Below are 57,480 nucleotides of genomic sequence, written 5' to 3'. Positions count from 1 at the left end.
GACGACGGCGCGTCGCAAGCCGGTCACGAAAAGTCATGTCGCCTGGCAGGGCCGCATGTTGAGCGCTGAACGACCGGCTTCAGCGGGGCGCGGGAGGGCGGGAGGTGGGGTGAAACCAACCACCCATTCCTCACAAACGGCGCTCGACTCCCGAGCCTTGACGCTCGAAGCTCAAGCGCCGGTACGGGCGTACCCGACGAACGCGGTCCAGGCAGCCCCGGCGACGGCGAACCGGGGGCTCTGGTCGCCGAGCTTCGAGTCTCGGATGTGGATGGCGTGGGGGCAGGGGGCGACTTCGAGGCAGTTGCCACCCTCGGTGCCGCTACGACTGGACTTGCGCCAGCCGAGGGCGACTTCGAGGCAGTTGCTGCCTTCACTGTCGCTGTAGCTGGACTTGAACCATATGAGGTGGTCACTCACTGCTTCTCCGCCGCCCTTCCGATGAACTCGGCAGACTCCTCAACACTGAGAGCGTGCATGCGGATCATGTCATGCTTGCGCGTCAGCTCACTGACCTTGCTCGGGTCGGCGTACAGGGCACTCGTCCCCTGTCCTTCAGCAAAGGCGTAGAGCTCATGCTCTCCAGTCTCCAGCAGCACGACCGGGCCGTTAAGCGCGACTCCACCGCAGCGGCCGAACGGCAAGATCTGGATCGACACGTTGCGAAGGCGGCCAACCTCCAGCAGATGCTGCAACTGAGCCTGCATCATTTCTGCGCCGCCGACCCCGCTACGCAACGCAGCCTCGTAGATGAGGAAGCCGTACATCACGCCAGTTCTACGCCTTAGCGCTTCCGCCCTGCGCAGCCTGGCGGCGACGCGTTCAGCTACGGTCTCATCGTCAAGCGGCGGGCAGCTACCTCCGATCAGAGCCCGCGCGTACTCCTCCGTCTGCAACAGGCCGGGGATGAGCAGTGGCTCGTAGCAGGAGAAGCTGATGGCCTCCGCCTCGATGGCCATGAATTCCCTTGACCGGGCTGGAAACGGCTCCGGCTTCAAGTACTCCTGAGCCGCGACGAGCTTCCCACCCGCCCCGCAGACCTGGTCGGCGATCTGCAACAACCGCAGCGTTGGCCGACGGCGGCCGTTCTCCATGGACTTGACGTACTCGTAGTCGTACCCGGTCTCGTTCGCCAGCGCCTCGCGGCCGACACCCGCTCCCGTACGCCACAGCTTGATCTGGCTGCCGCAGTACCGCCACGCGATCGGCGGCTGGGGGTTCGCCTCGGTCGACACGCACACCTCCGCTGGGTCCACGGTGGGTACAACCACGCGCTGTACCCGCGCCGTTACTCGTGAGATTACGCGCGACCCGCGACCGTGATCTGGCCAAACGCCAGAACTTGGACGCAAGGGATGAACAGCGAATGCAGACCCCGTGGCCCCCACTCCCCACGACGGCCGCCCCGAAGGACATCGAGTGGCGCTTGCCGCGTCACGCCCGAAGCGCAGGCAGGGCACGCGCACTCTTCCGTGAACAGGCGGCGTCCTGGGACCTGCCTCAGGAGGTGACGGACACGGCGGAACTCCTCTTGAGCGAACTGATGACGAACGCGTACCGCCACGCGAAAGTCCCGGCCGGCCGCGAGATCTGGGCGCGCTGCGTGGTCACGGAGGACCGCATCCGAGTGACGGTGACCGACGCGAACGACACCCTCCCGACACCGGGGACAGCCTCCCTGGACGCCGAGTCGGGCCGAGGCCTCGCCCTGGTCGCGGCACTGGCGGACGACTGGAGCGCGGAGAGGAGGGAGTACGGGATCGGCAAGGAGGTGTGGTTCGAGCTGGCGCTGCGCGCCGCAGATTAGCTACGCGACGAGGTGGCGCGGCTTTCTGACAGCAGACCATCCAAGACGCCCTGCCGAAGCGTTCGAAGCTTTTCCAACTCCAACACGTCAGACTTTAGCTTGGCATCGAATGCTTCAATAGGGGAAACAATGCGCCGCTGCTCTTCGACTGACGGGAGTGGGAGCTTAATTTCCGATACGAGAGCGCTGTTCAGGTTCGTCTGATTGGACCCCTGACCGATCCTACGGATCTCCTCATATTGCCCCTCAAGCCAGTAGTAGAGGTACCTATAGTCAATCTGATATGGGTCACAGACGATGGCCGCAGCAGCCTGGTTGACTGTCGCGGGCGTTCCCAGGACTGCACTTCGCCCCCGAGTGACCCCTTCGCCATACATGGCCAGCAGCACAGTTCCAGGCGGATAGACGCGAAGGCCGGTTTCCGCTACCGCCTTCCTCGTCACGTGCTCAGAAGCCTCGTGAATGACACTGAAGGCGATTTCAGCCGTTCGCACCCAGGGGACGGTGCCTTCCGTCCAATAGTCCGAGCGAGAGCGGGACGGGGTGCTGCCAGAGCCCACTGCAGCAACGTCCTCGACAGCTACTACCGCCGCCTCTCGGCGCGACAACAGCTCACGGGCGACTTCTTTACGAATCAAACGAGCTTTGGCAATCGCCGCCTCGATGGCCCGCTCCTGCTCGCCCAGCGTTTCCAGGACCTCGACGACTCGCCGCTGCTCCGCAAGGGCTGGTACTGGGACCACGAATTCGGCAAGGTCAGCCTTCGAGATCTTGAACTGGCCGCTCGTGCTGCGCATAGCCGACTCGACTTGGCGTCGGAACAACGGTGCCGCCACTACCACGCCGAGATAGTGGGGGTCCAGCATGCTCGGATCAGGGACGAGACGATAAATAAGATCGGGAAAAATGAGCCGATGGCGCGAATTGGCGGGGACCACGACGGCAGCCCCAACCAAGCGTTTGGAACCGTTCGCTCGCGCGATCAGAACATCATGCGGCTTAATTTCAAGGGCCTCGCGCGGCATCAGAGATGGCGGCAGCTTCTTTGCTTCGCTCACCAAGAACGTCCCCGACGTGACAGCTCCGAGTCCGAGAACTCCCCACTCAGCACCACCGGGCACGCGAGATTCGCAGACCGGGCTCCAGCCCGACTCGATCCGCAACAACACCTCACGCAAGGACCGCGCAACTGACTCAGTCGACGACATACCCAAGCTCCCTCAAAAACCGCTCCAGAGCCTCCGCAGCCGCAACCCGCCGCCCTTCGATCTCCCGCAGGGAAACCCCGTACTTCTGCTCCCACACCCGATAGGCCTCCGCCAGCTCCCGACGCCGCCGCACCACATGACCGTCGAGCTTGGTCGACAGGTCGGCGCGGAGGATGTCGAGGACCACCTCCTGATCGCCGCCCCTCTCGGCCAGCTCCCTGCGCGCCTTGGTGAGGCCCGCTTCCGGCGGCCTGGAGGCGACCTGCGCCTCCGCCTCAGCAGCGACCGGGAGCTCCATCAGCGCCCCCTGCCCGGCCTCCTCCGCCGCCGCAACCGCTCGCTTGCCCTTACCGGAAGCCGGAGCGGCAGCCTTCTTCTTCGCGGCTCTCTCTCGCTCCACCTCCCGCCGCAGGCGAATCGCCGCCACCAGCCAGAACCCGTCCTCCAGGTCCTCGACCAGGCGCTTCGCTTCCGTGCGCCGCTTCACGAGGTCCCGCATCTCGGTCTTACTCAGGACCGCCTCCGCCAGCGCCGGATCGATGCCGCCGCCCCCGGCCGCGCCGGACTCGGAGTCGTCGTCACCGTCGTCGCCGTCGCCGTCCAAAGCAGCCTGCCGGGCCTCCGCCAGCGCAGCCTCCGCCTCCTGAGCAGCCTTCACCTTCGCGTCCAGTACCGCGTGGGTGCGCTCCGCCGACGCGAGGTCCTCAAGGAACCCCGGCGCGATCGCGGCGACCACCTTGTGGTCGTAGGCCTGCCGCCGCTCCGCCGCCGTACGCTCCCGTCGGCCGCCCGTGCGCGGGTCCGGCTCGGGAGCCAGCATCGTCTGCACCGTTTCGACCCAGCCGTCGACCACGCCCGCGAAGCCGTTCACCGACAACGCCTTCAGCTCGTTCTTCGCGTCGTGCCACCAGCCGGCGACCGCGCCCGCGAGCGCGTACCGGTCCAGGAGCCCCACGGACAGGAGGCGTTCGCGGAAGCTGCCGATCAGGTCGCCCCGCAGCCGCGCCAACTGCGCCTTGCGCTCCTGGTCGGTGCGGTCGTCGCCGGCCACGGGCTCAAGCGCCGCGATCTGTTCCGCCTCCGCCGCCCACCACGCGTCGAAGGCCTCCCACAGCTTCCCCTCCCGGCCGCTCGCCAGCTCCGCGATACGCGCCGCGTCCGGACGGCGCTCCGGCTCGGGAAGGTCGACGTACGTCGGGTCGTCGGCCCGTTCGTCGAACAGGTCCGTCATCTTGATGCCGTAGGCGTCCAGCAGCGCCTTCTTCGCCTCGATCTCCGCCACGGGCACGCCGCCCACCAGGTGTGCCCGGACGTCCTGCGGTTCCGGCGGCGGGGTGTTGTCGACGTAGCGGCGGATGTTGAAGTTGAACTTGCTGTCGGCCAGTTCGTGCCGCGTGACCGCGCGCGCGAAGCCGGGCACGTCCTCGAAGACCTCGTCGTCCTGCCACGAGTGGAACGTCGAGACGATCTTCTCGATGTGCTCGGGGAGCAGGATGTTCTGCGCGCGCTCCGCATGGAACTCGCGGTCCGCGTTGATGAACAGGACCTTGCCCCGGCGATCGGGGCGACGTCGGCTCGGCGGGCGCAGGACCAGGACGCAGGCGGGGATGCCGGTGCCGTAGAAAAGGTTCGGAGCGAGGCCGATGACGGCCTCGACGAGGTCGTGCTCCATGAGGAGTTGCGCGCGGATCTTCTGTTCCTCGCCGCCGCGGAACAGCACGCCGTGCGGCATGACCGTGAAGACCGTGCCCGACCGCTGCTTCACCATGTCCAGCATGTGCTGGAGGAACATCAGGTCCGCCTTGCCGCGCTCGGACGTCTCACCGTGCGGCATGCGCTCCTTGAGGCGCGGGACCTCGTCCTTCTTGTAGTCCATGGAGAAGGGCGGATTGCTGAGGACGAGGTCGAAGCCGCCCTCGGGGTGGAGGGGGTTGGTGAGAGTGTCGCCGGTGCGCAGGGAGAACTTCTTCGCCCCGTGGAACAGCATGTTCATCGTGGCCATCACCCACGAACCGCTGTTGGCGTCCTGCCCGGCCAGGCCGAGGTTGCGGGAGTCGCCGCCGTGCTCGTCGACGTACTCCATGGCGTGGATGAGCATGCCGCCCGAACCCACGCAGGGGTCGTACACCCTCATGTCACCGTGCGGGCGGGCCAGTTCCACCATCATGCGGACGACGGCACGGGGCGTGTAGAACTCGCCGCCCTTACTGCCCGCCGAGTCCGCGAAGTCCTTGATCAGGTACTCGTACGCGGCGCCGATCATGTCGGGGAACTCGAAGTCCTCGCCGCGCAGCCGGATCCCGCCGAAGTGGTCGATCAGCGAGGCGAGGCGCTTGTCGGCCAGTTCGGCGGCCGACTTGCGGGCGCTGCCGCCGCCTCCGATGCGGTTGAAGTTGACGTGCGCGAAGAGGCCGCGCAGCTCGCTGTTGCCGGGTTGCCGTTCGAGCGCGTCCAGGGCGGGCTGGAGGTACTCGCTGGCCACGTTGTCGACCGCGCCCGCCAGGTGGTCCCAGCGGGCGACCTCCGGGACGAAGAGAGCGCCGTGTGCGTCGTACCACTGGTACGACTCGGCCTCGTCCTCCGCCTCCTCCTGGGTGTCGCCCTCTGCGAGGCGCTCCTTGATGATCGCCTCGCGGGCCGCCTCGAACTCGTCGTTGACCCGCTTGAGGAACAGCAGCACGAAGATGAAGTCGCGGTACTCGGCGGCGTCCATCGTGCCGCGCAGGATGTCGGCCGCCGCGAAGAGATGGCGTTCCAACTGCGCGAGCGTGAGCTTGGCCACGTACGGCTCTCCCCTGGTGACTGATCGACTTCCCGGTCGCAACCTGGCGGTGCAACGCGAGGGTGCAGAGGGAAGCCTACGGTCTTCGGCAGGACCTCATTCAACGTATGCAGCCGGTGACCTGAGTGGCCCACCGACCGATCGCCCGGTCAGTAGTCGGAGACGTCCAGGCCGTTCTCGACGAACTTCCACACGTCCGTGTACGGGTCCCATGCGTTCTGGTCCTGGCGGCCTGAGTGGCGGCGCGCGAGGCGTTCCGCGTGACGCTGCGCCGTCTCGTACCGGCTGCTCAGCTGACCGGGCATGACGTGCTTGGCACGTTCCTCGGAGACGGAACGGATCGTGGGACCGTAGGTCTGCGCGAAGCCCGGCTGCTGTTTCAGCATGTCCGCCGCGCTGTCGCACACTCCGCCGAAGGTGCTCGTGTAGTTCTGGTAGTGCAGCAGTCGCCACAGCTCGAAGCACGGGTGGGAGTAGGCGACATGCACGTTCTCCCTCCTGGCTCTGGAGAATGCCGTGGGGATGTCCTCGTGCTGGTCCCGGTCGAACAGACACCACACCTGCGGCCAGTTCCAGTCGTCGGGCTCGATCCCGGCTTTCTCGGCGGCACGCCGGACCTCACGCCACTTGATGATGGCGTCCTCCACGAGCGGGAGCGGCTTGCGTCGCTTGGTCGGCGCAGTGCGGTTCTCGACCTTGCAGACGATCTCGTGGCCGGGCTCCTTGCGGGTGCCGTTCTCCGTCACGAAGGTGACGAAGCCCGGTTCCGTGACCGCGCCCTCGGTGAAGACGTACACCTCGCGCCGCAGCTTCCGCTGCCGCTTGGCGCGTGCCGGATTGTCCCGCCCCCTGTCCCTCGCCATCAGGAACGCTCTGCCTCTCCTGCCAGCGCCGTGAGCACCTTGCGTCCGATCTGCCCCTGGTCGACGTTCGGTACGGCCCCGTACGCGCCGGCCAGGTACGAATCCTCGATGTCTTCCTCCGGCTTGGGGCTGAAGTCGCTCAGCGGGTACAGCTCGGTGGCTCCCCGCTTGTCCTTCTCCGTCAGCCAGATCTGCCCCGGTTCGAGAAGCCGGCCCCCTCGGGGACTCTTCAGGAGGGAGGCGTCGTGCGAGGTGAAGAGCAGCTGGGCGTTCTTCTCATTGGACCAGGGGGCCTGGAACAGCCTGACCACCTCGGCTGCGAACTTCGGGTGCAGGCTCGCGTCCAGTTCGTCGATGAGCAGCACGGCACCGTTGTCGAGGGCCAGCAGGAGCGGGCCGATCAGAGCGAACCAGGAACGGGTGCCGAACGACTCCTTCGCCCAGTCGAGGGCCACGGCGGTGTCGCGGTCGCTTCCGTGCAGCAACCTCACCGCGGGTGCTTTGCGTCCCGGCTGACGCTCCACCTCGGCATCCTGAATGCCCAGGTCAGCCACTCTCAGCAGCTCCCGCACCCGCTCCCTGTTCCGGTCATCAAGAAGTTGCTCAGCTGTATACCCTTCGCGGTCCTTCAGCTCGGTCTCCGGAGTGATGTCCCAGAGATTCGACCTGAACCAGCCGTAAATGCGGGACAACTGGGGGTGGTTGTCGCTCGCTGCACGGCTCAGGAGCAGAGCGTTGGGCCGTGTGGAGCGTGCCAGTCGGGCACGGTCCTGGACACGCTCACCGGGAAAGTCGAAGACGTTGTCCCGTGTGGCATCCCGGTCGAGCCAGACCTGTCGACGGCCTTTGGGATAGGCGTGGAGCCATTCCGCCTCAACCCGTCGATCCCCGAGCTCGAACCCGTATGTCCAGCGCACCCCGTCTTCCAGGACGAAGTCCGCCTCGTAGAAGGTGCTCGCACCTGCCGACTCCGCGTCAAGGGCGAAGGGCTCGCGCTCGGGGACGCCTGTGTAGGAGGTCCACAACCCGTAGGAGTCCAGGACCGCGCTTCTCATCTTCTTCAGCGCGGTGATGATGTTGGACTTCCCCGAGGCGTTGGCGCCGAAGACCCCGACGACGGGGTAGATCTCCAACCGCTTCCCGTCAGACAGTCGACCCGTCCGTGCCGCGTCGGAACCCTCTCCGGGAGGAACGACGAAGGACAACTCCTGCTCTTCGCGTAGTGACCGTACGTTCGCCGTACGGAAACGCAGCAGCATACGAGCCCTCCTCCCGTCGCGCACAGAGTAACGGTGTGATCGTGGGCGTGCCTACCGGACGGTCACACCAGCCGGCGTGCCGTGGCCCAGCGGGTCAGCTCGTGCCGGTTGGACAGCTGGAGTTTGCGCAGCACCGCCGAGACGTGCGACTCGACCGTCTTGACGGAGATGAAGAGCTGCTTGGCGATCTCCTTGTAGGCGTAACCGCGGGCGATGAGCCGCAGCACCTCGCGCTCGCGCTGGGTGAGACGGTCGAGGTCCTCGTCGACCGGCGGGGCGTCGGTGGAGGCGAAGGCGTCGAGGACGAACCCGGCGAGACGCGGAGAGAAGACCGCGTCGCCCTCCTGCACCCGGAAGATCGAGTTCACCAGGTCGGTTCCCGTGATCGTCTTGGTGACGTAGCCGCGGGCGCCGCCCCGGATCACCCCGATCACGTCCTCCGCCGCGTCCGACACGGACAGGGCAAGGAAGCGCACCGGCTGCTCGGCGTCGGCCATCAGCGGGGCGCAGCGGCGCAGCACTTCGACGCCACCGCCGCCCGGCAGGTGGACGTCGAGGAGGACGACCTCGGGCCGGGTCGCCGTGATGACGGTGACCGCCTGGTCGACGTCCGCCGCCTCTCCGACGACCTCGACCCCGGTCTGTTCGGTCTGGCCGATCTCGGCCTGCACGCCCGTGCGGAACATGCGGTGGTCGTCGACGAGGACCACGCGCACACGGCGCCCGCCCGCAGCGTCGCCGGGGGCCCGGGCCGGCTCGGCCGCCCCCGCTCCCGTCGTGTCGTTCATGCCGTCCGTGCCGGTCGGGTCGCTCATGACGTCTTCTCCGCCCTCTCCATCTCCAGCTCGACCTCCGTGCCGCCGCCCGGGACCGCCCGCAGCCGCGCCGTGCCGCCGTGGCGCTCCATGCGGCCGATGATCGATTCTCTGACGCCCATGCGGTCGGCGGGTATCAAGTCGAGGTCGAAGCCCGGTCCTCGGTCACGGACGGACACGAAGACCGTCCTGCCCTCGACTTCGGCGAAGACCTGCACCGCGCCGCCCTCGCCACCGTACTTGGCCGCGTTCACCATCGCCTCGCGCGCGGCCTGCATCTGTGCGCCGACGCCGTCGTCGAGCGGGCAGTCGCCGACGACCACCACCTCGATGGGGACGCCGTGCTTGTCCTCGACCTCGGCGGCGTTGCGCCGGACCGCGTCGGCGACGGTGGTCGGCTCGTCGGCCTCCTCCTTGCCGGTGCCCTCGGGTTTGTAGAGCCAGGTGCGCAGGTCCCGCTCCTGGGCACGGGCGAGGCGGCGCACCTCACCCGCGTTCTCCGCGTTGCGCTGGATCAACGTCAGGGTGTGCAGCACCGAGTCGTGGACATGGGCGGCGACCTCCGCGCGTTCCTGGGCGCGGATGCGCATGAGCCGCTCCTCGGACAGGTCCTGGGTCATGCGGACCAGGTAGGGGCCGGCGAGCAGGGTGATGCCGACGATGACGGCGAGCGCCGCCTGCAGGACGGAGCCGAGGTGGGTCGCGGAGCCCTGCAGCACGAACGTGCCGGAGACGCCGGCCGTGACCAGCAGGACGCCGGCGCCGGTGCGCAGCAGCGTGAGCGTGCGGCGTCTTCGGCCGACCTCGACCCAGCGGGCCCGGCGAGCGTTGTCCGCCTGGCGCCAGACGAGGGCGACGCCGGCGCCGACGAGGACGGCGGGCAGCAGATAGGCCTTGGCGCCGCTGCCCAGGTTCACGTTGCCCACGAACACCATGGCGACGACGACCATGAGGAGCAGGGCGACGATCTGCCCCTTGTCCGGCTTGCGGGCGACGATTCTGCGGCGGCCGTCGGGCGCGGTCTCGGTGGTGACGAGGGACGGCGGCTTCTGGTCGCCGACGCCGCCGACCCCGAGCGGCACGAAGAACCAGAAGGCGGCGTAGAGCAGCGCGCCGAGACCGTCGGCCATGAACAGCCCGGCGAAGACCAGCCGCACCCACACCACGGGCAGCCCGAGGTGCCCGGCGAGCCCCCGCGCCACGCCACCCAGCCAGCGTCCGTCGCTGCTGCGGTAGAGCTTGCGCGGCGGCCGCGGTTCGACGAGTGGCGCTGCTGCGGCTTCCGGCATGCCAACGATGTTCACACGGGCCGCGTGGCAGGGCATCAGGGTTCGCCCCCGAGACGCCCCTGATCTTCGGCGCCGCCGCTCGTCGAACGCCTCCCCCGCCTCGGGTCAGGGCCGATATCAGGGTCCGACCAGGGTCGTCACGGCTGCCGCGGGGGCCGCCCGACCGCCACCATGGAGTCATGACAGATCACCAGCACGCCGCGGACGCCGTGCCCGACGGGGGCGCCGCGTCCGACGCGGCCGCCTCGTCCCCCGGCGCCCCGGGCGCCGCAGGTGAGCGCCCTCGCCCGCACGCAGAGCAGGAGGACGCCCGGGGACGGCAGGGGGACGCGCAGACGCAACAGGGGGACGCGCAGGGAAAGCAGGTCGGGGCGGGAGACGCCCGCACCCCGCGGGGCCCGTCCGCGGAGGCGGACGCGATGACGGCGGCGGAGGCGGCCGTCAAGGCGGCGACGGACGCCGCGGCGGCGTCCCGCGCCGAAGCGGGCCCCGGCGGTCGGCCGTCGGGCGCCGCCGGGAGGGTGGCCGCCCTTCCTCCCCGGTTCCGTCGGGACCGCGAGCAGAAGATGCTCGCAGGGGTGTGCGCGGGCCTCGGGCGTCAGTGCGACATGGACCCGGTGATCTTCCGGATCACGCTCGCCGTGCTCTCCGCGACCGGCGGCGTCGGCCTCATCTTCTACGGGTTCGCCTGGCTCTTCGTCCCCTACGCCGACGACGAGCAGAACGAGGTGCGCAAGCTCCTGACCGGCCGGGTGGACGGCCAGGCCCTCGCGGCCGTGCTGTTCGCGCTGGTGGGCTGCGGAGTGCTGCTGACGATGCTGAAGAACGGCAGTGTGCTGGCCTTCGCCGTCGTCGTCTCCCTGCTGCTCGCGGGCGCCGGGTACTGGTCGCGGCACCGGGACTCCTTCGACCCCGACCCGCTGGCCGCCCAGGCCGTCGCCGACGCTCCGCCGGAGGCCAAGGCGCCGCCGGCGCCCACCGCCTACCCCTCGTGGTGGCGTGACCCCATCGTCAAGGACGGCACGCATGACGGCGGCACGGGATACCTGTGGGGCCCCTGGGACGCCCGCGGCCGGGACATCACGTCGTCGATCGGCGTCGACCTCATCGGACACAGACCCGGCCCGGAGGCCGTAGGCACTCCCCGCACGCCCCGCGCCGAACCGCGTGGGCCGCGTTGGATCGGCGGCTGGCTCTTCCTGCTCGCCCTGCTCGCGGGCGGCCTCGTCACCCGGCTCGCCTGGGACCACCACCCGCTCGGCACCAGCCTGCAGGCGGGTCTCGCGACGGCGCTGATCGTGCTCGGCTGCGGGATCGCGGTCAGCTCCTTCCTGGGGCGGACGGGAGCCGGGTCGGTCTTCCTCGCCATCGTCACGGCGGGGCTGCTGGCCGGCGCGGCCGTCCTGCCGAAGGACATCGGCACGCACTGGACGGACACCACGTGGCGGCCCATGACGGCGGCGGACGTGCGGGCGTCCTACGACCTGGGCGCCGGAGACGGCACTCTCGACCTCTCCGGGCTGGCGCCCGCCCAGGGGGAGACGGTGAGCACCGACGCAGAGGTGGGCGCGGGCCGGCTGCGGGTGATCGTCCCGCCGGGCGCGACGGTGAAGGTGCGGATCGACGTGGGGCTGGGAGACATCCAGCTGCCCGGCGACGACGAGAAGGACGTGGACGTGGAGCCGGGCAAGCACAAGGAGGTCACCCTGCCGCCGGTCTCGGGGACGGCGGCGAAGGGGACCATCGATCTGGACCTGAGAGTGGGAGTCGGACAGGTGGAGGTGGCCCGTGCTGCGTCATGACTTCAGGCCCGGCAGGCTCGTGGCGGGCGCCGCGTTCGTCCTCGCGGGCGTCCTCTTCGCGGGGGACGCGGGCGGCCTGTGGCAGACGCCTTGGTTCGTGCTGATCCCGCTCGTCACGGGCGGCCTCTGTCTGGCGGGTGCGGCGGGTATGACGGCCCGGAGCATACGCAGACGGCGCGGGTCGTCGCCCCGCACCGGCCCGACCACGCCCGGCGCGAACACGACGCCCTGACCGCCTGCCGCCGCAGCCCCCGACCTCCGGCCCTCGCGCCCCGGTACTAACCGAGACCGCCGGTGCCTCGACGCCGCCTGGAGCGCCAGACGGCGTCGAGGGAGAGGACCGGAGCGCCCGCGAGGACGAGAGGCAGCCAGGCCATGAGGTAGGGGAGGTCGTTGCCGTAGTAGAACGGCTCGGCGGCCCAGCTCACCGTCAGCCACAGGCTGAGCGAGATCAGCGCGCCGCCCAGCGCGGCGAGCCGGGTGAGGATGCCCAGCAGCGCGCCGATGCCGACGGCCAGTTCGCCGAAGGCCATCGCGTAGCCGAAGCCCACCGGGCTCTTCAAGGCCATGTCGACCAGGGCCGGGATGGCGGAGGAGTCACGGACGGCGCGCATGGTCTCGCCGATCGAGCCGGCGCCGCTGTCCTTGAGGAACGCGTTGTCGGTCAGCTTGTCGAGACCGGCGTAGATGAAGGTGACACCGAGGAAGACGCGCAGGGGAAGGAGGGCGTACCGGGTGGCGGTGTCCCGCCAGCCACGGCCTCCGCCGTCGAGATGAGGAGGGTAAGCGTCCGTCCGCATGCTGTGAGTCATCGCCCGTAGCCGCCTCTCGCCCGCACTGGTGGACCCCTCAACAGACCATACGTACGAAATGGGGGGTGCGCTCAACTGCGTGCACGGGTAACGGGGTCCGGCGGTTCACTCCGGCGAGACCGTTCACTCGGTGACGTCGATCGTGTACCGGTTCGTCTCCACCCCGGCGGCCGTGACGACCTGGACCTCGGCCCGCCCCGGTTCCACGTCCGCCGGTACCGGGACGGTGAGCACGGTGTCGGCAGGGTTGCTGAACCCTCCGGTGACCGGCACCAGCGGGACATGGACGTGGACGGGTCCGATGCGCACGACCATGCGGGAGAGCCGGTCGGCGGTCTGGGCTCCGGGCGGCACGAAACCGGCGCCGCGGATCTCGATGTCGTCGCCCGTGCGGATCGGCGCGTCGAGGTCGCCGGCCTCGCGGGAGCGGACGACGGAGAGGATGACGGGGCGGCCGCCCTCGGCGTACTTGCCGGCGAGGTAGGTCGCGGCGGAGATCAGCACCACGACCGCGAGTCCCCAGGGCAGGTCGGGCAGCTGGTCGGGGCGGCGGGCCAGGCGGACGCCCGCGAAGACGAGGGCGACGGCGCCGATGACCGCGTACTGGATGTCCGCGAAGGCGCCGCGACCGGAGTCGTCGGTCAGCAGGTCGGCGGCGCGCGGGCGGTGGGCCCGGATCTTCTGCAGCCGCTGGGCGAGGACGCGCAGGCCGACGACGCGGCGCACGAGCACGGCGATCCCGCAGACCACGGCGAGGACGGTCACCGTGCCGGCGCCGCGGGCGAGGTCGAGTCCGGCGATCAGCGCGTCGCGTTCGGCGGGGCCGGAGGCGGCGGCGAGCCGTCCGGCCAGCACCAGCACGGCGTAGGCCACGAGCAGCACCCAGGCGACGGCGACCGCGCGGGAGGTGGAGAGGCGGTTGTCCTCGCCGATCACGGGGGCGAGCGCGCCGCCGCGCGCCCGGTGGAACCAGGAGGCCGCGGTGAGCGCGCCGGCGACGAGGAGCGCGGCGAGGAGTCCGGCGGTGCGGGCGGCGGTCCAGCCGGCGCCGACGGCGGTCAGGGACTGGATCAGCAGCAGCACGATGACCGCCGCCCACACGGTGACCGTGGTGCGCAGCCACAGACGGCCGAGCCAGGCCTCGCCCTCGGCGCGCCCGCGTTCGGCGACGAGCTCCGCGGACTGCGTCAGTTCCTCGGAGACCCATTGGCGGGAGGCGGAGACGGAGTGGGCGACGGCGGCGGGGAGGCCCTGCCCGGCCGCGTACCCGTCTCGTTTCAGCAGGAACGCGGCGACCGCGCGCCGGTGTCCCTCACGCGCCCCGTGCGGGCAGTCACCGCAGGTGCAGCCGCCGTCGTGCACGTCCGCTCCCGCTCCGGGGCTCGCGCCCTGTCTCGCCTCCTGCACCGCCACGTCCGACGCCCGCCTTCCCCGCGACCCGATCGGATGGCGGTCCCCGAGGGACCCTGAGCGGGCCGGGCCGCCACCCTGTGAACAACTCCCCAGTGATGCCGTCGAATTGTGCCCTACGGCACCCCCTCGGTGTCTGTCAGGTCTGGTCAGCGGGGGTGAAGCGCGGAGGGCGCTGTTGACCCGGCTGCGAGAATTCACCTATGGCCGAGATCATCCAGCGGGACGGGACCTGGGCCTTCGACGGCGCGACGATCCGGATCACACCGGGGCTGCACCGTTCCGTGCCGCTGTTCCGGCAGACGTACGGGGAGATCGCCGTGCCTCTGGAGGCGGTGGCGGGGATCGTCTACGAGGCCGAACGCAGGCGCGGGCGGCTGCGGATGCGGCTGCGCGAGGGCGCGGATCCGCTGCTGCAGGCGACCGGCGGGCGGCTGCCCGACGCGGCCGATCCCTACCGGCTCACCGTGGACGTGGATCGTTCCGGGGCCGCCGAGTACCTCGCCGAGGAGATCCGGCACGCGCTGTTGCTGGACCAGATCCCGGGCGAGCCGACCGCGGCGTACCTCCTGCCGGGTCCGCCGGTCCCGGTGTCCGTGCGGTCCTCCGACGGCATCGTGTCCTTCGACGGAGTCCAGGTACGGGTCGACTGGGCGGAGACCTCGGACCGGGTGAAGCGGGCCACCGGGCCCAGGGTGCTCGACGTCGGGGACGTGGTGCAGGTCGAATGGCTGCCCAACTCCGGTTTCGAGGACGGCTTCCTGCGCTTCGTGACCCGCGAGACGGTGCACTCGAAACTGCCGGCCGAGAAGGACCCGTACGCCCTCGACCTGTGGGGCAACGTGAGCCGCGACCTGCTGACGGCGCTGGTCGCGACGGCGGTCACCGCCCGGCTGCCACACCCCTCCGCACGCGCCCACCCGCGGCCCGGCCACAGGGGCGAAAGACCTGGACGCGGACACGGGCAGGGCGGAGAGGACCGCGCACGGCGGCGCCCGGCGGCGGTCCCGCCGCCGGCCGACCACCACGACGTGCTGCTGCGCCGGCTGCGCGAGCTGGGCGAGCTGCACCGGGAGGGTGTGCTGACCGACGAGGAGTTCGCGCGGACGAAGGCCGCCGTGCTGCAGGGCTTCTGAGAGCCGGCCGGACAGAGCGGCAGGGCAGGGTGGAGCAGGGCAGGGTGGAGCAGGGCAGGGTGGCGCAGGGCAGGGTGGCGCAGGGCAGGGTGGCGCAGGGCAGGGTGGCGCAGGGCAGGGTGGCGCAGGGCAGGGTGGAGCAGGGCAGGGTCAGCTCAGCAGGTCGGGCTGGCTGCGGCTGATCTCCTGCCACAGCGGCTGGTAGTTGATCCACGCCACCAGGTCGCCGCCGAGCTGCTCCCGGGTCGCCACCGCCGCGCGGTGGTCGATCAGGACGGGACGGCCCGCCGCCTTGGCGGTCAGCTGGACCTGGCTGGAGCGTTCCATCGACAGGAACCACCAGGCGGCGGCGTCGACGGAGTCGCCGACCGTCAGCAGTCCGTGGTTGCGCAGCACGAGCGCCTTGCGGGAGCCGAGCGCGGTCGCGATGCGTCTGCCCTCCTCCGCGTCGACGGCGACCCCGGTGTAGGCGTCGTAGAGGGCGTGGTCCTCGTAGAACGCGCAGCTCTCCTGGGTGATGGGGTCGAGCAGTTCGCCGAGGGCGGCGAGGGCGCGGCCGTGCACGGAGTGGCAGTGCGCGACGGCCACGACGTCGGGCCGTGCCGCGTGCACCTGGGCGTGCACGGTGAAGGCGGCCTGGTTGACGTGGTAGCGGCCCTCGACGACCTGTCCGTCTTGGTTGGTCAGCACCAGGTCACTGACCGTGACGTGCTGGAAGGGCATCCCGAAGGGGTTGACCCAGAAGCAGTCGTCGAACTCGGGGTCGCGGGCGGTGATGTGGCCGGAGACGCCGTCCTCGAAGCCGAGCCGTCCGAACAGGCGCACCGCGCCCGCCAGCCGTTCCTTGCGATGCAGGCGCTCGTCCTCCACCGATTCGTGCATCGGCGGCATGGCGAACCGGAGCCGGTCGGTGGGCAGGGGGGCAGGCGGTGTGGGCCCGTGCATAGGTCCTCCAGCACTGGGTTGCTTGACGATGCGGAAGTTACCGTCGGTCAACACAAAAGGGCAGAGCCGTTATGCAAAGATGACGATTCTCGTCACCTTTGGTGCACATATTGAGCATCTCCGACCGCCGGCGAACCCGTGCGAAACACCGACACAAGGTGTCGGGTATCGCGGCCACACTCGCCGTATGACTGAGAGCCCCATGACAGGGACCTGGGCGGCCTTCGCCGCGGCCGCGCCGGACCTGGCGAGGATCGCCCGGGAACGCTTCGAGACCTTCCGGCACCATGTCCTCGCGACGCTCCGCAAGGACGGCTCGCCCCGCACCAGCGGCCTCGAGGTCCACTTCGTCGGCGGCGAACTGTGGCTCGGCATGATGCCTGACTCGCTCAAGGCGCTGGACCTGCGCCGCGACCCCCGCTTCAGCCTCCAGGCCAACCCGGGCGAGGGGACTGGGCCGGACGGCGGCGACGTCCGCGTCGCCGGCCGGGCGGTCGAGGTGGACGACGCGCGGGTGAAGGCGGCCTACGTGAGAGAGGTGGAACCGCCGGAGCCGTTCCACCTCTTCCGCACCGAACTGACGGAGGTCGTGCGGACCTACGTCGAGGACGACACGTACCTGGTCGCCCAGGTCTGGAAGCCCGGAGAGCCGGTGCGCGCCCTCAGGCGGACCTGAGCCCCGTGCACGAGGTCACTCCCACTCGATGGTGCCCGGCGGCTTCGAGGTGATGTCGACGACGACACGGTTGACGTCGCTGACCTCGTTGGTGATCCGGGTGGAGATCCGCGCCAGGACGTCGTACGGCAACCGCGACCAGTCGGCCGTCATGGCGTCCTCGGAGGAGACGGGGCGCAGGACGATCGGGTGGCCGTAGGTGCGGCCGTCGCCCTGGACGCCGACGCTGCGGACGTCCGCGAGGAGGACCACCGGGCACTGCCAGATGTCCCGGTCGAGACCGGCGGCCGTCAGCTCCTCGCGGGCGATGGCGTCGGCGTCGCGCAGCAGGTCCAGGCGCTCCTTCGTGACCTCGCCGACGATCCGGATGCCGAGGCCGGGACCCGGGAACGGCTGGCGCTGGACGATCTCGTCGGGCAGCCCGAGCTCCTGGCCGACCATGCGGACCTCGTCCTTGAACAGCTTGCGCAGCGGCTCGATGAGCTGGAACTCGAGGTCCTCGGGGAGCCCGCCCACGTTGTGGTGGGACTTGATGTTGGCGGTGCCGGTGCCGCCGCCGGACTCGACGACGTCCGGGTAGAGCGTGCCCTGGACGAGGAACTCCACGGCCGGGCCCTCGTCCGCGATGATCTCGGCCTGCGCCTGCTCGAAGACACGGATGAACTCGCGCCCGATGATCTTCCGCTTCTCCTCGGGGTCGGAGACGCCCTTGAGCGCGGTGAGGAAGCGCTCCTCCGCGTCCACGACCTTCAGCTGGACGCCGGTCGCGGCGACGAAGTCCTTCTCGACCTGCTCGGTCTCGCCCTTGCGCATCAGCCCGTGGTCGACGTAGACGCAGGTCAGCTGCGAGCCGATGGCCTTCTGCACGAGAGCGGCGGCGACCGCGGAGTCCACGCCGCCGGAGAGGCCGCAGATCGCGCGCCGGTCGCCGACCTGCTCGCGGATGGCCTCGACCTGCTCGTCGATGACGTTGCCGGTGGTCCAGTCCGGGCTCAGGCCCGCGCCCCGGTAGAGGAAGTGCTCCAGCACCTGCTGGCCGTGCGTGGAGTGCATGACCTCGGGGTGGTACTGGACGCCGTAGAGCTTCTTCTCGTCGTTCTCGAAGGCGGCGACCGGGACGACGTCCGTGGAGGCGCTGACGACGAAGCCCTCGGGCGCGGCGGAGCAGGCGTCGCCGTGCGACATCCACACGGACTGCTCGGCCGGGGTGCCCTCGAAGAGGGTGGAGGAGGCGCGGGAGACGTGCAGTTCGGTGCGGCCGTACTCGCGGGCGCCGGAGTTGTCGACGGTGCCGCCGAGGGTCTGCGCCATCAGCTGGAAGCCGTAGCACATGCCGAAGACGGGGACGCCGGCCTCGAAGAGCGCGCGGTCGACGGTCGGGGCGCCCTCCTCGTACACGGACGAGGGGCCGCCGGAGAGGACGATCGCCGCCGGGTTCTTGGCGAGCATCTCCTCCACGGGCATGCTGCTCGGCACGATCTCGCTGTAGACCCGCGCCTCACGGACTCGACGGGCGATGAGCTGGGCGTACTGCGCGCCGAAGTCGACGACCAGGACGGTGTCGGGGGCGGCGGCAGTAGGAGTCGCTGATGACACGGGGGCCTTCCGGCGGTGGGGCGGGGTCTCTGTGTCATCCGATTCTACCGAGGCGGGCGCGGGGAGCGGCCCCTGCGCCCGGACCGCCGCCGCGTCTCAGGATGCGAACCGTGTTGGAGCGCTTCCGGCGACGCTGCATACTGTCCGCATGCTCACGCACCCGACCTTCCTGTTTACCTATGGCAACCGGCCCACCGGCTGCCATGGTCGTGCTGCTTGAGCAACTGACGAGCGACTTCCCAGGCGCCCCGGGCCGACAAGGTCCGGGGCGCCTGGTGCTTTCCGGATCCTGCCGATCCGGGGCCCCTTTCCCACCAGGAGCCCCGACATGACCGCCACCGCCACTGCCGCCCCCTCCGCCACCACCACCCCCTCCGCCACCGCCGGCGAGAAGACCGGCGCCCGCACCACCGAGGCCGCCGAGTTGATCACCGGCGCCCGGGAGCGCATCGACGCGCTCGACGACCGGATCATCGGACTGATCCAGGAACGGATGGCCGTCTCGGCCGTCATCCAGGACGCCCGGATCGCCTCCGGCGGGCGGCGGGTGAACCTCTCCCGCGAGATGGAGATCCTCGGGCACTACAGCGACGCGCTCGGCAAGCCCGGCACGTCCCTGGCGATGACGCTGCTGGAACTGTGCCGGGGCCGCGTCTGAGACCGCGCACCGGCCCGCGCACCAGTTCGGGCGTCCTCTCACCCGTACGGCGCGTGACCGCCGCCCAGGGTGCTTCGTTGGTCCCCGTGTCCGCGCCAGCCAGGGGCGGGCCCGGAAGAACCACGCGTGGCTCGCTGGGGCGAGAGGCGTACGGATCGCGTTCGTGCGCCGTGGGACCTCGCTCCGGAAAGTGACCGGACGGCAGGGGACAGCAGCCCGGTCACCCAAGAGAACGGCCGGCCTCGGGGACGCCCGGGGCCGACCGGCGGAAAATGCAAAAATGCACAAGGCTGGGTCAAACGGTTGCGGAGGCCGCGCTCATCCAGCACGATGCGAGAAAGCCCCGAACGGGCCCAAGTCCCCCTCGGGCAACCGCCTCACGTGCGCTGTTGCCCACCTCGACCGCCAGAGGTCCAGACCAGCGGCGCAACCCCCCGGCGCCGCTCCCCAGGCACCGGCGCTGCCCTGACGCCGGTGCTGACGGTAAAGAAGGGCCCCGCGGATCCGTCCCGCGGGGCCCTTCGTCGCACCCGGAACCTCGTCCGGCGAGAAGACCGCCCATGTGACGGGCGTCACATAAAGAACGCGTGAGTGCAGGACAACTGTTTTCGGCCTTGATCAGTCACACGTATCAAGCCAAGGCCACTCCCACACCCCCATGCGGAAGGCCTCCACCACCGGATCCACGAGGTCTTCATGAATCTCCGCCGCTCGATGGCCACCGCGGCCGCGGCCGCCGTCATCGCGCCGCTCGCGCTTCTGTCGGCGCCCGCCGCCTTCGCCGAGGAGGGCGGCACGTCGTCGCCGAGCGCCTCCTCCTCGGAGACCGGCGCCTCCTCGCCGTCCGCCTCGGCCTCGGACGGCCAGAGCGCGTCCGGCGACTCGACCGACGCCTCGTCGGCGTCGTCGTCCCCGTCCGACGGCCAGAAGGCGTCCGGCTCTCCGTCCGGCTCCGCCTCGTCGTCCTCGTCGTCCTCGTCGCCCTCGTCGTCCTCGGGCTCCACCGCGAGCCCGTCGGCCACCGAGAGCGGGGACGCGTTCGACCCGTACCAGGACTGCGACTCCTTCGACCTGGACGAGAAGCTGTCGGCGCACGTCAAGGGCCTGCCGAGCAAGATCGTCGCCGGTTCCGGCTGGCACGGCTTCACGTTCGTCGTCGACAACGACTCCGACCGCGACCTGAAGAACGTGTACATCGACGCGTTCCTCGAGTACGGCGACGAATCGACCGAGGCGTTCCTGTCCGAGGGCCTCGCCGTCATCCAGGTCAAGGAGGACGGCAAGTGGACCAACAGCTTCCAGGACTCCTTCGAGGACGAGCACGGCAAGTCGGTCAACGTCACGGGATCCTTCGTCGGGCTGCTCGACACGCTGGAGAAGCACTCCTCCGCGAGCCTGGAACTGCGGGTGAAGGTCAAGGCCGCCGCCCCGGCGGGCTCCGCGCTGGCGCTGAGCGAGGCGGTCTACGCCGGTGAGGGCGCCGCCTGCTACGGCAACGGCGACTTCTACGACGTCCGGATCCTCGCCGCCGGCTCCGACGCGGACGGCTCCGGCGACGCCAAGCCGAACGGCGACAAGCCCACCTCCGGCACCAGGCCCCAGGGCAGCGCCAAGCCGATCAGCGGCAGCCTCGCCGAGACCGGCTCCGACTCCTCGCTGCCGGTGATCGGCCTGGTCGGCGGGGTCGCCGTGCTCGCCGGCGCCGGCGCGGTGTTCGCGGCCCGTCGCCGCAAGGTCGGCACGCACGCGTAACACGCGACGCGACACACACACGTAGGGACCTGCGCTCGGAGGGGGGCGCAGGTCCCTTCGTCATGCAGTCGTCGCGTACGCGTCCGGCCCAGCCCTACTGCCGGGGCGGGACCGCCGGCATCCCGAGGAACGGCAGGCGCAGCGCGCCGAAGGCGTCCGCCGGCACCGCCGGGACGACCGGCTCCACCGGCTTCAGCCGTTCGTACGCCGCGCCCTGCGCCGGACGCGGATCCGTCTCGCCCTTGTTCGGCCAGAACGACATCGCGCGCTCCGCCTGGGCGGTGATGGTGAGCGAGGGGTTCACGCCCAGGTTCGCCGAGACGGCGGCGCCGTCGACGACCGAGATGCCCGGGTGGCCGTACAGGCGGTGGTACGGGTCGATGACGCCGCTCTCGCGGGAGTCGCCGATCGGGCAGCCGCCGAGGAAATGGGCGGTGAGCGGGGTGCCCATCAGCTCGCCGACGTTGGAACCGGCGAAGCCGTTGATCTCGGCGGCGATCGCGGAGGCCGCCTCGGAAGCGGCCCTTATCTGCTTGGGGTTGGGGGAACCGTGTCCCTGACGTGCCGTCAGCAGCCCCCGGCCGACGCCTGACGGCTTGAGATACGTGGTCAGCGAGTTGTCCAGCGACTGCATCACCAGGCCGATGATGGTCCGCTCCGACCAGCGGCGGTTGGACAGCGAGCGCAGGACCAGCAGCGGGTGGCGGGCCGCGTTCGTCAGCCAGCCGGCCACCCTGGAGGATCCCTCCGCGTACGGCACCTGCAGGATCGACAGCCCGCCCATCGAGTTGGAGCCCTTGCCGTAACGGACCGGCTCGATGTGGGTGTCGGCGTCCGGGTGGACGGACGAGGTGATGGCGACGCCCCGCGTGAAGTCGACCTTCGGCGCGCCGGTCGCCCTGCGATAGCGGCGGTCGTCCGTCTGGGCGCCGACCAGCGCCTCCGAGTTGGTACGGGTGAGCTCGCCCAACCGGTCCGAGAGGTAGGGGAGTTGGCGGTTGGCCTTCATCCGGTGCAACAGGGTCTGGGTGCCGTAGGTGCCGGCGGCGAGCACGACGCGGCGGGCCTTGAAGACCCTGCCCCTCGCCTTCGCCCTGCCTCTGCGGCGCTCGTCGGTGGGGAGGGTGGCCACCGCGTACCCGCCCTGCGAGTCGTCCGTGACGGAGACCACCGTCGTCAGGGGGTGCACGACGGCGCCCGCCTTCTCGGCGAGGTGGAGGTAGTTCTCGTTCAGGGTGTTCTTCGCGCCGTGCCGGCAGCCGGTCATGCACTCGCCGCACTCGGTGCACGCCCTGCGGGCCGGGCCCGCGCCGCCGAAGTAGGGGTCCTCGACCTGTTCCCCCGGCTTCGCCTTCGCCGTGCCGTCGGCGTCCTCGCCGTCGCCGAAGAACACGCCGACGGGCGCCATGTGGAAGGTGTCGCCGACGCCCATCCGCTCGGCGGCCGCCCTCAGGTGCACGTCGGAGGGGGTCGTCGTCGGATTGAGGCGCACGCCGAGCATGCGCCGGGCCTGGTCGTAGTACGGCCGCAGCTCTTCCTGCCAGTCGGTGATGCCACGCCACTGGGGGTCGTCGAAGAACGGCTTCGGCGGCACGTAGAGCGTGTTGGCGTAGTTGAGGGAGCCGCCGCCCACGCCCGCGCCCGCCAGCACCATGACGTTGCCCAGCAGATGGATGCGCTGGATGCCGTACATGCCGAGCTTCGGGGCCCACAGGTAGTTCTTCAGGTCCCAGGAGTTCCTGGGGAGCGACTCACGGGTGAAACGGCGGCCGGCCTCCAGGACGCCTACGCGGTAACCCTTCTCCGTGAGACGCAGGGCGGTCACCGAACCGCCGAAGCCGGATCCGACGACGAGGACGTCGTAGTCGTAGGTGTCCTGGGACACGTGCTCTCCTCGTTGAGAACGGGTGGAGGGGAATTCGGAGCGCGCGCTAGCGCAGTCGCAGCGCCTTCATCACCTTCAGGCTGGTGCTCATGAACGCCGCGTACTTCTCGTCGTCCATGCCGAGCGCCGGCGCCATCGGCAGCAGGCGCTGCTGGGCCACCGTCTGCGCCTCCGTGTACTTGAGGATGCCCTCGGAGCCGTGCCGGCGGCCGAGGCCGGAGTCCTTCATGCCGCCCATCGGGGACTGGACGCTGCCGTAGGCCGAGGCGTAGCCCTCGTTGACGTTCACCGTGCCGGCCCGCACCCGGGAGGCGATGTCCCGGCCCCGGCGGCCGTCCTTCGTCCAGACCGACGAGTTCAGGCCGTACGGGGTGGAGTTGGCGAGCTCGACGGCCTCGTCGTCGGTCTTGAAGCGGTAGATCGAGACGACCGGGCCGAAGGTCTCCTCGGTGCAGACGGACATGGGCTCCGTGACGCCGTCGAGGATGGTCGGCTCGAAGAAGTACGGGCCCACGTCGGGGCGGGCGACGCCGCCGGCGACGACCGTGGCGCCCTTGGCGACGGCCTCCTCGACGTGCCGGGTCACGGTCTCCAGCTGACGCTCGCCGACCAGGGAGCCCATGTCGGCGCCGTAGGCCAGGGAGGTGCCGAGGCGCATGGCCCGCGTGCGGGCGGCGAAGCGCTCGACGAAGGCGTCCGCGATCGACTCGTGGACGTACAGCCGCTCGATCGAGATGCACAGCTGGCCGGCGGAGGAGAAGCAGGCGCGCACGGCGCCGGCCGCCGCCTTCTCAATGTCGGCGTCCTCCAGCACCAGCATGGCGTTCTTGCCGCCGAGTTCGAGGGAGACGCCGATCAGCCGGGCCGCGGCGCCCTGCGCGACCTCGCGGCCGGTGCGGGTGGAGCCGGTGAAGGACACGTAGTCGGCGTGCCGGACGACCTCGGGGCCGACGACGGGGCCCTCGCCGAGGACGACCTGGAAGACGTCCGCGGGCAGACCGGCCTCGACGAGCAGGTCACGGGCCCACAGGGCGGTCAGGCAGGTCTCCGTGTCCGGCTTCATGACGACCGCGTTGCCCGCGACGAACGCCGGCAGCGCGTCGCCGACCGACAGCTCCAGCGGGTAGTTCCAGGGGGCGATCTGGCCCACGACGCCGCGCGGGTGGCGCAGCTCGGTGACCTTGGTGAGGGTCGGCATGGCGCCGGCGTGCCGCTTGGGGCGCAGGTAGAAGGGGGCTTTGCGGCCGTAGTGGCGGGCGGCGACCGCGACGGCCTGCACCTCCTCGTGGGCGTGCAGCCGGGCCTTGCCGGTCTCCAGCTGTATGAGGTCGAGCACCTCGGCCTGGCGCTCCAGCACCAGGTCGTGGAAGCGGAGCAGGACGGCGGCCCGCTCCCGGACCGGCGTCTTCGCCCACACCGCCTGGGCGGCGCGGGCGGCCTCGTACGCCTTGAGCACGTCCTCCGGCGTGGACTCGGGCAGGTCTGCGAGCTTCTCGCCGGTGAACGGCGTGTGGTTGGCCGTGCGGCCGGAGCCGGTCACCCCCTTGGTGAGCTGGGCCACCAGCTCGGGGGTCACCACGTCGGCGGCGGTACGGACGCCGGTGGGTGCGGGGGCGAGGGGGTTGGTGCCAGTCGTTTCCGGCGTCTGTTCCGAAGTCTTCTCCGGGGCCTGCGAGTCCGTCATGAGCCGCAGGGTATGACGCGCGCGGGACTTTGGGTACCCGCCGGTAATGGGGATTCACCGTCCGCACACATGACGCCAGCGTTCACTGGCAACAAACCCGCTGATCAGCGCGTCGAGGCCTGTGCATCCCCGCGTTTTCCGCACCCTGCAGCGCCCCGGTCCTGACGCGGTCCGGCCCCGGCCCCGGCACGGTCCGGCCCCGGCCCCGGCGCGGTCCCGGGGCGGGTCACAGACGGTCGACCTCCAGGTGGGCCATGGCCGTACGGGCCACCTCGCGGCCACGGGCGGTGAAGTCGCCCTTGCCCGGATAACCGACGATGAGCTTGTACATGTCACCGGCGGTGGACTTGTAGTACAGGATCCGCAGCTCGCGCGGGGCCGGCTGCCTGCTGTCGGTGGTGGTGTAGACGACGGTGTTCCCGGCGGCCTTGCGGCCGTGGAAGGTGGCGTTGTCGTCCGTGCGGGTTCCGGGCCCCTTCGGCATGTTCAGTTCGTAGCTGCCGGCCTCCTTGAAGTCCCCGTTGTCGGCGTACATCTCGGCGGCGGCGGAGTCCTTGATCCGGTGCCCGGCGTCCTGCGCCCCGCGCTCCACCCGCAGCACGACCGAGATCGCGCCGCTGGGATCGGTGTAGCCCACCCAGTGCTCGTCGGCGGGGGCGGTCTTCTCGGGTTCGCTGCGCACATAGCTGTCCGGCACGGCCAGCGTCGCGGTGACGCCCCTCTCGGGCTTCGTCGTCCAGCCGTCCGGCAGCGGTCCGGCGAACGGATCGGCGAACACCAGGTACGCCGCTGCCGCCGCCGCGACGACCGCGGCGCCGAGCCCGAGCCAGGCCGCGCGGCGGCCCGGCCGGCGCCGGACGCGCGGAGGTCCGGGGTGCAGGCCGGTCGGCGGCGGCTGCGGCGCGGGCGGGTTCGCTGCGGCCTCCAGCAGGGCCCGCACCCGCGCGGCCGCCGGACGGTGCGCCGGGTCCTTCTGCAGCAGCGCGTCGATGACCTCGGCGAGCGGCCCCTGCGCGGCGGCGGCCGGGGCGGGCGTCGCATGGAGGACGGACTGCAGGGTGGCCGGGGTGTTGCTGCGGCGGAACGGCGACACACCCTCGGTCGCCGCGTACAGCACCACGCCCAGGGACCACAGGTCGGCGGCGGGCCCGGGACGACGGCCCAGCACTCGCTCGGGCGCGATGTACTCGGGCGAGCCGACGAAGCCCCCGGTGTCGGTCAGGCTGGTCTCGCCCTCGATCTGGGCGATGCCGAAGTCGGTGAGGACGACCCGGTCGTAGCGGCCGAGCAGCACGTTGTCCGGTTTGACGTCCCGGTGCAGGATGCCCGCCGCGTGCGCGGCCTCCAGCGCGCCGAGCACCTCCAGGCCGATCCGTGCCGCCTCGCGCGTCCCGAGCGTGCCTTCCTGAAGGGCGTCGCCGAGGGAACGTCCGCGGACCAGCTCCATCACGATCCACGGCCGGCCGTCGACGACGGCGACGTCGTGGACGCCGACCACGGCCGGATGGTCGAGCCGCGCCGCCGCCCGCGCCTCGCGCCGCATCCGCTCGAACGTCCTGGCCCGTTCACGTTCGGGAAGGCAGTCCGGCACTCGGGGTTCCTTGACGGCGACCTCGCGGTCCACGGTCTCGTCCTTGGCGCGCCACACGGTGCCCATGCCGCCGTGTCCGAGCCTGGCGAGCAGCCGGTAGCGTCCCGCGACGAGCCGCCCGACGCCGGGCTCCTGCGGCGGTTCGTCCACGGGCGCTCGCGGCGGGCCTTGCACCTGCGCGACCTGCGGCGGCACGGCGCCCTGCTGCGGGCCGGGCCTCGGGCCCGGGCCCTCGTGCGGGCCCGGATCGACGCTCGGGCGAGGGTTCGGGTTCGGGTTCGGCGGTTGCAGAACAAAACTCGTCGTGTCGTCGGGCCCGGGCCCGACTCCCCCGTGGTGACTCATGAGCTCATCACATCGCGCCACACGGGCCGATTTCCACCGGTCCGCCCCACCGGTCACAGACCCGTGACGTGTACCGCTCCTTATGCCCCTTTTACGTTGACGCTCCCGGCGACGTTCCCTCCGGTGCCCCTGCGGTCGCCCTCACGGACGCCCCGCGCGGACACCCCGCGCGGACGCCTCACCCGACGACGAAGGTGTCGACCGCGACGTCGAAGTACTCCCGCGCCTCCCGCACCTTCCCGAGCGGCGCCGAGACCCACACGTCGTACAGCCGCCCGCCCTCCTCCCAGCACAGGTCGTAGGTGTGCCGGGGACCCTCCGCCGCACTGAAGCCGTTCCAGGTGAACTGCCAGAGGGCGGCCGGACGTCCGCCCTGACTCGTCTCGGTGACGCGGCCGTCGTGGTAGCCCGGGTTGGTGTCCGCTCCCTGGGCGGCAGCCCGCTTCATCACGGCGAGCGGGCCGTCCGGCGACGCGCCGGAGACCTTGACGCCCAGCCGGAAGACCTGCCCCGGCGACATGTAGAAAACCCGCTCGCCCTGCGGCACCCGTGCGAAGTCCTCCGGCACGGCGAGCGCGAACCCGGCAGGGTCCTCGGCGACCCGGTATCCGGAAGGGGCGGACGGCGTACGGCTCGGCGTGAGCGAGGAGGCGGGCGACGGAGCGGACGACACCGGCGCACTCGGGGACCCGCTCGCCGGGCGTCCCGACCCGCTCGCGGAGACCGACGGCGCCGGACTCACGGGCGCGCGCCCTCCGTCGCCGTCCCCCTTCATCAGCAGCGCCGCCGCCGACACGCCCGCGCCGGCCATCGCGGCGACCAGCAGCGCGGCCACCAGCACACTGCGCGTGGAGCGTTCCCGGGCGGCCTGCCCGGTCTGCGGCCGGGGCAGGTCGGCCTGCGTCGGCGTGTAGTCGCAGGACACCGGCGTCGGCGTGCACCCGGTGTCGAGGTAGGCGCGCAGCAGCCGCTCCGCCTCCGCTCCGTCCAGCCGCCGGTCGGGATCGCGCTCCAGCAGGCCCCGGACGACCGGCAGCAGCGGCCCGGCCTGCGGGGGCGTACGGATCTCGGCGAACACGACGGCGTGCAGGATGCCGCCCAACGAGTCCCGCCGGAAGGGGGATTCGCCGCTCAGCGCCGTGCACAGCAGCGCGCCCAGCGACCACAGGTCGGACTCCGCGCCGGTGCGCGCCCCGGACATCCGCTCCGGCGCGGTGTACTCGGGCGAGCCGACGAACGAGCCGGTCTGGGTGAGCGTGGTGGCGCCGGAGACCTGCGCGATGCCGAAGTCGGTGAGGACGACCCGGTCGCCGTCGCGTTCCAGCAGGACGTTCGCGGGTTTGATGTCCCGGTGCAGAACCCCGGCCGCGTGCGCCGCGCGCAGCGCGCCCAGCAGGGCGATGCCGATCCGGGCCGCCTCGTCCGGTGCGAGCGGGCCGTGCTCGGCGATCCGGTCGGCGAGCGAGCCGCCGTCCAGCAACTCCATCACGATGTACGGGCGTTCGTCCTCCACGACGACGTCGTGCACGACGATGACGTGCGGATGGCGCAACTGGGCGACCGCACGCGCCTCGCGCAGCGTCCGGTCGCGCCGTTCGCGGGCCTCCTCGTCGGAGAGCGTGTCGTCCAGGGTCAGCTCCTTGACCGCGACACGCCGTCCCAACAGCTCGTCCGTGGCCCGCCACACCACACCCATGCCGCCGCGCCCGAGTCTCGCCTCCAGCCGGTAACGGCCCGCGATGACCCGCGCGGTGCTCCTGCCCCCCTCGGTCCCCATGGGCACATCATGCCCCACCGGACGGCCCGCCTCCGGGGCGCCGTCCGGCCAACTGCGGGAGCCTGCGGCCGGTACTACGCCGTGGGCTCGCGCCAGCTCTGCAGTACGGATCTGAACTGCCGGGCCGTGGTCGCCCAGTCCTCGGCGGGCGAGGACATGTAGATCGCGTACTCGGCGCCGTTGCGGGCCACGTACGTCTCCTCGATGGCACGGCGCGGGCCGGGGAACTCGGTGTCCTTGGCCAACGCGGTCCAGGTGTACTCCCACTCGGAGCCGGCCCGGTCGCGGTAGACGTTCCTCTCGAGGGTGACCCGTCGATAGTCGACCAGCCTCTTGAGCTGCTGCTCGAGGTCGATCTGGTGCGCGTACGGGTCGCTGAAGTCGGGGGACCTGTCGAGCGCGATGCGGACGAAGTGCTTGCCGCCGTCGGGTGAGTAGTCGACCTGCTGGAGGTCGCCGTCGTCCTGGTACACCTTGCGCTCCCAGCCCTTGGGAAGCGCCAGCCCGAAGCCCAGCGGATCGTCGACGGGCTGCCACGAGTCGGGCACCGCGCCCTCCTGGACGGAGGCGGAGGTGTTCGTCGGGCTCGGCGAGCCGGACGTCGCCCCGGAGTCGACGGTCTGCGACCGCCCCTGGTCCCATTTCTGCAGCACCAAGGCCGTGCCCCCGCCGACCAGGGCGGCGACGGCCACCACCAGCACGAGAGAGCGCAGCCGACGACGGCGCCGTGGCGGCTCCGCCGCCGGCCCGGCCGGTGCACCCTGGCCGGTGCGCGTCGGCCCCTGGAGGGCGTGTGCCGGGACTTGGCCGGCGTGTGCCGGGGCCACGGTGGTGGGGCCGGTCACGGGATGGCCCGGTACCGGCGTCGCCGACTCCGGGCCGACGGGAACGTACGAGGTGGCGGGCGTCGGGTGGGACCCGGAGCGGGACGCCGTGCGGTGGCCGCCCGTACCCGGGTCCGGTCCCCCGTACTGCGTGGGCACATACGCCTGGGCCCCGCGCGGACGCCGTCCCTCGGCCGCCTCGGCGAGCAGCTGCTCGGCCTCGGCGGTGCCGGGCCGGGCGGCCGGATCCTTCCGCAGCAGGGCGCTGATGACCGGCCCCAGCGGGCCGGCGTACCGCGGGTCGGCGGCCTCCTCCTCGACCACGGCCTGCAGGGTGGTCAGCGGCGAGGTGCGGCGGAACGGCGACCGTCCCTCGACCGCCGTGTAGAGCGTCGCGCCCAGCGCCCACAGGTCGGAGGACGGGCCGGGATCATGGCCGCGCACCCGCTCGGGAGCCAGGTAGTCGACGGAGCCGACGACCTCGCCGGTGCGGGTGATGGTGGTGTCGCCGTCGATCTGGGCGATGCCGAAGTCGGTGAGGAGGACCCGTCCGTCGTGCGAGAGGAGCACGTTTCCGGGCTTGACGTCGCGGTGCAGCACGCCGGCCGAGTGCGCGGCGCGCAGTGCGCGCAGCACCCACAGGCCGATCCGGGCGGCCTCGGCGGCCTCGACGCGACCGTCCTCCTTGACGGCGTCGGCCAGCGAACGGCCCTCGACCAGCTCCATCACGATCCACGGCCGGCCGTCGTGTTCGAGCACGTCATGGACGGTGACCACCGCGGAGTGGTTGATCCGCGCGGCCGCCCGGGCCTCCGCCCTGGTCCGCGCCAGCAGCACGGCCTGGTCGCTCTCCGCGACGTAGAGCGCGGCGGTCAGCTCCTTGATGGCGACAGCCCGGTGCAGCAGCTCATCGTGGGCACGCCACACCCGGCCCATGCCGCCGCTCCCGATGGCGTCGGCGAGCCGGTAGCGGCCGGCCAGGAGCTGGCCCTGCATCTGATTCACGTTGCCCCGCAATGCTCTTGACAGGGTCAGCGTAAAGACCTTGCCGCCTCCACGGAACCGCAGGGGCGCCAAGGAGACAGCACTGTGACGGTTGTCGCTTCCCCGCTGACATGGGAACCGGTCGCACCGGCGGCATCAGCCGATGTACTGGTAGGTGGCCGCCGCCTGTTCGTACAGCCGCGTGACCTCGTCCCGCTCGGCCTCCGGCCCCCTGACCTGGACGACGTGATAGCGCCCTGCGATCAGGATCGCGAGGTTGCGGACGTACAGCTTGCGACCGTCGCCGTCGGTCCAGGTGAACTGCCCCTCGGCCATGGTCCGCGTGCCCACGGTCGTCGTGCGCAGTCCGGAGGCCGTCGCCCAACTGGAGGCCCGGTACGGCTGGAGCTCGCTCTCCTTCTCCCGCTGATAGACCATCGGGTCGCTGCCGTTCCCGGACGTGCTGTCGCGGCCCGCGACGACGATCAGCTCGAAGTCTCCGTGCGTGTAGAGGACCTGACCCCGGCCGTTCTTCGGTGTGCGGCCCCAGCCGTTCACCACGGCGATCTGGAAGCCCGCCTCGTCCTTGCGCAGGGTGAAGCCGGCGGCGACGCCCGCGCCGGACCCGCCGGTCTGGGTGGCCTGCGCCGACGAGGACGACGGCGATCCGGAGACCCCGTCGGCGGGCGCGGTCTGGTCGGGCCGGGGTTCGCTGCTGGCGTGGGGCGCCTGCCCGGCCGGCGTCCCGGTGGCCCCGGCCCGCCGCCCGCCGTCCGTGCCGGCGGCGCCGTCCTCGCCGGCCTTGGGCATGAACAGCATGGCGTAGGCGATCGCCGCGGCCAGCACCAGCAGGACCAGCAGGACCAGAGTCCGGCCCAGGCTGCGGGGCGAGCGGTCCGGCTCGGCCCGGCCACGCTTGTGCCGTCCGTGCGACGCGGGCAGCCCGGCGCGGCGTCGACGGACCAGTTCGCCCTTGCGGCGGACGATCGGCAGGCGGCGCGGATCGGCAGGCGGCGCGACGACGACGTGCGTGCCCGCCTCGGGCTCAGGCGCGGACCTCACCAGCGACCGCAGCCAGCCCCGCAGCTCCTCGAAGTCGGGTCGGTCGGTGGGGTCCTGGCGCAGCAGCGACTCCACGACCGGCCGCAGCGGTCCGCACTCCTCGGCGAAGGCCGGCGGCTCGGCGCACACCATCTGCACCAGTTCGGCCGTCGACTCCTCCGGGTACGGGGCATGGCCCTGGACTGCTCGGAACAGCAGCGCACCGAGCGCCCACAGATCGGTCGCGGGACCGATCGGCGCGGCCAGCTGCCAGTTCTCGTGCACCGGGCCCGCCTGCTCGGGCGCCCACCGCTCGGTGACCGGTCCGACGACAGCCATCCGCGCCTGCCGGGCCCGCTCGGCCGCCAGTGCGGTGGCGGGGCCCCGCCCGACGCCCGCGCCGGACGCCGCGGTCGGCGGCCCGTCCCAGCGGGCGCCGGTGCGCGCGCCGCTCGCCGTACCGCCCGGTGTCGTCTCCGGAATCTGTCCGGGACGGGATCCGGGGTGGAATCCGGGGTGGGGCGCGAGGGAGGAGTGTGCGGGCGGAGGGGCGCCGTACCGTGCGGGACCGGGCACGGGCGCGCCCTGCACGCCATAGGGGTCGGCGATCTGTCCGGGAGGGCTGCCGCCCAGGGCCGGGGGCTCGCCGTCGACGGGTGTACGGGCGCCGGGCAGCGCCGCGCGGCCGGTCTGCTGCGCCTCCTGCGCCTCCTGCACACGGGCCGCGGCCCGTGCTCCGGCGCGGTACGCGGCGATCGCCCCGGCGCGCGCGGCACGGATGTCCCCGCCGGTCTCCGCGGGGGCCCTGCGCGCCACCGCACCGGACGTCCCGCCTGCGCCGGACGCCTCCGCGGCCGGCACCGGCCGTGCACCGGACGCCCGGGCCTCTATCGCGGCGCGCCGAGCGGCCTCGGCGTCCACCGCACCGGCCCGGGGGCCGCCCGGACCCCTGCCGAATCCCGCGTCGCCACGGCCCGCGCCTGCGGGGCCCGCGCTCGCACCGTGCACCGGGTGGCCGCCGGTCCCGGGATGACCGCCGGTCGGCGCGGGCCCGAGGGCCGTCGCGCCGCCGCGGCCCGGATCGTCCGCCCGGTCCGCCTCGCCCGCCGTCGTGTCCTCGGCCGGCACCGGGTCGTATCCGCAGAGCGCCTCTTCCGCCGCGCCGACCGCGAGCCCGGTCAGCATGACCCGGCCGTCGTCGCAGACGAGCACGGTGCGGGCGGTGATGTTGCGGTGCACCCACCCGTGCGCGTGCAGCACGCGCAGCGCCATGAGCACGTCGGAGGCGACCTCGGCCGCCCGGTACGGCGTCAGCGCCTTCTCGGCGAGCAGGGCGGAAAGGGGGCGCGCATCGACCAGTTCGCTCACTATCCACAGCGAGCCGCCCTGGGCGAACACGTCGAAGACCTGGTCGAGCCGCGGATGGTCGGGGATGCCCGCCGCCGCCTGCGCCGCCTCCATCGCGCGCCGCACGACGGGATCGGTCGGCCGGCGTGTCCCGGAGGCCTCGCCGGCGTTGCGCGTCCCCGGTCGCCGGGCCCCGCGCTCACGGGCGGTGAACCCGTCGGGCAGTCCCTCGGCGTCGAGCACCTCCGCCTCGACGACCTCCGGCAACGGCACCTGGCGGACCAGGACTTCCTGCCCGCTGTAGGTGTCGAAGGCCCGGCTCTCGTGCTCGTACTCGTCCGACAGCGGCAGCGGCAGGCGGTAGCGGTCGGCGAGTACCCGACCCGCGTAGTCGTCCACGTTGCCTCCCCCGGCCGCCCGGTCGGTCAATTCCGTTCGCCTTGCGTCCCGTTGCAGCCGAATCCAGCCGCGTTGCTCAATGCGTACGGTCCGCAACCACTCACGATACGTGCCGGAGGCAACCCGCAAAGAGGGGATGCCGGATCTCGCCCCCGAACCCGGCCGCCCGGCGGCCGCTACTTCTTCGGCATGAAGGTGTCCGCCAGCGTCGCCCAGGTCGTGGCGCGCAGGTCGGTGCCCCAGGCCGCGGCCTTCGCCGTGTACATCAGCGCGTACCCGAGACCGTCGTTGACGACGAACCCGCGGTCGACGGTGCGGTAGGCCGTGCCGCCCTCCTTGTAGGTGAACTCCCAGTCGGCCGTGTTCCAGCCGCGGTAGTTCACCTGCTCTATGCGCAGCTTCTTGTACTGCGAGCGCACCATGTAGCGCTCCTGGCTCTTCCAGTCCGCCACGGGGCTGCCCTTGGGCGTGTTCGTCCAGGCGACGAGCAACTTCTGCCCGTCCGGCCCGGTGAAGCGGTCTCCCGCGGCGACCGACTTCTGGTACTTCCACCCCGCGGGCAGCCCGATCGTGTACCCCTGGGCGCCCTTGTACGTCGTCACCGCCGCGCCGCCCTCGGTGGCGCCGGCCCCGGCGCCGCCTGCCGCGGTGGTGTTGCTCGGCGCGGATCCCGACCCCCCGGACTGCGCCGGATCCTTCGAACCCGACGGGTCCTTGCGGGTCGAGTCGCCGGTGTCCTCCTTGGCGTCGGAGTCGCCGCTCGCGCTCCCGCCGGCCGCCGCCGTCGAGGCGCCGCCCTTCGCGCCGCCCGCGGAGTCGTCGCCACCGCCGCCGAGCGTGAGGGCCAGCACGGTGCCGAGCACCGCGAGCACCACGACCACGGCGATGATCACCAGGGTCCGCTTCGGCACCACGTCGGTCAGCGGCGCCCTCGGCACCGACCGCGGGGGCAGGTCCGGAGGCGTCATCACGGGCCAGCCGGAACTCCGCCCGCCGCTCTGGCCGTTCCCCGCGGCGGCACCGCCCGGAGCGGACCTGTCGCCCGCGACGGCGCCCGAACCGGAACGCGCCGCCGGCACGGACGGGGACGCCGCCGCACCGGAACCCGCCCGGCTCGCGATCCCCGAACCCGCCGCTGTACCTGCCGCCGTACCCGAGGTCGAGGCCGGAGCCGATCGCTGCGCGGGGTTGCCCGACGCCTGGACGGCGGGCGCGGCGGCGGACGGCGGAGGCGGTGTGGGCGACACGGCGGTGGAAGCGGAACCGGCGTGGTGCGACGCACCGCTCCTCTTCGCAGCCTCGCCCGCTCCCCCGGATCCGGAACCACTGCTCCCGTTGCCCGACTTGGCGCGGGCCGCGGCCGCCGAGGTCACCGCCCCCGCCGCCACCGCGACCTTCCGCACGGAGCGCAGCGCGCCGCGCAGCTTCTCGCCGGCCTCGGCGCCCGCCGAACTCCCCCTGTCGCCGGGGCCGTCCGGCGGCGCCGGCAGCGGCACCACCTTCGTCGCGTCCGCCGGCTCCGCGTACCGCGGCTCCGGCGCGTGCAGCACCGCGTTGAGCATGGCCCGCGCGCCGGCGTCGTCGAGTCGCCGCGCGGGATCCTTGGTGAGCAGCCCGTAGATGACGTCCCGCAGCGGGCCCGCGTTCTTCGGCTCCTCCAGCTGTTCCGTCATCACCGCCGTGAGCGTCGCGATCGCGGAGCCCTTGTCGTAGGGGGGCGATCCCTCGACCGACGCGTACAGCAGACCGCCCAGCGACCACAGGTCGGCCGCCGGCCCCGGCTTGTGGCCGCGGGCCCGCTCCGGGGAGATGTAGGAGGGCGCGCCGACGAGCATGCCGGTGGAGGTGATGGACGGATCGCCCTCGACCTGCGCGATGCCGAAGTCCGTGAGCACGACCCGGCCGTCCTCGGCGATCAGCACGTTGGACGGCTTCACGTCCCGGTGCAGGATGCCCTCGCGGTGTGCCGAGCGCAGCACGTCGAGGATGGCCAGCCCGACCTCCGCCGCACGCTTCGGCTCCAGCACGCCGTCCTCACGGATGACCTCGGCGAGCGACTTGCCCTCGACGAGCTCCATGACGATCCACGGCCGGTCGTCCTCCTCGACCACGTCGAAGACCGTCACCGCGCTGTTGTTGCGGATCCGCGCGATGGCCTTGGCCTCGCGCAACGTCCGCGTGATCAGGCGGCGTTTCTCGTCCTCGTCGATGTTCCCCGGGAACCGCAGCTCCTTGACGGCAACCGTGCGTCCGAGGGTCTCGTCCTCGGCGCGCCACACCGTCCCCATGCCGCCGCGGCCGAGTACGTCTCCCAGCCGGTACCGCCCGGCGAGGAGACGTGCGCTCTTGTCCTGACGGGATGCTCCCGCCCGCTCCGCCTCCGACATGCGTCCCCTCATGCAACCCGCCCTGACAGAGCCTCCATTGTCCCTCACCCGACAAGTGCCCGACGCCCAGGGTGCCCCTCACCGCTTCCCGGCCGCACCCCAGGAGGGGAGTATTCCGGCCAGAAGGTGCAGCACGCTCCGGCCAATGCGCCGTTCGAGCGCCGGTCAGGGGTCGCGGACCGGGTGAGGAGTGTGCGCCCCGGCCCCGGATGATGGGTGCGACGAGCAGACGAAAAAGAGCCGGAATCGCGGCGGGAGGGAGACCCACGATGCCATTGCGGCCATGCCTGGCGGCCGCCCCCGTGGCCCTGGCGCTCCTGGGCCTGTGCACGGCGAGTTCGCAGGCCGCCTCCACTCCCCCCACGGACCTGCTGCTCCCGCTGCTCCTCACCCGGGGCGACGTGCCCGCCGCGGCCCTGCTGGCCCGGGAGGAGAGCGGCGCCCGCTACGCCGAAGCGGGCCCGGGCGTCTCCCGGTCCGACCGTTTCAGGGCCGGGAGCGTCACGAAGAGCTTCCTCGCGACCGTCGTGCTCCAACTGGCCGAGGAGCACCGGCTCGCACTGTCCGACACGGTGGAGTCGCATCTGCCGGGGGTGGTGCGCGGGGCCGGCAACGACGGGCGCGCACTGACCCTTCGTTCCCTGCTCACCCACACCAGCGGACTGTACGACTACACCCGGGACAGCGCGGGCGTCGTACCCCTCACTCCGCTCCAGGCCGTCCGTGCCGCTGTCACCCACCCTCCTGCCGGCCTCGGCCGCGTCGCCTACTCCAATACCAACTACGTTCTGCTCGGCCTGGTCGTCGAGCAGGTCACCGGCCACTCGTACGCCTCGGAGGCCGAGCGGCGGATCATCGCTCCCCTGCGTCTGACGGGCACCTCCTTCCCGGGATCCCGTGTCTCTCTGCCCTCCCCGCACGGCCGCGCCTACGACGCGGACGGCGCCGACGTCACCGAACTCGACCCGCGGGTGGCCGGAGCCGCGGGCGAGCTGGTGTCGACGCTCACCGACCTGGACCGCTTCTACGCGGCGCTGCTGGGCGGCGAGCTGCTGCCCCCGCGCCGGCTGCGCGAGATGCTCGACACCCGTACCGCACACGGCTCGTACGGCATGGGCCTGTTCCCCGTGAAGCTCCCGTGCGGCGTCACGGTGTGGGGGCACAACGGCCGGATCCCGGGCAGTTACGTGCGCACCGCAGCCACCGTGGACGGCCGGCGTGTCCTCACCTTCCGGGTGAACACGACGGCGATCGCAGATCCCGGCCTCGAACCGGCCCTGCTCGCCGCCGAGTTCTGCCCTCGCAATCCGTAGAACGCGCCGGCGCCGAACAGGGATCCCGAAAGGCATCACCCGTTCGAGTGAAATGCGCACGGGGCACGAAACAAACCGGCCGGCCGACCGGCCCTGTCGAGGTGCGGCAGACCCGAGGGCCCGTCCACACCATGCCCGAGCCGCCGCGGGCCCGACCACAGCAGGCCTGGGCCGCCCCAGGCCCGACCACAGCAGGCCTGGGCCGCCCCGGGCCCGACCGCAGCGGGCCTGGGGCGCAGCGTCCCGCGACAGGCACGAGCCCGACCCGAGGCACCGCGTCCCGCGAAGGCGCCGGCCTCGTAGCGGCAGGAACCGGAACCGCCACGCCCCCGGCAGGGGCCCGGCAGAGGCCCGGACCCGCTGTCTCCGACGAGGTCCGGGCCGCCGTCCTCGCACGCGGGACAGGCGTCTCGCGCGCAGGGCCGGCATATCCTCGCGCGCCGGGCAGGCGAGCGGCTGTCAGAGGGGCACGATGTCCGGCGCGCCCAGTCGCGCCGCGTCCGCAGTCAGGTCGTCGGGCTGACGCTGCGACTCCCGTTCGGCCTCCACCCGCTTCTGGTAGTGCTCGACCTCGCGCTCGATGTGGTCCTTGTCCCAGCCGAGGACCGGCGCCATGAGCTCCGCCGCCTCCAGGGCACTGCGGGTGCCGCGGTCGAAGGTCTCGATGGAGATGCGCGTGCGGCGCGTCAGCACGTCGTCCAGGTGCCGTGCTCCCTCGTGGGAGGCGGCGTAGACGATCTCGGCGCGCAGATAGTCGTCGGCGAACTGGAGTGGCTCGCCCAGGGAGGGGTCGGCGACGACGAGGTCCAGGATCTCTTCCGCCATCGCCCCGAAACGGTTGAGCAGATGCTCCACGCGCACCACGTGCAGGCCGGTGCGCGCCGCGATCCGCGCCCGCGCGTTCCACAGCGCCCGGTAACCCTCCGCGCCCAGCAGCGGCACGTCCTCCGTGACGCAGTCGGCGACCCGCTGGTCGAGCCCGCGCACCGCCTCGTCGACCGCGTCCTTGGCCATCACCCGGTACGTCGTGTACTTGCCGCCTGCGACGACCACGAGTCCCGGCGCCGGATGGGCGACGGTGTGCTCCCGGGAGAGCTTGCTGGTGGCGTCGGATTCGCCGGCCAGCAACGGCCGCAGTCCCGCGTACACCCCCTCCACGTCGTCCCTGGTCAGCGGTACCGCGAGGACCGAGTTCACATGCTCGAGGAGGTAGTCGATGTCGGCGCTGGAGGCGGCCGGGTGGGTCTTGTCGAGGTCCCAGTCGGTGTCGGTGGTGCCGATGATCCAGTGCCGGCCCCAGGGAATGACGAAGAGCACGGACTTCTCGGTGCGCAGGATCAGCCCGGAGGTGGAGCTGATGCGGTCCCGCGGCACGACGAGGTGGATGCCCTTGGAGGCGCGGACGTGGAACTGTCCCCGCTCCCCCACCATCGCCTGGGTGTCGTCGGTCCACACGCCGGTGGCGTTGACGATCTGCCGGGCGCGGATCTCGTACTCCCCGCCCGCCTCGACGTCCTCCACCCGTGCGCCCACGACGCGTTCGCCCTCCCGCAGGAATCCGGTGACGCGCGCGCAGTTGGCAGCCTTCGCCCCGTAGGACGCCGCGGTGCGCACCAGCGTGGCGACGAAGCGGGCGTCGTCCATCTGGGCGTCGTAGTACTGCAACGCGCCGACCAGGGCGTCCTTCTTCAAGGCCGGTGCCACGCGCAGGGCGCGGCGTCGACTCAGATGACGGTGGGTCGGCAGCCCGCGACCGTGACCGCGGGCCATGGACATCGCGTCGTACAGGGCGACGCCCGAGCCCGCGTACAGCCGCTCCCAGGCCCTGTGCTGGAGCGGATACAGGAACGGCACCGGTTTCACCAGGTGCGGGGCGAGCCGTTCGAGCAGCAGCCCGCGCTCCTTGAGCGCCTCGCGCACCAGCGCGAAGTCGAGCATCTCCAGGTAGCGCAGCCCGCCGTGGATCAGCTTGCTGGACCTGCTCGACGTGCCGGAAGCCCAGTCCCGCGCTTCGACCAGCCCGGTGGACAGGCCGCGCGTCACGGCGTCCAGCGCCACGCCGGCGCCCACCACACCGGCACCCACCACCAGCACGTCCAGTTCACGCTCGGCCATCGCCGCCAGTGACTCGGCTCGTTGCGCCGGCCCCAGTGTCGCTGTCCTCACCGCTGCCTCCCGCTGTCGGTCGTGCCGGCCGCGCCCGTGGGGGCGAGACCCCGTCCGTACCCCCATGCCCAGATTCTGACCGCGCTGCGCCACTTCAGCCACCACGGGCCCCAGCCTGTGGACAACTCTCACGGAACCCGACCGTCCCTCCGGGGAACACGGCCGGTCAACACAGTCGATCAATCCCGCATAACGGTCATATTTACTCCTAGTCTGACATTGCGCTCGCCCATCCTGTCCACCGGGCTTGCGCACCTGTCCCACCTCGGTTACTGGGAAGGACGGCATACGCCATGCCCGCAGATCTCGCCGTCATCGGACTCGGCCCGCTCGGCCTCCCCCTGGCCCAGGCCGCCGTGGCCGCCGGCATCCCCACCGTCGGCTACCGCACCGGCCCCGAGGCGGGCTCGCTGAGTCCCGCCGAACTGCGCCGGATGCTCTCGGGGGGCTTCCGGATCGCCACCGACCCCGCCGAGCTGGGCCGGGTGCGCACCGCCGTCATCTGCGCCCCGACCCCACGCGACGCAGACGGCCGTCCCGACCTGAGCCAGGTGGAGGCGGCCGCCCGCACCCTCGCCGGGCACCTGCGTCCGCACACCACCGTGATCCTGGAGTCAGCCGTGTACCCCGGGGCCACGGAGGAGTTCCTGCTCCCGCTGCTGGAGGAGACGTCGGGCCTGCGTGCGGGCCGCGACTTCCACCTCGCCTACTCCCCCAGCCGGATCGACCCCGGCAGTCGTGCCTTCACCCCGGCCAACACGCCGAAGGTCATCGGGGGCCTCACCTCCGCCTGCACCGAGTCCGCCGCCGCCTTCTACGGCCGGCTCACGGACAAGGTGGTACGCGCGCGTGGTCTGCGGGAGGCCGAGACCGTGCAGCTGCTGGAGACCAACTTCCGGCACGTCAACATCGCCCTCGTCAACGAGATGGCCGTCCTCTGCCACGACCTGGGCGTCGACCTGTGGGACGTCGTCCGCTGCGCGGAGACCAAGCCCTTCGGCTTCGAGGCCTTCCGCCCGGGCCCCGGCGTCGGCGGCCACTCCGTCCCCCTGGACCGCGCCGGCCGGCCCGGCAGCCCGCTGCGCATGGTGGAACTGGCCCAGCAGGTCAACAACCACATGCCCCGCTACGTCGTCCAGCGCGCCGCCGCCCTCCTCAACGAGCACGGCAAATCGGCGCGCGGCGCGCGCGTGCTGCTGCTCGGCGTCACCTACAAGGCCGACCTCGCCGACGAGCAGGGCGCCCCCGCGCGCGAGATCGCGGTCCGCCTGATGGAGCTCGGCGCCGCCGTCAGCTACCACGACCCGCACGTCCCGTCCTGGAGCGTCCTGGACCGCCCGGTGCCGCGCGCCGACTCCCTCTACGAGGCCGCGGCCGACGCCGACCTCACGATCCTCCTCCAGCAGCACCGGACGTACGACCTCCAGGGCCTGTCGGTGAAGGCGCAACTACTGCTGGACACCCGGGGCGCCACCCCCACGGGTGCGGCGCACCGGTTGTGAACAGGGGGCGCATACGTCGGCAGGGGCCGGCCACCTCACCCGGGTGAGGTGGCCGGCCCCTGCCGACGTGGTGCGGGGAGCGCCTACCGTCGGTGCACCGAGTCCGCGACCGTGACCTCGACGCGCTGGAACTCCTTCAGTTCGCTGTAGCCGGTCGTGGCCATGGCGCGGCGCAGGGCGCCGAAGAAGTTCATCGAGCCGTCGGGCGTGTGCGAGGGGCCCGTCAGGACCTCCTCGATCGTGCCGACCGTGCCGAGGTCGACCTTCTTGCCGCGCGGCAGCTCCTCGTTGACGGCCTCCATGCCCCAGTGGTTGCCGCGGCCCGGCGCGTCGGTCGCGCGCGCCAGCGGCGAGCCCATCATCACCGAGTCGGCGCCGCAGGCGATCGCCTTGGGGAGGTCGCCGGACCAGCCGACGCCGCCGTCCGCGATGACGTGCACGTACCGGCCGCCGGACTCGTCCATGTAGTCACGGCGGGCGGCGGCCACGTCGGCGACCGCGGTCGCCATCGGGACCTGGATGCCGAGCACGTTGCGGGTGGTGTGCGCCGCGCCGCCGCCGAAGCCGACGAGGACGCCCGCCGCGCCTGTGCGCATCAGGTGCAGCGCCGCCGTGTAGGTCGCGCAGCCGCCGACGATCACGGGGACGTCGAGCTCGTAGATGAACTGCTTCAGGTTCAGCGGCTCGTGCGAACCGGAGACGTGCTCCGCCGACACCGTCGTGCCGCGGATGACGAAGATGTCCACGCCCGCGTCGACGACGGCCTTGGAGAACTGGGCCGTGCGTTGCGGGGAGAGCGCGGCGGCGGTGACCACGCCCGAGTCGCGCACCTCCTTGATGCGCTGCCCGATCAGCTCCTCCTTGATGGGAGCCGCGTAGATCTCCTGGAGGCGACGGGTGGCGGTGTCCGCGTCCAGCTCGACGATCTCGTCGAGCAGCGGCTGCGGGTCCTCGTGCCGGGTCCACAGACCCTCGAGGTTGAGGACGCCGAGACCGCCCAGCTCACCGATGCGGATCGCGGTGGCCGGGGAGACGACCGAGTCCATGGGGGCGGCCAGGAAGGGCAGCTCGAAGCGGTAGGCGTCGATCTGCCAGGCGATCGAGACCTCCTTCGGGTCCCGCGTACGGCGGCTGGGGACGACGGCGATGTCGTCGAAGGCGTACGCCCGGCGGCCGCGCTTGCCGCGCCCGATCTCGATCTCAGTCACGTGTGTGGCCTTTCCCTGATGCGTTGCAGCGTCTTCCAGTATCGCCGACGGCCACGAGACGGGCGGCCCCGGATGTTCCGGGACCGCCCTTGTCGTGTCTCACGCGCGCGTGAACGCCTGCTCGTCGCTCGCGGTCGCCTACTTGGTGCTGTAGTTCGGCGCCTCGACCGTCATCTGGATGTCGTGCGGGTGGCTCTCCTTGAGACCCGCGGAGGTGATCCGGACGAAGCGGCCCTTGGTCTCCATCTCCTCGATGGTGGCCGCGCCCACGTAGCCCATGGTCTGGCGCAGACCGCCGACGAGCTGGTGCAGCACGTTGCCGAGCGGGCCGCGGTAGGGCACCTGGCCCTCGATGCCCTCGGGCACGAGCTTGTCGTCGGCCGCGACCTCCGCCTGGAAGTAGCGGTCCTTGGAGTACGACTTGGCCTGGCCGCGCGACTGCATGGCGCCCAGCGAGCCCATGCCGCGGTACGACTTGAACTGCTTGCCGTTGATGAACTGCAGCTCGCCCGGCGACTCCTCGCAGCCGGCGAGGAGGCTGCCCAGCATCACCGTGTCGGCGCCGGCGGCCAGCGCCTTGCCGATGTCGCCGGAGTACTGCAGGCCGCCGTCGCCGATCAGCGGGATGCCCGCCGGACGGGCCGCGAGGGACGCCTCATAGATGGCCGTGACCTGCGGGACGCCGATGCCGGCGACCACCCGGGTGGTACAGATCGAGCCGGGTCCGACGCCGACCTTGATGCCGTCCACGCCCGCGTCGATCAGAGCCTGGGCGCCGTCGCGGGTGGCGACGTTGCCGCCGATCACGTCGACGCGCACGCTCGACTTGATCTTCGACATCCAGCTGAGGGCGTTGCTGTTGTGGCCGTGGGAGGTGTCGACGACCAGGAAGTCCACGCCGGCCTCGGCGAGGGCCTGGGCGCGCTCCAGCGCCTCGGGGCTGGCGCCGACGGCCGCGCCGACGAGCAGCCGGCCCTCGCCGTCCTTGGCGGCCCGGGGGTACTTCTCGGCCTTGACGAAGTCCTTGACGGTGATGAGGCCCTTGAGGAGACCCGCCTCGTCGACCAGGGGAAGCTTCTCGATCTTGTGCTTGCGCAGCAGCTCCATGGCCTCGACGCCGGAGATGCCCACCTTGCCGGTGACCAGCGGCATCGGCGTCATGACCTCGCGCACCTGACGCGAGCGGTCGGACTCGAAGGCCATGTCGCGGTTGGTGACGATGCCGAGCAGCTTGCCGCCGCCGTCGGTGACCGGTACACCGCTGATGCGGAACTTGGCGCACAGCGCGTCGGCCTCGGCGAGCGTCGTGTCCGGGCTCACCGTGATCGGGTCGGTGACCATGCCGGACTCGGAACGCTTCACGAGGTCGACCTGGTTGACCTGGTCCTCGATGGAGAGGTTGCGGTGCAGCACGCCCACGCCGCCCTGACGGGCCATCGCGATCGCCATGCGTGACTCGGTCACCTTGTCCATCGCCGCCGACAGCAGCGGGATGTTGACACGAACATTGCGAGAAATGCGGGACGAGGTGTCGACCGCGTTGGGGAGCACCTCGGATGCGCCCGGCAGCAGCAGCACGTCGTCGTAGGTGAGCCCGAGGGTCGCGAATTTGGCGGGCACTCCGTCGACGTTGGCAGTCATGACACCTTCCCCAAATGGCCTTGATCGGTGCGGATGTCCATGCTAACGGGAAGCGCACCGCCCGAATTCCACGGAAGAGCGTGACTCCGGGCTTCGTGTGTTCGTACGGAGAACGCGAACGACGCGTTCAACGGGCGCGTTCGGAGGAGCACCGACCGGCGGCGAAAGCGCTCTCTCCGGGGTGGCTTCCGCGCACCCGGCGGCCCGGCCTACTGCTCGGCGAGCGCCCGCAGCCGACTCAGCGCCCGGTGCTGGGCCACCCGGACCGCCCCGGGTGACATTCCCAACATCTGGCCGGTCTCCTCCGCGGTGAGGCCCACCGCGATGCGCAGCAGCAGCAGCTCCCGCTGGTTCTCGGGCAGGTTGGCCATGAGTTTCTTGGCCCATTCGGCGTCGCTGCTGAGCAGGGCGCGCTCCTCGGGGCCGAGGGAGTCGTCGGGCCGTTCCGGCATCTCGTCGGAGGGGACCGCCGTCGAGCCCGGGTGGCGCATGGCCGCCCGCTGCAGGTCGGCGACCTTGTGTGCGGCGATGGCGAAGACGAAGGCCTCGAAGGGCCGGCCGGTGTCCCGGTAGCGGGGCAGGGCGAGGAGGACCGCGACGCAGACCTCCTGGGCGAGGTCCTCCACGAAGTGGCGCGCGTCGCCGGGCAGCCGGGACAACCGGGTGCGGCAGTAGCGCAGCGCCAGAGGGTGGACGTGGGCCAGCAGGTCATGCGTGGCCTGCTCGTCGCCGTCCACGGCGCGATGGACGAGTGCCCCGATCGTCCCCACGGCAGTGACCGCCTCGTCATCGCGCATCGGTCCATGGTGCACTGCGGCCGGACCGGCCGCGGCACCGTGCCCGTCGTTGTGCACCGAAGCGTTATGAGCAGGTGCGCCGGATGTCATCCCCTGCGCCCTCCCCTTCCGCTCGACCGACTCGTCCCCGAGGAACTCCACACCTCAAGGATGCGGCATCCGCGGCGAAAGGAGCAGCGGGCGTCCGCCGGGGCCCCGCGCCGCGCCCGCCCGAGGTGCGGCGGGAAGGGGTTTCACCCGGCCTCCGGATCGCCCCTGACCAGGGAGGTTCGCTCATCAGCCCACTCCCCTCAATGAAATGACCGATGTCACGCGCGATCGGTACGGACCACCGGACCCGGCAGAGCGGCCGGACCGCCGAACGGCCGTGGCCCGCACGCGTCCGGTCGGGTCCGGGTCCGGGTCCGGGTCCGGGAATCGCACGGCGCCGAAACCGGACGGGATCCGGAAGCGGCCCGAAGCCGCGGAGCCACCGGCACCGACCGTGACGCAGCCGGTCTCGAACCCACCGGCTGTGAGGCCGAGCCGTGAGGCCGAGCTGTGAGGCCGAGCCGTGAAACCACCGGTCGCACAGCCGCAGGTCATACAACCGTCGGCCGTACAGCAGCCGCAGGTCGTGCAACCGTCGGCCGTACAGCCTCAGGTCCTACAGCCTCAGGTCCTACAGCCGCAGGTCGTGCGGCCGCAGGTCGAAGCTGCGACACCGGCGGTCCGAGGCCCGAGGACCCGCCGGCCGGACCGCGGCCGCGAAGCCGCCGGTCCGGAGCCCCGCGGTCGGCCGGGACCGGGGCCCGGAGACGACGGTGGCCCGGCGGCGACGGTCGGGATCTGCCTAGCGGACCAGGCCCCATCGGAAGCCGAGGGCCACCGCGTGTGCGCGGTCCGAGGCGCCGAGCTTCTTGAACAGCCGTCGGGCGTGCGTCTTGACGGTGTCCTCGGAGAGGAACAGCTCACGGCCGATCTCCGCGTTGGAGCGGCCGTGGCTCATGCCTTCGAGGACCTGGATCTCACGCGCGGTGAGCGTGGGCGCCGCGCCCATCTCGGCCGAGCGCAGCCGCCGCGGGGCGAGCCGCCAGGTGGGGTCGGCGAGGGCCTGCGTGACGGTCGCCCGCAGTTCCGCGCGCGAGGCGTCCTTGTGCAGATAGCCACGGGCGCCGGCCGCGACCGCGAGGGCCACGCCGTCGAGGTCCTCCGCGACGGTCAGCATGATGATGCGGGCGCCGGGGTCGGCGGACAGCAGCCGCCGTACGGTCTCGACGCCGCCCAGTCCGGGCATGCGCACGTCCATCAGAATCAGGTCCGAGCGGTCGGCCCCCCAGCGGCGGAGGACTTCCTCGCCGTTGGCCGCCGTCGTCACGCGCTCGACGCCGGGCACGGTCGCGACCGCGCGGCGGAGCGCCTCTCGGGCAAGCGGGGAGTCGTCGCAGACGAGGACGGATGTCATGGCCGCCCTCCGCAGCTGATGCGCGTCACCTTGTGCCTCCAGGCTGGTACGAAATCGTCACCTGTGCGGTCGACCGTCTCGGACGCCTGCCCGAGCGTTTGTCTTCTCCAACCGCCACCGCACACTCAACGATGGTCACTCGAAAGAGTTACGGGGCTGCGTGCATTCTTCGGCACTCTACGTGAGGGCGCGGACACAGAGGAGTCAGCCACACGGACCCTCAAGCTTTCATCACAAGCGACGCCCCGTTTGGCCCTATTTCTTCCCTTTTACTGGTGTCTGAGGCTAGATTCGCAATGAGTCATATTTTCATCTCCTTAGATCGTAGTTGTACGGTCGTGGGCACGGTATCCGCTCTGAACGGCTACAAGGGGTCACGCAATGGCAGATTTCTCCCGCCTTCCCGGACCGAACGCGGATCTGTGGGACTGGCAGCTCCTCGCTGCCTGCCGCGGAGTGGACAGCTCGCTCTTCTTCCATCCGGAGGGCGAGCGCGGGGCGGCTCGGAGCGCTCGAGAGAACTCGGCCAAGGAGGTCTGCATGAGGTGCCCGGTCCGCGCGCAGTGCGCGGCGCACGCGCTGGCGGTTCGCGAGCCGTACGGCGTGTGGGGCGGGTTGACCGAGGACGAGCGCGAAGAGCTCATGGGGCGGGCGCGCAACCGCCTGGTCTCGGCGTCGTCGGGCGCGAGAGACACCGCCTCGAACACATGAAGGAACGTTTCTTCAGAAACGGGGGCACACGCGCGTGCCCTCCGCTTCTCTCACCGGACCTCTCCTGAGGAGGCCGCGGCCCGCCCCAGCTGCTCCAGGGTGGCCGTCACCGCCGGCACGTGGGCCAGGTCGGGCAGGGTGAGCGCGACGATCTCCCGCCGGACCGCCGGTTCCAGCGTCAGCGCCCGGACGCCGCGGGGGCGTACGGAGTCGATCGCGAGCTGCGGCAGGACGGCGACGCCGAGGCCGGCGCCGACCAGGCCGACCACCGCCGGATAGTCGTCCGTCGCGAAGTCGATGCGGGGCGTGAAGCCCGCGCTCTCGCACACCTGGACCAGCTGGCCGCGGCAGCGTGGGCACCCGGCGATCCACGGCTCGGCGGCGAGGTCCCCGATGGCGACGGCGTCCGAGGATCCGGTGCGCGCGAGACGGTGCCGCTCGGGGACGAGGGCCACCAGACGGTCCGTGAGCAGCGGCCGTACGACCAGGTCGTCCCATTCGTCGTCGCCGCAGTCCCTGTCTACCGGGCCGTGGCCGACTTTGGGGGCCTCGGCGGGGCGGGCCTCGTGTGCGACGCCGGGGGTCGCGCGTTCGTAGCGGAAGGCGAGGGCGATGTCGCAGTCGCCCTCGCGCAGCAGCCGCACCGACTGCGGCGGCTCCGCCTCCTCGAGGGAGACGCGGGTGCCGGGGTGGGCGGCGCGCAGGGCGGCGAGGGCGGTCGGAACGAGGGTGGAACTGCCGCTGGGGAAGGACACCAGGCGGACCCGGCCGGCGCGCAGGCCCGCGATGGCCGCGACCTCCTCCTCCGCCGCGGTGAGGCCCGACAGGATTCCGGCCGCGTGCCGGACGAGGGCCTCGCCCGCCTGGGTCAGCCGCATCCCGCGGCCGCTGCGGACCAGCAGCGGGGTGCCGACCGACGCTTCCAGGGCCTTCATCTGCTGACTGACGGCCGGCTGCGTGCAGCCCAGTTCCCGCCCGGCCGCCGAGAAGGAGCCGGTGGCGGCGACGGCGCGCAGGACGCGGAGATGACGGGCCTCGATCATCCACCGAGCATAAGCGAGGCTTGGGTCGCGGTGCGAATAATGCGTCGACACTTTGATGTCCGGTCGCCTATCGTGCCGCCATGAGGCTTCTGTCCGTCAATGTGGGCCGCCCGACGGCCGTGCCGTACACCGACCAGCCCCAGGGCCTGACCGGCATCGACAAGCAGCCGGTCGAGGGACCCGTGCGGGTGTCCGCGCCCGGGCCGAAGGGCGTCGGGGGGAGCGGCCTGGCCGGGGACACGGTGTGCGACCTGCGCCATCACGGCGGCGACGACCAGGCGGTGTACGCCTTCGCGCGCGAGGACCTCGACGCGTGGGAGCGCGAGCTGGGGCGCACGCTGGCCTCAGGCGCGTTCGGCGAGAACCTCACCACGACGGGGCTCGACGTGTCCGGCGCGCGGATCGGCGAGCGCTGGCGGATCGGCTCCGAGGTGGTGCTGGAGGTGAGCGCGGGGCGGATACCGTGCCTGACCTTCCAGGGACATCTGGGCGAGCGGCGCTGGGTCCGGCGGTTCACGGAGAAGGCGGCCACGGGCGCGTACCTGCGGGTGATCGTGCCGGGCGAGATCCGCGCGGGGGACGCGGTGGAGATCGTCCACCTGCCGGATCACGAGGTGACGGCCCGGATGCAGTTCCAGGCCGTCACCACGCACCGGGAGCTGCTGCCCCGGACGCTCGCGGCGGGCGCGGCCCTGCATTCGGAGACGCTGGCCGCGGCCCGGAAGTATCTGGCGCAGCACGGAGGGTGACGCCCGCGTGGTGAGCGGCGCGCACGCGGCCTTCACCTTCGGGAGGCCGCGTGCAGAGAAGGGACGGACCCGCTCCGGATCACTAACCTTCTGTCATGACAACGGCTCTCATCACGGGTTCGACCGCGGGCATCGGCGCCGCGTTCGCCCGCAGACTGGCGGCGGACGGGCATGATCTCGTCCTCGTCGCACGGGACACCAAGCGGCTGCGCGAGCAGGCGACCGAGTTGCACGACCGGCACGGCGTCGAGGCGGAGGTGCTGACGGCCGACCTCTCCACGGACGTGGGCATCGAGGCGGTGGCCGTCCGGCTCGGGGACCGCAAGAAGCCCGTCGACCTGCTGGTCAACAACGCCGGCTTCGGCAACAAGGGCCGCTACCTCGACGTCTCCATGGCCGACGAGCTGACCATGCTCAAGGTGCACTGCGAGGCGGTGCTGCGGCTGACGTCCGCGGCGGCGGCCACGATGCGGGAGCGCGGGCGCGGGGGCGTCGTCAACGTGGCCTCGGTGGCGGCGTTCGTCCCGCGCGGGACGTACGGGGCGTCCAAGGCGTGGGTCGTGCAGTTCACGCAGGGCGCGGCGAAGGATCTGGCCGGGACGGGCGTGCGTCTGATGGCCCTGTGCCCCGGCTTCGTCCGCACGGAGTTCCACGAGCGGGCCGGGATGGGCACGGACAACATCCCCGGGTGGATGTGGCTGGACGCGGACAAGCTGGTCGCGGCGGCGCTGCAGGACCTGGCGCGCGGAAAGTCGGTGTCGATCCCCGACCCGCGGTACAAGGCGCTGATGGGGCTGGTGAAGGTGACCCCGCGGGGGCTGCTGGGCGGCGTCAGCTCGCGCACGGGACGCAAGTACGGGCCCCAGTAGCGGGCCCGCGGGCGGACGGGTGGCGTCGGCGCTCCGGTGGGAGGATGGGCGTGTCCGAACACCGGATCCAGGGGGGCCGGAGGCGACGTCATGACGTTCGTACAGCTCATCGACTGCAGGACGAGCCGGTTCGACGAGATGGACCGGCTGATGGACACATGGGTCGAGCAGACCAAGGGGAAGCGGACCGCCACGCACGCGGTGGTCGGCAAGGACCGCTCCGACGATTCCCACTTCATCGAGATCGTGGAGTTCCCCTCGTTCGAGGAGGCGATGCGGAACTCGAACCTTCCGGAGACCGGCAAGATCTTCCAGGAACTGGTGGCGCTGTGCGACGAGATGCCCACGTTCACCGATCTCGACGTCGTGCGGGACGATCAGCTGTGCGCGGCGACGGTGCGGCGGTTCCTGGAGACGCTGGCCGCCCCGGGTGAGCTGGCGCCGCTCGACGGACTGCTGGCGCAGGACTACCACCACCACGACCCGTCCAACGTGCAGGACGTGATCGGCATGGACGCGATGCGGCGCGAGGTCGAGATGTGGCGCGCCGGCTTCGCCGTCACGTTCACCGTCGAGGACCAGATCTCCGAGGACGACCGCGTGTGCACCCGCTGGACGTTCGACGCGACGCACCACGGTGAGTTCATGGGCCTCGCGCCCACCGGCCGGGAGGTCACCATGACCGGGACGACCATCTGCCGGTTCGACGACGACGGCAGGATCGCCGAGGCCTGGTGGCAGTACGACCGCCTCGGACTGATGGCCCAGCTGGGAGCTCTGGACGCACTGGAGACCTGACGACACGTCACAAGACAACGCCCGCACGGCAAAAGCCCCTGCTCCTGACCTTGGGGGTCCTTAGGTTCTAGCGATCGTCGCAACACCCCAGTTCAAGGGGTGCGATGTTCGAGATCCGGCGGACCCGGGCGGTGGCTCAGGGCCGCAGGAAGCTGACCCGTGAGCGGGAGGAATACTTCCGGCTCGTGCAGCAAGGCGTGAGGTGGATCGACGTCTACGTCGAGACGCTGGAAGCCGATCCGGCGCGCGTCTATCTCCAGGCGTTCTGAGTACTCCGGCTGCCGCCGGCGTGCTCGCCTCCCCCGCCCGATGCGCGCCGGGGCGGCTCAACTCCCTTGCTGCCGTGCGGATGGGCCGGGGTGTGCAGGGCGGGCCGGGTCGTGGCGGCTGCCGGTGCGGGCAGGTGCGGGAACTGCCGACGGGGTGGGGCCGGCGCGGACGGCGCCGACAAGCGGGGGTCACCCGGATCGCCTATCGTGGAATGCGGTGAGCCGACGGGGACTCACTCTGCCGGGGCGATCTGGTTCGCAGTCCCGACGACGCATCTCCTCCCGTGGGGCCGTGAGCACGCCGGCCGCCATGTCCCGCATCCGCAGCGCGACCGCAGCGCATCCGCCGCCGGTCAGCGCTGTTCCGACCGACTCCGACCACCACCACGGCCGCCGTACCCTATCGCCGCATCCGAGGGATCGCACCGGTCCGCTCGCGGCGCCGGCGGCCTCCGCGGACCAGTGGGCCCGGGGCCGGGAACGGCCCCACGGATCCCGGTCCGCAGGCGATTCGAGGAACGGAGACACCATGGCAATGCTCCGCCTGACCATGAAAGCCGCGTTGTGCGCGCTCGTCGCGTTGATGATGGCCGCCGTCTGGGCCCAACCGGCGAACGCGTGGACCTGGGCCACCAGGGTGACCGTGTACAACGGCGGCGGCCTGTGCGTCCAGGGAAGCGCGGGCATCGATCACCGACGACCCGGCGTGTTCTCCGGCAACCTGGCCTACGCGAACACCTACGCGCTGAACTCGGGCTGCTGGACTGGTCAGGCCAGGCCGGACGGCTGGGCCGCCGCGCGAGCCACCGTCTACCGGTGGAACGGTTCCGTCTGGGAGGTGTGCCGCACCAGCTCCTGGAAGTACGGAGCCACGGGGCAGGCGGGCGGCGAGTTCCCCGGACCGTACGGCCCTGAGCAGGTGTACGACTGGGGCGGTTGGCAGTCCTGCGGAGCGGGCTATTACGGGACGGTCGCCTCGGCGTACGTCTGGGACGGCTCCGCCTGGCGCGGCGGCGACGTCTGGTCGGGCTACGAGTACGCCTCGTCCGCCTCGCTCCGGGACAACCGGCCGTCCCAGCCGGACACCAGTCCCGCGCCGCCTTCCTCCCGGCCGCCGCTGAGGGCGGGAGCCCGGTAGGGCCGCCGGAGCCCACCGCATACTCGTTCGACGGGCGAGGCCCGGCTCCCTTTCGGGGGCCGGGCCTCGTTACTGCGGTGGGTGCTGACCTGGGTCAGTGGGAGTGGCCGTGGCTGTGACCGCCGGCGGCCGGCTCCTCCTCTTCCTTCTTCTCGACGACGAGGGTCTCGGTCGTCAGGAGGAGGGAGGCGATGGAGGCGGCGTTCTCCAGGGCGGAGCGGGTGACCTTGACCGGGTCGATGACGCCGGCCTTGACCAGGTCGCCGTACTCGCCGGTCGCGGCGTTGAAGCCCTGGCCCTTCTCGAGGTCGGCCACCTTGGCGGTGATGACGTAGCCCTCGAGGCCCGCGTTCTCGGCGATCCAGCGCAGCGGCTCGACAGCGGCCTTGCGGACGACCGCGACACCGGTGGCCTCGTCGCCGGTCTTGTCGAGGTTGCCCTCGAGGACCTTGACGGCGTGGACCAGCGCGGAGCCGCCACCGGAGACGATGCCCTCCTCGACCGCGGCGCGGGTCGCGGAGATGGCGTCCTCGAGACGGTGCTTCTTCTCCTTCAGCTCCACCTCGGTGGCGGCGCCGACCTTGATCACGCACACGCCGCCGGCCAGCTTCGCGAGGCGCTCCTGGAGCTTCTCGCGGTCCCAGTCGGAGTCCGTGTTCTCGATCTCGGCCTTGATCTGGGCTACGCGGCCCACGACGTCCTCGGAGTTGCCGGCGCCGTCGACGATGGTGGTGTCGTCCTTGGTGACGGTGACGCGGCGGGCGGAGCCCAGCACGTCCAGGCCGACCTGGTCGAGCTTGAGGCCGACCTCCTCGGAGATGACGGTGGCGCCGGTGAGGACGGCCATGTCCTGCAGCATCGCCTTGCGACGGTCGCCGAAGCCCGGGGCCTTGACGGCGACCGCGTTGAAGGTGCCGCGGATCTTGTTGACGACGAGGGTGGAGAGCGCCTCGCCCTCAAGGTCCTCGGCGATGATCAGCAGCGGCTTGGAGGAGTTGGTCTGGATGACCTTCTCGAGCAGCGGCAGCAGGTCGGCGATCGAGGAGATCTTGCCCTGGTTGATGAGGATGTAGGGGTCCTCGAGGACGGCCTCCATGCGCTCCTGGTCCGTCACGAAGTACGGCGACAGGTAGCCCTTGTCGAAGGCCATGCCCTCGGTGAAGTCCAGCTCCAGACCGAAGGTGTTGGACTCCTCGACGGTGATGACACCGTCCTTGCCGACCTTGTCCATGGCCTCGGCGATGAGCTCGCCGACCTGCTGGTCCTGGGCGGACAGCGCGGCGACGGCGGCGATGTCGGACTTCTCGTCGATCGGGCGGGCCGAGGCCAGCAGCTCGTCCGAGACGGCCTTGACGGCGGCGTCGATGCCCTTCTTCAGGGCGGCCGGGGACGCGCCCGCGGCGACGTTCTTCAGGCCCTCGCGCACCAGCGCCTGGGCGAGCACGGTGGCGGTGGTCGTACCGTCGCCCGCGATGTCGTTGGTCTTGGTCGCCACCTCCTTCACCAGCTGCGCGCCGAGGTTCTCGTACGGGTCCTCGAGCTCGACCTCACGGGCGATCGTGACACCGTCGTTGGTGATGGTGGGGGCGCCGAACTTCTTGTCGATGACGACGTTGCGGCCCTTGGGGCCGATCGTCACCTTGACCGTGTCGGCAAGCTTGTTGACGCCGCGCTCGAGGGCGCGACGGGCGTCCTCGTCGAACTTCAGGATCTTCGCCATGGGAGCGGTTCAGCCCTCTCGGAAAAAGTGGGAGAAACGAACTGCGCCCCCGGCACCCGGCTTCACAAACACGCGGGGCCAGGAGCGCAGTTCACTGCAAAACTGGGTGAATTACTTCTCGATGATCGCGAGCACGTCGCGAGCCGAGAGGACGAGGAACTCCTCGCCGTTGTACTTCACCTCGGTGCCGCCGTACTTGCTGTACAGGACGACGTCGCCGACCTTGACGTCGAGCGGCAGGCGCTCGCCGTTCTCGAAGCGACCCGGGCCCACCGCGAGGACGGCGCCCTCCTGGGGCTTCTCCTTCGCGGTGTCCGGGATGACCAGGCCAGAGGCGGTGGTCTGCTCGGCGTCGAGCGGCTGGACCACAATGCGGTCCTCGAGCGGCTTGATGGCAACCTTGGAGCTGGTGGTCGTCACGATCCGACCTCCCCCTTCGGAGATCTCACGGGGCTAACTGTCTGAGGTGGCGACCAGGTGGATCCGTCGTCGCGGGTGCCGGACCTGCCCGTCGCTGTTGGCACTCTCCAGTGGGGAGTGCCAGACCTGAGACTATGACCGCGATTAGCACTCGGTCAAGCGGAGTGCCAATGCCTGCGGCGCGTCGCCAGGTTTTCGGCCGACGTGAGTGTCCTGGTCGCCCGGTGGTGGGGCCCCGTTTGCAGGCTGCCGCCCCCGGTCTCCCGCTTCGGCCCTGTACGGGCCGAAGCGTGTACGGGCCGAGGCGTGTACGGGCCGAGGCCGAGGGACGACGCCGGACGGGCTGTCAGACGTAGTCCTCCAGGCGGGCCACCGTCAGGTGCTCGTTCTGGATCTGGCGCAGGAGTCGCGTCGTCCGGTTCCGCAGGTCCGGGGCCGTCGTCTCGTCCGGGGCCACGGCGATGACGTCGCCGGGGCGGAGGCGGTGGGGGCCGTGGGCGTAGGTGAGGGCCGTGGCGCCCATCGAGGCGCGCCACAGCACGACGGCCGCGATGCCGCAGTCGGCGGCGGCGCGTCGGGTGGTGGCGTCGTAGGCGCCGTAGGGCGGGCGCAGGAGGCGGGGGCGCAGGCCGAAACGGGCACGCAGCTTGTCCTGCTGGCCGCAGATCTCGGCGCGCTGGCCGGCGTAGGGCAGACCGCGCAGGGCCGGGTGGTCCAGGGTGTGGTTCTGGACGCTGGCCCCGACCGACTGCAGCCGGGCCAGCCTGCCGTAGCCGGGGCCGATCACGCTGTCGGTGAGGAACATGCTGACCGGCAGGCGCAGTTCGCGGACCATGTCGACGAGGCGCGGGTCGCGTTCGGCGCCGTCGTCGTAAGTGAGGAAGACGACTCTGTCGGCGGTCGGGACGTGGTCCACGACCGGCGGGAGAGCCGTCCCGGGGCTGCCGGCCGGCGAGCGGGCCGGGTGGGCCGGGGCGGGGGCCAGGGGGGCCGTCAGACCCCAGCGGCGATAGGCGGGCTGCCCGGCGGCCGGTCCGGCCGGGTGGACCCGGGCCGCGGCTTTCCTCCCCAGCCGTTCGATCGGGTCGACGGACTGGGCGCAGCCGGCCAGGACCGTCAGGACGAGCAGGACCAGCAGGGCGGCCGCCGCTCCCGCGCGCTTCTGCCGCGCCCTCACAGGTAGTCCTCCAGACGGGCCACCGCGTAGCCCTTCGCCGTGACCTTGTCCAGGAAGCGGCGGACCAGGTCGGGCATCGTGCCCTTCCACTCGCCGCGCCCGCGGAAGTGGCTCAGCACGATGTCGCCGGGATGCAGCTTCCGGTCCCCCTCGCGGTACTCCCAGTGGTCGACGAAGACCTCCTCGTCCCACAGCGGGGCGTAGCGCACGCCGCAGCTCTTCGCGGCGCGCAGGGTGTCCTGGTCGTAGTTGCCGAAGGGCGGCCGGAAGAGGGCGGGACGGGTGCCGTAGCGCTCCCGGATCACTTCCTGCATCCCGCAGATCTCGTGCTTCTGACGGGCGTAGGAGAGCGCCGGCAGGTAGGGGTGGTGGAGCGTGTGGTTGTTCAGGGTCGCCCCCCGGTCCTGCATCTCCTTGAAGTACCCGTAGTCGTCCTTGATCAGGTAGTCGCTGAGGAAGGCGGTGTACGGGATCTTCAGCTCGCTCGTCATCCGCAGGAACGCCGGGTCCTTCTCGGCGCCGTCGTCGATGGTGAGGAAGACGACCCGGTCCTCGGTGGGGACCGAGGTGAAGACCGGCGGGAGACCGAGCTCCTCGTGGTCGTCGACCTCGAAGCCCTTGCGGGTGGCGATCTCCGGCTTGTGCGCGGGGGGCGGCGGGGGCGTCAGCGGGACCTTTCTCAGGCCCCAGCGCCTGGCCGCGGCGACCCGCAACTGGTGGGCCGCACGGAGCCGGGCTGCGTAGCCGTACAGGGCGCGGGCCGGCGCGACCACGGGCGGCGCCCCTTTCTCCGGCTGCTGCCCGGGCGCGGGGCGGGCCGAGCGGCCTGCGCCCCCGCCTGCGCCCCCGCCGGCGCAGCCCGATGCGACGGCGGCCAGGGCGAGGACGGCGACGAGGCTCCTGAATCCGGCGGCGCGGGCCGCGGCGGCGCTGCGCGCCCCGGGGGCGCTTCGGGTTCCCCGGCGGGAGCGAGTGCCCGTCAGGGGGCCGACGCCCGCCAGAGGGCGGGATTCCGTCCGGGGGCCGGATTCCGCGCAGGGGCGGGTCCCCGTCCGATGGCGGGGGCCCACGTGGGGAACGGTTTCCGCGTGGGGGCGGCAATCCGTGCGGGGGCCGGGATCCGTGCGGGGGCGAGGGTCCGTGCGGGGGCGAGGGTCCGTGCGGGGGCGAGGGTCCGTGCGGGGGCGAGGGTCCGTGCGGGGGCGGGGGTTCGTGCGGGGGCGGCGACGGGCCGGCTCGTCAAGGCCGTTCATGTCATTTTGTACGACAGGTCCCATGGCGCCGGATCTTCGCAGTCGCCCTTCCCGAAGCCGGCCCGACACCGCCGCCACAGGCGCGCTGTCCACCGACTGGCCCACAATGGCCCGGTGAACGACCTCGCCCCCCTGCGCACTCCCGAGGGCCGCGCCCTCCTCGACGCGGTGCGCGGCACCGCTCCCGCCGACGAACTCGCCGTCGCCACCCGGCTCCGCCGCGAGCATCCGGCGGACCTGGTCTCCGCGGCCCTCGGCCAGGCCCGGCTGCGGCAGCGCGCGGCGGTGAAGTTCGGGGCGCGGGACGCGGAGCGGATGTTCTTCACCCCGAACGGCGTGGAGCAGTCGACGCGGGCGAGCGTCGCCGGCTACCGGGCCGAGCGGATGAAGGCGCTCGGCGTGACCTCCGTCGCCGACCTGTGCTGCGGGATCGGCGGGGACGCGATCGCCCTCGCCCGCGCCGGGATCCGGGTGCTGGCCGTGGACCGGGACCCGGCGGCGGCCGAGGCGGCCCGTGCGAACGCCGAGGCGCTCGGGCTGAGCGAGCTGATCGAGGTGCGGGAGGCTGACGTCACCGAGGTGGACGCCGGCGGCTACGACGCGGTCTTCGTGGATCCCGCGCGCCGGGGCGGCCGGGGGCGCATCTTCGATCCGGAGGCGTACTCGCCTCCCCTGTCGTGGGCGGTCGCCGCCGCCCTCGCCGCCCCGCGCGCCGCCCTCAAGATCGCGCCCGGGGTGCCGCACGAGGCGATCCCCGCCGAGGCCGAGGCCGAGTGGATCTCGGACGGCGGGGACGTGAAGGAGGCGGTGCTGTGGTTCGGGACCGAGCCGGGGACCGTCCGGGCGACCCTGTTGCCGGGGCCGCGCACCCTGGTCGGCGCCGGTCTGCCCGACCCTCCGGTCCGGTCCGTCGGGCGGTATCTGTACGAGCCGGACGGCGCGGTCATCCGCGCTCATCTGGTCGCCGACGTGGCCCGGGAGCTCGACGGCGCACTGGTCGACGAGACCATCGCCTACGTCACCGCCGACGCCCTCCGCCCGACGCCGTATGCCGCCGCGTACGAGATCACCGATCAACTCCCGTTCGGAGTGAAGAAGTTGAAGGCGCTGTTGCGGGAGCGGGAGGTCGGCGTCCTGACCGTGAAGAAGCGGGGGTCGGCGGTGGAGCCGGAGGAGCTGCGCAAGAAGGTGCTTCACAAGCCGCACGGTTCCGAGGCGGCGACGGTGTTCCTCACGCGAGTGGCGGGCGCCCCGACCATGCTGATCGGGAAGCCCGCCTCCGTCTGACGCAGGCCGGACCGTCACTCGTCCCGCAGCGTCCCTCGCCGTCCCGCAGCGTCCCTCGGCGACCTGCGGCGTCCCGCGCCACCCGCGCGGGCGTCAGTCCGACGACGCGGCCCGGTGCAGGAGCAGTCGCCGTTCGCGTGCGCTGGCCGTCAGCGCCGCCGCCCGTTCGAACTCGGCACGGGCCTCCGCGGTGCGGCCGAGGCGGGACAGCAGGTCGGCGCGGACGCTCGGCAGCAAGTGGTATTCGCGCAGGGCCGGTTCGGACGTCAGCGCGTCGACGATGACCAGGGCGGCCGCGGGGCCCTCGGTCATCGAGACGGCGACCGCCCGGTTCAACTCGACCACCGGGGAGGGGAAGCGGGCCGCCAGCAGCCCGTACAGGGTGGCGATGCCCGCCCAGTCGGTCTGGTCGTACGTGTACGCGTGCGCGTGGCAGGCCGCGATGGCCGCCTGGAGGGCGTACCGGCCCGGGGCCCCGCCGCCCGCCGCGCTCCGGGCCCGGTCGAGGGCGGTGATGCCGCGCGCGATCAGCATGCGGTTCCAGCGGCGGCGGTCCTGGTCCTTCAGCAGGACGGGCGTGCCGTCGGGGGCGGTGCGGGCGGCCGTCCGGGACGCCTGGAACTCCAGCAGCGAGACGAGACCGTGGACCTCGGGCTCCTTCGGCATCAGCGCCGCCAGCTGCCGGCCCAGCCGCAGGGCGTCCTCGCACAGCGCCGGGCGCAGCCAGTCGTCGCCGGCGGTGGCCGCGTACCCCTCGTTGAAGATCAGGTAGATGACGTCGAGGACGGAGCCGAGCCGGGCTTCCCGGTCGGGGCCGTACGGCACTTCGAAGGGCACGTTCCTGGTCGCCAGGGTCTTCTTGGCGCGCACGATCCGCTGGGCGACCGTCGACTCGGGGACC

At 71.7% G+C, this 57,480-nt stretch carries 46 protein-coding genes (1 of these 46 cut by a window edge); 16 read left to right on the top strand and 30 right to left on the bottom strand.

From position 1 onward, the window contains the following. Nucleotides 1-171: 171 nt before the first annotated feature. Both ACH4ZA_RS00835 and ACH4ZA_RS00830 read right to left on the bottom strand, forming a co-directional pair. Nucleotides 172-420, bottom strand: coding sequence for a DUF397 domain-containing protein (locus ACH4ZA_RS00835; RefSeq protein WP_398427449.1), 249 nt, complete (start codon nt 418-420; stop codon nt 172-174). After that, entirely contained in the window at nt 417-1,235 is an 819-nt protein-coding gene (locus ACH4ZA_RS00830) for a helix-turn-helix domain-containing protein (RefSeq protein ID WP_398427448.1), read from the bottom strand. The genes ACH4ZA_RS00835 and ACH4ZA_RS00830 overlap by 4 nt, the downstream gene beginning before the upstream one ends. 131 nt (nt 1,236-1,366) lie before the next feature. Between ACH4ZA_RS00830 and ACH4ZA_RS00825 the strand changes: the two genes are divergently transcribed. After that, nucleotides 1,367-1,807, top strand: coding sequence for an ATP-binding protein (locus tag ACH4ZA_RS00825; RefSeq protein ID WP_398427447.1), 441 nt, complete (start codon nt 1,367-1,369; stop codon nt 1,805-1,807). Here ACH4ZA_RS00825 and ACH4ZA_RS00820 read toward each other — a convergent pair. The 6 genes from ACH4ZA_RS00820 to ACH4ZA_RS00795 form a co-directional block, all read right to left on the bottom strand. Further along, a complete protein-coding gene (locus ACH4ZA_RS00820) occupies nt 1,804-2,865 on the bottom strand; it encodes a restriction endonuclease subunit S (protein WP_398427446.1) in 1,062 nt (353 codons plus the stop codon). The two genes, ACH4ZA_RS00825 and ACH4ZA_RS00820, sit on opposite strands and share 4 nt — an antisense overlap. A 136-nt stretch (nt 2,866-3,001) precedes the next feature. Further along, nucleotides 3,002-5,797 carry an N-6 DNA methylase gene (locus tag ACH4ZA_RS00815; RefSeq protein ID WP_398427445.1) on the bottom strand — a complete coding sequence of 932 codons (2,796 nt, stop codon included), beginning with the start codon at nt 5,795-5,797 and terminating at the stop codon, nt 3,002-3,004. A gap of 149 nt (nt 5,798-5,946) precedes the next feature. Next, nucleotides 5,947-6,660 carry an RloB family protein gene (locus ACH4ZA_RS00810; RefSeq protein WP_398427444.1) on the bottom strand — a complete coding sequence of 238 codons (714 nt, stop codon included), beginning with the start codon at nt 6,658-6,660 and terminating at the stop codon, nt 5,947-5,949. Next, complete coding sequence (locus tag ACH4ZA_RS00805) at nt 6,660-7,793, bottom strand: ATP/GTP-binding protein (protein WP_398427443.1); 1,134 nt, start codon at nt 7,791-7,793, stop codon at nt 6,660-6,662. The genes ACH4ZA_RS00810 and ACH4ZA_RS00805 overlap by 1 nt, the downstream gene beginning before the upstream one ends. Before the next feature lie 188 nt (nt 7,794-7,981). Further along, on the bottom strand, nt 7,982-8,734 hold the full coding sequence (locus tag ACH4ZA_RS00800) for a LuxR C-terminal-related transcriptional regulator (protein ID WP_398427442.1): 753 nt from the start codon (nt 8,732-8,734) through the stop codon (nt 7,982-7,984). Continuing rightward, complete coding sequence (locus ACH4ZA_RS00795; protein ID WP_398427441.1) at nt 8,731-10,023, bottom strand: PspC domain-containing protein; 1,293 nt, start codon at nt 10,021-10,023, stop codon at nt 8,731-8,733. Before ACH4ZA_RS00795 ends, ACH4ZA_RS00800 begins: the two co-directional genes overlap by 4 nt. A gap of 419 nt (nt 10,024-10,442) precedes the next feature. Between ACH4ZA_RS00795 and ACH4ZA_RS00790 the strand changes: the two genes are divergently transcribed. Beyond that, nucleotides 10,443-11,825 carry a PspC domain-containing protein gene (locus tag ACH4ZA_RS00790; RefSeq protein WP_398427805.1) on the top strand — a complete coding sequence of 461 codons (1,383 nt, stop codon included), beginning with the start codon at nt 10,443-10,445 and terminating at the stop codon, nt 11,823-11,825. Beyond that, a complete protein-coding gene (locus tag ACH4ZA_RS00785) occupies nt 11,812-12,057 on the top strand; it encodes a hypothetical protein (protein WP_398427439.1) in 246 nt (81 codons plus the stop codon). The genes ACH4ZA_RS00790 and ACH4ZA_RS00785 overlap by 14 nt, the downstream gene beginning before the upstream one ends. A 46-nt stretch (nt 12,058-12,103) precedes the next feature. On the opposite strand, the gene ACH4ZA_RS00780 is transcribed toward ACH4ZA_RS00785, so the two are convergent. Beyond that, a complete protein-coding gene (locus ACH4ZA_RS00780) occupies nt 12,104-12,637 on the bottom strand; it encodes a DoxX family protein (RefSeq protein ID WP_398427438.1) in 534 nt (177 codons plus the stop codon). 123 nt (nt 12,638-12,760) lie between these two features. Continuing rightward, nucleotides 12,761-14,050 carry a hypothetical protein gene (locus ACH4ZA_RS00775; protein WP_398427437.1) on the bottom strand — a complete coding sequence of 430 codons (1,290 nt, stop codon included), beginning with the start codon at nt 14,048-14,050 and terminating at the stop codon, nt 12,761-12,763. A gap of 200 nt (nt 14,051-14,250) precedes the next feature. On the opposite strand from ACH4ZA_RS00775, the gene ACH4ZA_RS00770 reads away from it, so the two are divergent. After that, the gene (locus ACH4ZA_RS00770; RefSeq protein ID WP_398427436.1) at nt 14,251-15,183 is read left to right on the top strand and encodes a DUF4429 domain-containing protein; all 933 of its coding nucleotides are present in this window, start codon (nt 14,251-14,253) and stop codon (nt 15,181-15,183) included. Nucleotides 15,184-15,333: 150 nt separating this feature from the next. Here ACH4ZA_RS00770 and ACH4ZA_RS00765 read toward each other — a convergent pair whose 3' ends face one another. Then, the gene (locus ACH4ZA_RS00765; RefSeq protein WP_319281267.1) at nt 15,334-16,128 is read right to left on the bottom strand and encodes a class II aldolase/adducin family protein; all 795 of its coding nucleotides are present in this window, start codon (nt 16,126-16,128) and stop codon (nt 15,334-15,336) included. A 202-nt stretch (nt 16,129-16,330) separates the two neighbouring features. Here ACH4ZA_RS00765 and ACH4ZA_RS00760 point away from each other — a divergent pair, with 202 nt between their 5' ends. Further along, a complete protein-coding gene (locus ACH4ZA_RS00760; protein ID WP_398427804.1) occupies nt 16,331-16,804 on the top strand; it encodes a pyridoxamine 5'-phosphate oxidase family protein in 474 nt (157 codons plus the stop codon). Between the two features lie 15 nt (nt 16,805-16,819). Here ACH4ZA_RS00760 and guaA read toward each other — a convergent pair whose 3' ends face one another. Then, on the bottom strand, nt 16,820-18,400 hold the full coding sequence (guaA, locus tag ACH4ZA_RS00755) for a glutamine-hydrolyzing GMP synthase (RefSeq protein ID WP_398427435.1): 1,581 nt from the start codon (nt 18,398-18,400) through the stop codon (nt 16,820-16,822). A gap of 328 nt (nt 18,401-18,728) precedes the next feature. Here guaA and ACH4ZA_RS00750 point away from each other — a divergent pair, with 328 nt between their 5' ends. Further along, the gene (locus tag ACH4ZA_RS00750; protein ID WP_398427434.1) at nt 18,729-19,058 is read left to right on the top strand and encodes a chorismate mutase; all 330 of its coding nucleotides are present in this window, start codon (nt 18,729-18,731) and stop codon (nt 19,056-19,058) included. A gap of 696 nt (nt 19,059-19,754) precedes the next feature. Beyond that, a complete protein-coding gene (locus ACH4ZA_RS00745) occupies nt 19,755-20,810 on the top strand; it encodes an LAETG motif-containing sortase-dependent surface protein (RefSeq protein ID WP_398427433.1) in 1,056 nt (351 codons plus the stop codon). 94 nt (nt 20,811-20,904) lie between these two features. Here ACH4ZA_RS00745 and ACH4ZA_RS00740 read toward each other — a convergent pair whose 3' ends face one another. From ACH4ZA_RS00740 to ACH4ZA_RS00710, 7 genes are all read right to left on the bottom strand, one after another. Further along, nucleotides 20,905-22,695 (bottom strand): GMC family oxidoreductase N-terminal domain-containing protein, encoded by a 1,791-nt coding sequence (locus tag ACH4ZA_RS00740; protein WP_398427432.1) that lies wholly within the window; start codon nt 22,693-22,695, stop codon nt 20,905-20,907. A gap of 46 nt (nt 22,696-22,741) precedes the next feature. Beyond that, complete coding sequence (locus ACH4ZA_RS00735; RefSeq protein WP_319281272.1) at nt 22,742-24,379, bottom strand: succinic semialdehyde dehydrogenase; 1,638 nt, start codon at nt 24,377-24,379, stop codon at nt 22,742-22,744. A gap of 226 nt (nt 24,380-24,605) precedes the next feature. Next, nucleotides 24,606-26,315: a protein kinase gene (locus tag ACH4ZA_RS00730; RefSeq protein ID WP_398427430.1), complete on the bottom strand. Its 1,710-nt coding sequence runs from the start codon at nt 26,313-26,315 to the stop codon at nt 24,606-24,608. A gap of 178 nt (nt 26,316-26,493) precedes the next feature. Beyond that, the gene (locus ACH4ZA_RS00725; RefSeq protein ID WP_319277070.1) at nt 26,494-28,092 is read right to left on the bottom strand and encodes a serine/threonine-protein kinase; all 1,599 of its coding nucleotides are present in this window, start codon (nt 28,090-28,092) and stop codon (nt 26,494-26,496) included. A 74-nt stretch (nt 28,093-28,166) separates the two neighbouring features. Next, nucleotides 28,167-29,912 carry a protein kinase gene (locus ACH4ZA_RS00720; RefSeq protein WP_398427428.1) on the bottom strand — a complete coding sequence of 582 codons (1,746 nt, stop codon included), beginning with the start codon at nt 29,910-29,912 and terminating at the stop codon, nt 28,167-28,169. 144 nt (nt 29,913-30,056) lie between these two features. Next, complete coding sequence (locus ACH4ZA_RS00715; RefSeq protein WP_398427427.1) at nt 30,057-32,687, bottom strand: protein kinase; 2,631 nt, start codon at nt 32,685-32,687, stop codon at nt 30,057-30,059. A 176-nt stretch (nt 32,688-32,863) separates the two neighbouring features. After that, complete coding sequence (locus ACH4ZA_RS00710) at nt 32,864-35,074, bottom strand: serine/threonine-protein kinase (RefSeq protein ID WP_398427426.1); 2,211 nt, start codon at nt 35,072-35,074, stop codon at nt 32,864-32,866. 269 nt (nt 35,075-35,343) lie between these two features. On the opposite strand from ACH4ZA_RS00710, the gene ACH4ZA_RS00705 reads away from it, so the two are divergent. Then, a complete protein-coding gene (locus tag ACH4ZA_RS00705; protein WP_319277075.1) occupies nt 35,344-36,387 on the top strand; it encodes a serine hydrolase domain-containing protein in 1,044 nt (347 codons plus the stop codon). 459 nt (nt 36,388-36,846) lie between these two features. Here the strand turns inward: ACH4ZA_RS00705 and ACH4ZA_RS00700 are convergent, their stop codons facing one another. After that, complete coding sequence (locus ACH4ZA_RS00700) at nt 36,847-38,553, bottom strand: glycerol-3-phosphate dehydrogenase/oxidase (RefSeq protein WP_319277077.1); 1,707 nt, start codon at nt 38,551-38,553, stop codon at nt 36,847-36,849. A gap of 293 nt (nt 38,554-38,846) precedes the next feature. On the opposite strand from ACH4ZA_RS00700, the gene ACH4ZA_RS00695 reads away from it, so the two are divergent. Next, nucleotides 38,847-40,055 (top strand): nucleotide sugar dehydrogenase, encoded by a 1,209-nt coding sequence (locus ACH4ZA_RS00695; protein ID WP_398427425.1) that lies wholly within the window; start codon nt 38,847-38,849, stop codon nt 40,053-40,055. Between the two features lie 83 nt (nt 40,056-40,138). Here ACH4ZA_RS00695 and ACH4ZA_RS00690 read toward each other — a convergent pair whose 3' ends face one another. From ACH4ZA_RS00690 to ACH4ZA_RS00675, 4 genes are all read right to left on the bottom strand, one after another. After that, a complete protein-coding gene (locus ACH4ZA_RS00690) occupies nt 40,139-41,263 on the bottom strand; it encodes a GuaB3 family IMP dehydrogenase-related protein (protein ID WP_107442347.1) in 1,125 nt (374 codons plus the stop codon). Nucleotides 41,264-41,401: 138 nt separating this feature from the next. Beyond that, the gene (gene guaB, locus ACH4ZA_RS00685; protein WP_319277079.1) at nt 41,402-42,904 is read right to left on the bottom strand and encodes an IMP dehydrogenase; all 1,503 of its coding nucleotides are present in this window, start codon (nt 42,902-42,904) and stop codon (nt 41,402-41,404) included. A 209-nt stretch (nt 42,905-43,113) separates the two neighbouring features. Further along, complete coding sequence (locus ACH4ZA_RS00680; protein WP_057584634.1) at nt 43,114-43,701, bottom strand: sigma-70 family RNA polymerase sigma factor; 588 nt, start codon at nt 43,699-43,701, stop codon at nt 43,114-43,116. 832 nt (nt 43,702-44,533) lie between these two features. Then, entirely contained in the window at nt 44,534-45,145 is a 612-nt protein-coding gene (locus ACH4ZA_RS00675) for a response regulator transcription factor (RefSeq protein ID WP_003948568.1), read from the bottom strand. Nucleotides 45,146-45,526: 381 nt separating this feature from the next. Between ACH4ZA_RS00675 and ACH4ZA_RS00670 the strand changes: the two genes are divergently transcribed. Then, entirely contained in the window at nt 45,527-45,856 is a 330-nt protein-coding gene (locus ACH4ZA_RS00670) for a WhiB family transcriptional regulator (protein WP_057584636.1), read from the top strand. A gap of 50 nt (nt 45,857-45,906) precedes the next feature. Here ACH4ZA_RS00670 and ACH4ZA_RS00665 read toward each other — a convergent pair whose 3' ends face one another. Beyond that, on the bottom strand, nt 45,907-46,899 hold the full coding sequence (locus ACH4ZA_RS00665; protein ID WP_398427424.1) for a LysR family transcriptional regulator: 993 nt from the start codon (nt 46,897-46,899) through the stop codon (nt 45,907-45,909). An 80-nt stretch (nt 46,900-46,979) separates the two neighbouring features. Between ACH4ZA_RS00665 and ACH4ZA_RS00660 the strand changes: the two genes are divergently transcribed. From ACH4ZA_RS00660 to ACH4ZA_RS00640, 5 genes are all read left to right on the top strand, one after another. Beyond that, nucleotides 46,980-47,648 carry an MOSC domain-containing protein gene (locus ACH4ZA_RS00660; protein WP_319277082.1) on the top strand — a complete coding sequence of 223 codons (669 nt, stop codon included), beginning with the start codon at nt 46,980-46,982 and terminating at the stop codon, nt 47,646-47,648. A 95-nt stretch (nt 47,649-47,743) separates the two neighbouring features. Further along, complete coding sequence (locus tag ACH4ZA_RS00655) at nt 47,744-48,517, top strand: SDR family oxidoreductase (protein ID WP_319277084.1); 774 nt, start codon at nt 47,744-47,746, stop codon at nt 48,515-48,517. 90 nt (nt 48,518-48,607) lie between these two features. Further along, a complete protein-coding gene (locus ACH4ZA_RS00650; protein WP_319277085.1) occupies nt 48,608-49,315 on the top strand; it encodes an ester cyclase in 708 nt (235 codons plus the stop codon). Between the two features lie 104 nt (nt 49,316-49,419). After that, on the top strand, nt 49,420-49,584 hold the full coding sequence (locus ACH4ZA_RS00645; RefSeq protein WP_398427423.1) for a hypothetical protein: 165 nt from the start codon (nt 49,420-49,422) through the stop codon (nt 49,582-49,584). A 529-nt stretch (nt 49,585-50,113) separates the two neighbouring features. Further along, entirely contained in the window at nt 50,114-50,722 is a 609-nt protein-coding gene (locus tag ACH4ZA_RS00640; RefSeq protein ID WP_398427422.1) for a hypothetical protein, read from the top strand. Between the two features lie 94 nt (nt 50,723-50,816). Here the strand turns inward: ACH4ZA_RS00640 and groL are convergent, their stop codons facing one another. The 4 genes from groL to ACH4ZA_RS00620 form a co-directional block, all read right to left on the bottom strand. Then, nucleotides 50,817-52,442, bottom strand: a complete 1,626-nt coding sequence (groL, locus tag ACH4ZA_RS00635; RefSeq protein ID WP_319277089.1) for a chaperonin GroEL — start codon at nt 52,440-52,442, stop codon at nt 50,817-50,819. 111 nt (nt 52,443-52,553) lie between these two features. Further along, the gene (groES, locus tag ACH4ZA_RS00630) at nt 52,554-52,862 is read right to left on the bottom strand and encodes a co-chaperone GroES (RefSeq protein ID WP_057584642.1); all 309 of its coding nucleotides are present in this window, start codon (nt 52,860-52,862) and stop codon (nt 52,554-52,556) included. A 346-nt stretch (nt 52,863-53,208) separates the two neighbouring features. Continuing rightward, the gene (locus ACH4ZA_RS00625; protein ID WP_398427421.1) at nt 53,209-54,039 is read right to left on the bottom strand and encodes a polysaccharide deacetylase family protein; all 831 of its coding nucleotides are present in this window, start codon (nt 54,037-54,039) and stop codon (nt 53,209-53,211) included. Next, nucleotides 54,036-54,917 (bottom strand): polysaccharide deacetylase family protein, encoded by an 882-nt coding sequence (locus ACH4ZA_RS00620; protein ID WP_398427802.1) that lies wholly within the window; start codon nt 54,915-54,917, stop codon nt 54,036-54,038. Before ACH4ZA_RS00620 ends, ACH4ZA_RS00625 begins: the two co-directional genes overlap by 4 nt. Nucleotides 54,918-55,406: 489 nt before the next feature. On the opposite strand from ACH4ZA_RS00620, the gene ACH4ZA_RS00615 reads away from it, so the two are divergent. Continuing rightward, entirely contained in the window at nt 55,407-56,579 is a 1,173-nt protein-coding gene (locus ACH4ZA_RS00615) for a methyltransferase domain-containing protein (protein WP_398427420.1), read from the top strand. Between the two features lie 93 nt (nt 56,580-56,672). Here the strand turns inward: ACH4ZA_RS00615 and ACH4ZA_RS00610 are convergent, their stop codons facing one another. Beyond that, nucleotides 56,673-57,480, bottom strand: partial view of an RNA polymerase sigma factor gene (locus ACH4ZA_RS00610; protein ID WP_398427801.1) — the 3' portion only. The gene runs 464 nt beyond the window's last position; 808 of the gene's 1,272 nt are visible here — the last part of the coding sequence; the start codon falls outside the window, past its right edge — the gene reads right to left on this strand; its stop codon occupies nt 56,673-56,675.

Origin of the sequence: Streptomyces sp. NPDC020597 (assembly GCF_044335095.1) — a bacterium.
Taxonomy (GTDB): Bacteria; Actinomycetota; Actinomycetes; order Streptomycetales; family Streptomycetaceae; genus Streptomyces.
This window is presented reverse-complemented; position numbering and strand designations above follow the sequence as displayed.

Excerpts from the sequence above, each read along its gene's own strand:
- ACH4ZA_RS00650 (WP_319277085.1), top strand. The coding sequence starts at position 48,608 with ATGACGTTCGTACAGCTCATCGACTGCAGGACGAGCCGGTTCGACGAG.
- ACH4ZA_RS00705 (WP_319277075.1), top strand. The coding sequence starts at position 35,344 with ATGCCATTGCGGCCATGCCTGGCGGCCGCCCCCGTGGCCCTGGCGCTC.
- ACH4ZA_RS00780 (WP_398427438.1), bottom strand. The coding sequence starts at position 12,637 with ATGACTCACAGCATGCGGACGGACGCTTACCCTCCTCATCTCGACGGC.
- ACH4ZA_RS00730 (WP_398427430.1), bottom strand. The coding sequence starts at position 26,315 with ATGAGTCACCACGGGGGAGTCGGGCCCGGGCCCGACGACACGACGAGT.
- ACH4ZA_RS00665 (WP_398427424.1), bottom strand. The coding sequence starts at position 46,899 with ATGATCGAGGCCCGTCATCTCCGCGTCCTGCGCGCCGTCGCCGCCACC.
- ACH4ZA_RS00720 (WP_398427428.1), bottom strand. The coding sequence starts at position 29,912 with ATGCAGGGCCAGCTCCTGGCCGGCCGCTACCGGCTCGCCGACGCCATC.
- ACH4ZA_RS00655 (WP_319277084.1), top strand. The coding sequence starts at position 47,744 with ATGACAACGGCTCTCATCACGGGTTCGACCGCGGGCATCGGCGCCGCG.
- ACH4ZA_RS00825 (WP_398427447.1), top strand. The coding sequence starts at position 1,367 with ATGCAGACCCCGTGGCCCCCACTCCCCACGACGGCCGCCCCGAAGGAC.
- ACH4ZA_RS00790 (WP_398427805.1), top strand. The coding sequence starts at position 10,443 with ATGACGGCGGCGGAGGCGGCCGTCAAGGCGGCGACGGACGCCGCGGCG.
- ACH4ZA_RS00710 (WP_398427426.1), bottom strand. The coding sequence starts at position 35,074 with ATGTCGGAGGCGGAGCGGGCGGGAGCATCCCGTCAGGACAAGAGCGCA.
- ACH4ZA_RS00765 (WP_319281267.1), bottom strand. The coding sequence starts at position 16,128 with ATGCACGGGCCCACACCGCCTGCCCCCCTGCCCACCGACCGGCTCCGG.
- ACH4ZA_RS00670 (WP_057584636.1), top strand. The coding sequence starts at position 45,527 with ATGGCAGATTTCTCCCGCCTTCCCGGACCGAACGCGGATCTGTGGGAC.
- groL (WP_319277089.1), bottom strand. The coding sequence starts at position 52,442 with ATGGCGAAGATCCTGAAGTTCGACGAGGACGCCCGTCGCGCCCTCGAG.
- ACH4ZA_RS00675 (WP_003948568.1), bottom strand. The coding sequence starts at position 45,145 with ATGACATCCGTCCTCGTCTGCGACGACTCCCCGCTTGCCCGAGAGGCG.
- ACH4ZA_RS00795 (WP_398427441.1), bottom strand. The coding sequence starts at position 10,023 with ATGCCGGAAGCCGCAGCAGCGCCACTCGTCGAACCGCGGCCGCCGCGC.
- ACH4ZA_RS00645 (WP_398427423.1), top strand. The coding sequence starts at position 49,420 with ATGTTCGAGATCCGGCGGACCCGGGCGGTGGCTCAGGGCCGCAGGAAG.
- ACH4ZA_RS00800 (WP_398427442.1), bottom strand. The coding sequence starts at position 8,734 with ATGAGCGACCCGACCGGCACGGACGGCATGAACGACACGACGGGAGCG.
- guaB (WP_319277079.1), bottom strand. The coding sequence starts at position 42,904 with ATGACTGCCAACGTCGACGGAGTGCCCGCCAAATTCGCGACCCTCGGG.
- ACH4ZA_RS00760 (WP_398427804.1), top strand. The coding sequence starts at position 16,331 with ATGACAGGGACCTGGGCGGCCTTCGCCGCGGCCGCGCCGGACCTGGCG.
- ACH4ZA_RS00735 (WP_319281272.1), bottom strand. The coding sequence starts at position 24,379 with ATGACGGACTCGCAGGCCCCGGAGAAGACTTCGGAACAGACGCCGGAA.
- ACH4ZA_RS00640 (WP_398427422.1), top strand. The coding sequence starts at position 50,114 with ATGGCAATGCTCCGCCTGACCATGAAAGCCGCGTTGTGCGCGCTCGTC.
- ACH4ZA_RS00695 (WP_398427425.1), top strand. The coding sequence starts at position 38,847 with ATGCCCGCAGATCTCGCCGTCATCGGACTCGGCCCGCTCGGCCTCCCC.
- ACH4ZA_RS00660 (WP_319277082.1), top strand. The coding sequence starts at position 46,980 with ATGAGGCTTCTGTCCGTCAATGTGGGCCGCCCGACGGCCGTGCCGTAC.
- ACH4ZA_RS00810 (WP_398427444.1), bottom strand. The coding sequence starts at position 6,660 with ATGGCGAGGGACAGGGGGCGGGACAATCCGGCACGCGCCAAGCGGCAG.
- ACH4ZA_RS00680 (WP_057584634.1), bottom strand. The coding sequence starts at position 43,701 with ATGCGCGATGACGAGGCGGTCACTGCCGTGGGGACGATCGGGGCACTC.
- ACH4ZA_RS00770 (WP_398427436.1), top strand. The coding sequence starts at position 14,251 with ATGGCCGAGATCATCCAGCGGGACGGGACCTGGGCCTTCGACGGCGCG.
- ACH4ZA_RS00745 (WP_398427433.1), top strand. The coding sequence starts at position 19,755 with ATGAATCTCCGCCGCTCGATGGCCACCGCGGCCGCGGCCGCCGTCATC.
- ACH4ZA_RS00750 (WP_398427434.1), top strand. The coding sequence starts at position 18,729 with ATGACCGCCACCGCCACTGCCGCCCCCTCCGCCACCACCACCCCCTCC.
- ACH4ZA_RS00725 (WP_319277070.1), bottom strand. The coding sequence starts at position 28,092 with ATGGGGACCGAGGGGGGCAGGAGCACCGCGCGGGTCATCGCGGGCCGT.